Below are 57671 nucleotides of genomic sequence, written 5' to 3' on the forward strand. Positions count from 1 at the left end.
CCGCCGCGAGCTTGCTCAGCTTGCCGAAGCCGCCGCAAATGCTCAGGCGCTCGACCGGCGCGCGCTTCATATGCTTGAGCACCGCGCCGACGAAATCGCCCATTTCGATCAACGCGATGTCGGGCAAGCCGTAATGCGCGCGCATCGCGTCTTCGCTCGCGTTGCCGGTGCAGGCGGCGACATGCGTATAGCCGTTCGCGCGCGCGACGTCGATGCCTTGATGAATCGACGCGATATACGCCGAGCACGAGAACGGGCGCACGATGCCGGTCGTGCCCAGAATCGACAGGCCCCCGAGAATGCCGAGCCGCGGGTTCATCGTCTTGAGCGCGAGCGCTTCGCCGCCCTCGACGCCGATCGTCACTTCGAAGCCGCCGCGATAGCCGTGCTCGGCGGCGAGTTCGGCGAGGTGCGCGGTCATCATCTGACGCGGCACGGGGTTGATCGCGGGCTCGCCGACCGCGAGCGTCAGACCGGCGCGCGTGACGGTGCCCACGCCGGGTCCGGCGCGAAACACCACGCCCGCTTCCGCGACGAGGCGCACGCGCGCGAACACCACGGCGCCGTGCGTGACGTCGGGATCGTCGCCGGCGTCCTTGATCGTGCCGGCCTCGGCGCCGTCGTCGGTCAGGCGGCAGAACACGAGCGGCATCGGCACATGCTGGCCCTTCGGCAACACGATTTCGGCGATGTCGCTGACCACGCCCGCGAGCAGCAGACGCGCCGCCGCCAGCGACGTCGCGGTGGCGCAACTGCCGGTCGTGTAGCCGCTGCGCAGCGGCGCGGGTTGTTCGGGGGTTTCGTCGCGCATCGCGGTCAGGCGGAGCGTTCGGGCTGTGGGCGGCTTGCGGCGCGCTCGGCGCTTGAAGACTTCACCACATCGAGCAAGGTGATCGGCAACGCCTGCCGCCACGTATCGAATCCGCCGAGCGGTTGTGCATCGGCAAGCGCAATGCGCGTCAGCGTGCCGCCATGCTGCTCGCGCCATGCCGCGAGCGCCGCCTCGCCTTGCAAGGTGACAGCGTTGGCGACCAGCCGGCCGCCGTCCCGCAGACTCGCCCAGCACGCGTCGAGTACACCCGGCACCGTCACGCCGCCGCCGATGAACACCGCATCCGGCGTCGGCAGCCCGTTGAGTGCTTCAGGCGCGCGGCCCGCGACGAGTTGCAGCCCCGGCACGCCCAACGCATCGCGATTGTGTTCGATAAAGCGCTGCCGCTCCGCGTGCGCTTCAATGGCAATCGCGCGGCAAGCGGGATGCGCGCGCATCCATTCGATGCCGATCGAGCCGCTGCCCGCGCCCACGTCCCACAGCAATTCGCCGGGCGTCGGCGCGAGGCGCGCGAGCGTGATCGCGCGCACATCGCGTTTGGTCAACTGGCCGTCGTGGCGGAATGCGTCGTCGGGCGAGCCGCAGGTGAGCGGCAGACGCGGCGCGCCATCGGTCGCGCGGCATTCGAGCGCGATCAGGTTCAGCGCGGCAACGTCGCGCGCGGACCACTGATCCGCGCGGCCGTCGATGCGCCGCTCCGCGTCGCCGCCGAGATGTTCGAGCACGGTCATGCGCGTCGCGCCGAAGCCGCGCGCGTTCAGCAGCGCGGCGAGCGCCGCGGGCGTGCCGCCGTCCGCGCTCAACACGAACACGCGCGCGCCGTCACGCAGATGCGCGTTCAGCGTCGGCAGCGGCCGGCCGACCAGCGACACGACGGCCGCATCCTGCAACGGCCAGCCAAGCCGCGCGGCGGCCAGCGACAACGACGAAGGTGCGGGCAGCACGCGCAACTCGTCGGCGGGCAACTGCCGCGCCAGCGTCGCGCCGACGCCGAACAGCATCGGATCGCCGCTCGCCAGCACGCAGACGGAGCGGCCGCGCTCGGCGAGCAACGGCGCGAGATCGAACGGACGCGGCCACGCGGCGCGGCGCGCGGCGAGCCGCGCCGGCAGCATCGACAGATGACGCTCGCCGCCGTAAATCGCCGACGCCTCCAGCAACGCACGCCGCGCGGGCCGTCCCAAACCGGCGAAGCCGTCGTCGCCGATGCCCACTACCGTCAGCCACGCCGGCATGCATCCTTCCTCATGATGTCTCTCAAAACAATGCGCTGCGCCACGCCGGTCAAAGCGTCCAGCCTCGTTGTGCTATCCGAAAAAAGGCATAATACAGCCGCCGGTGCCCTTCGGGGCCTAAGAGGGAACACAGCGGGGAAACCATCGCCGCTGCGGCTGCCCCCGCAACTGTATGCAGCGAGTCCGCCTGCGCTAAGCGCCACTGGTTCGACCGGGAAGGCCGCGACGGACGACGACCTGCGAGCCAGGAGACCTGCCGGCGAGACTGTTCGTGCCAGCCAACATCGGGCGGGGTGTACCGATGCCGCAGCCAAGCCGCTTTATCGCTTGCTCGGGCCGTCGCGCGACGCTAACCGCGGTGTCCGTCTTGAATCGAGCTTCTCCCTCCTCCACTGTGTTGCCTGACGCGGCTTTCGCGCTGCGGCCCTCGGCGTGTCCGGGGCTCCTGCGGATCGTCGCCGCGCGCGACGGCGGCATCTGCCGGATCAAGCTGCCGGGCGGCGAACTGAGCGCGGCTCAGGCCCACGCAATCGCGGATGCGAGCACGCGGCACGCGGCGGGCGTGATTGAGTTGACGAACCGCGCGAATCTGCAACTGCGCGGCGTTCGTGGCGGCGAGGAAGCGGCGTTGATTGCGGCGCTGGTGAATGCGGGGCTTGGGCCTTTGGCGGAGGCTCGTGCTGATGCTCGCGCCGAGGCCGATGCGAACTCTTCCGCCGCCCTCACCGCTTCAGCCGCCGACGACATCCGCAACGTGATGATCAGCCCTGCCGCAGGGCGCGACCCCTCCGCGCTCTTCGACACGAGGCCGCTTTGCGCGACGCTGCTCGCGCTGTTGCAAAGCGACGCGCGTTTCGCGGCGCTGTCGCCGAAATTCGCACTGCTCGTCGACGGCGGCGAGCGTCTTGCGCGGCTCGATCATCCGCATGACGTGTGGCTCGCGGCATCGCAGGATGGTTCCGGCGAGATCCGCTTCGTGTTCGGCCTCGCCGGTTGTCCACCGGTTGCTGCGACGAATTCGGCGACGATTGATGCAGGCGCACTCGCCGCCGTGTTGCCGTCGCAAGTTCCGGCGCTGGTGCGGGCGCTGCTGCATACGTTCCTCGATCTCGCCGCCGACTCCGACACGACCCGCATGCGTCACCTGCTCGCCGCACATTCTGCCGACGCAATCCTGCGACACGCGCAAACCTACGTCGATTTCCCGTTGGCGCGCGACGCAGCGCTCGCCGAGTGGCAACGCAGCACGCCCGCCGATGCCACGCTGCGCGTCGGCGCTCACGCGCAGCGTATCGCGGGAACGTGGCACGTCGGCGGTCAACCGCTGCTCGGCCGCATCGACGCAACCGCGCTGCATGGCCTCGCTTCGCTGGCGCGGCAACACGCGAACGGCGCGCTACGCATCACGCCGTGGCAAAGCGTTCTACTGCCCGACATCGCCACACATGCCGTGCCCGCCGTGCTTGCCGCGCTAAAAACGCTGGGCTTTGCATGCGATCGCAACGACCCCGCTTCACGCCTCATCGCGTGCGCCGGTTCCACCGGCTGTGCAAAAAGTCTCGCGGATACCAAAGCCGACGCGCTCGCGCTCGCGAAGCGCCTGCCCGCCGGCGTCGACGTGCACCTGAGCGGCTGCCCGCGCTCCTGCGCCGCCGCGCATTGCGCGCCGTTCACGCTGCTTGCCGCGGCGCCCGGCCTCTACGATCTTTACCGGCGCGACGCACAGCCGGGTTTCGGCGAATGCGTCGCGCGTCGATTGACAATCGCACAAGCCGCCGACACCCTCGCGCAACTCGCCCAAGCCGAACAGACGCACGCCCAGGACGCACGACCAGAATGCCCGACTCAAATGAGTGATACCGATGCTTGATTACATTCGCGACGGTCAGGAGATCTATCGCCAATCCTTCGCGACGATCCGCGCCGAAGCCGATCTGTCGCGCATCCCCGCCGACCTCGAAAAGCTCGCGGTGCGCGTGATCCACGCGTGCGGGATGGTCGACGTGATCGGCGATCTCGCGTTCTCCCCGAATGCCGGCACGGAGGGGCGCCTCGCGCTCGCGCAGGGCGCGCCGATTCTCTGCGACGCCGGCATGGTCGCGCAAGGCATCACGCGCGCGCGGCTGCCCGCGAACAACGACGTGATCTGCACGCTCACGCACGAAGCGGTGCCGGACCTCGCGCGCGAACTCGGCAACACGCGCTCGGCCGCCGCGCTCGAATTGTGGCGTCCGCGTCTTGCGGGCAGCGTCGTCGTGATCGGCAATGCGCCGACCGCGCTGTTTCATCTGCTCGACATGCTCGATGCCGGCGCGCCGAAACCCGCGCTGATTCTCGGCTTTCCGGTCGGCTTCGTCGGCGCGGCCGAATCAAAAGCCATGCTCGCGGGCGACAGCCGCGGCGTGCCGTATGTCGTCGTGCATGGCCGCCGCGGCGGCAGCGCGATGGCCGCCGCCGCGGTCAACGCGCTGGCGACGGAGGTCGAATGACCGCCGCGCCGCAACGTGCAGGGCGTCTCTTCGGACTCGGCGTGGGTCCGGGCGATCCCGAACTCATCACGCTCAAAGCACTGCGTCTCCTGAAGGCCGCGCCGGTGGTCGCGTACTTCGTCGCGAAGGGCAAGAAGGGCAACGCGTTCAGCATCATCGAGGCGCATTTGCACGACGCGCAGCAGCATCTGCCGCTCGTCTATCCGGTGACAACGGAGGCGCTCGAGCCGCCGCTTTCGTACGAAGCGATCATCGCGGATTTCTACGACACGGCCGCGCAGATCGTCGGCGGACATCTGGACGCGGGGCGCGACGTCGCCGTGATCTGCGAAGGCGATCCGTTTTTCTACGGCTCGTATATGTATCTGCACGACCGGCTCGCCGCGCGCTACGAAAGCGAGGTCGTGCCGGGCGTGTGCTCGATGCTCGGCGGCGCGGCCGTGCTCGGCGCGCCGCTCGTCTATCGGAACCAGAGCCTGTCGGTGCTCTCGGGCGTGCTGCCCGAAGACGAACTGCGCCGCCGTCTCGCCGATGCCGACGCCGCCGTTGTGATGAAACTCGGCCGCAACTTCGACAAGGTGCGGCGCGTGCTCGGCGATCTCGGCCTCGCGCATCGTGCGTTGTACGTCGAGCGCGCGACGATGGGCAATCAGCGCATCGTGCCGCTCGCCGAAGTCGATCCGATGGCGTCGCCGTATTTCTCGCTGCTCGTCGTGCCGGGGGAAAAATGGCAAGGATGATGCCGCCCGCCATCGTGATTCTGGGCGCGGGCGCGTTGGACACGGCGCGGCGCATTCAGGCGCTCACTGCCGGTTCGCAGGTGCATGCGCTGCAAGGACGCGTGCAAGCCGATGTCGCTTTTAGCGAACTCGGCGCGCATCTGCGCGAGCTGTACGCGAGCGGCACGCCGATCATCGCGTTGTGCGCGGCCGGCATCGTGATTCGCTGCGTCGCGCCGCTGTTGTCGAACAAGGGCGCGGAGCCGCCGGTGCTGGCCGTCGCCGAAGACGGCAGCGCGGTCGTGCCGCTGCTCGGCGGCCTTGCCGGCGTCAACGTGATGGCGCGCGACATCGCGGCCGCGCTCGGTGTCTCGCCCGCCATCACGACGAGCGGAGAACTCAGGTTCGGTACGTGCGTGCTGAATCCGCCCGAAGGCTACGCGCTCGCCGATCCAGGCCAAGGCAAGCGCTTCGTGTCGGATCTGCTGGCGGGCGAAAGCACGCGCGTCGAAGGCGACGCGCCGTGGCTCGACGACGCGCAACTGCCGCGTTCCGCATCCGCGCGGCTCGCGATTCGCGTAACACCGCACGCGTGGAATGGGCGCGAGGATGAGCTTGTGATTCATCCACGCAGCGTGGTGGCGGCGGTGGCGTTGGGAGAAGCGTCGGAGATTGTCGCTCGCGTGCGCGCTTCACTTGAGGCGCACGGGCTTGCTCCGCTTTCGCTCGCGGCGCTGGTGGCGTCGTCGGAAGATATGGCGCACGCGGCGTTGGCCGAAGCCGCCGCAAGCCTGAACGTGCCGCTGCGTTTTGTCGAACGTCATTCCGCAGACGCCAATTCACCCGCGAGCCCGCTAGACACGCTCTTAAACGCCGCATTGCGCATCCCTTACGAAACGCTCAACGACGACCACGCCCAAGGCGTCGCACTCGCCCTATCGCCGTTGGCCATCGATCCCCACACGATAGGCCGCGCGCGCGGCCGACTGACGGTGATCGGCCTCGGCCCCGGCAGCGCCGATCTCATGGTGCCCGCCGCCCGGGACGCGCTCGACGAAGCCACCGACATCCTCGGCTACGAGACCTACGTGAAAATGGCCGGCCCGCTGCGCGCCGATCAGCGTGTGCACGCGACCGACAACCGCGAGGAAATGCAGCGCGCGCGCCATGCATTCGAACTCGCGAGCGAGGGACGCTCGGTGGCGATGGTGTCGTCCGGCGACCCCGGCGTGTTCGCGATGGCCGCGGCCGTGCTCGAAGCGCTCGACGCGTCGGACAACAACGCGTGGGCCGCCGTCGAACTCAGCATCGTGCCGGGCGTATCGGCCGCGCTCGCCACCGCCGCGCAAGCGGGTGCGCCGCTCGGCCATGACTTCTGCATGCTGTCGCTGTCGGACAATCTGAAGCCGTGGAGCATCATCGAAAAACGCTTGCGGCATGCAGCGCAAGCGGACCTCGTGATGGCGTTCTACAACCCGATTTCGCGCGCGCGTCCGTGGCAACTCGACAAGGCGCTCGACATCGTGCGTGAATACCGCGCGGCCGATACGCCGGTCGTGCTCGGACGCGACATCGGCAGACCGGGCGGCACGCTGCGCACGGTCACGCTAGCCGAACTGCATTCCGCCGATGTCGACATGCGTACGATGGTGATCGTCGGCTCGTCAACGACGCGCCGCTTTAGCAAAGGCGCGCAATGGGTCTACACGCCGCGCTGGTATCAATGAGCGCGGCCTATAGAGCGTGTAGGAGCAAAAGTCACGCCGCCGCCTTGATATCGTCGATGGCCCGCTGCCTCACGCCCAGGTCGTCCCACAACTCGGGGTGACAGGTGAACACGAGTATCTGATGCCGCGACGCCGCGTCGATCAACGCCCGCTTGATCGCGTCGCGGCGAGCGGCGTCGGTATGCACGGCGGCATCGTCGAGCATGAGCAGCGTCGGCCGGCCCGACGCCTTCAACAGATCGGCGTACGCGAGCCGCGTGAGAATGCCGAGCTGTTCGCGCGTGCCGAAGCTCAACGCGTCGAGCGTATCGGCGCGGCCATAGCGGTCGAGCGTCGCGGGACTCAGATCGTCGCCGAGCGCAATCGTCGATTGCGGGAAAATCCGCTTCAGATAATGGCCGAGGCGCTCGGTCAACGGCGCGCGCAGTTGCGCGACCGCCGCATCGCGTTCGGCGACGAGCACTTCATCGAGCAGACTCAACGCACCGGCGCGCAAGCTCAATTCGTCCTTGCGGCGCGTGGCCTGCTCGATCTTTGCCTCGAGCGCGGCGAGCCGCTCGCCGAGTCCCGATGCACCGACGGTCTCCAACTGGCTGCGCAAATGCGCAATGCGCACCTGCCGCTCATGCTGCTCCTGACGCGCGAGCTGCGCAGACGCGCGATAACGCTGCGCCTCGGCGGCGGGATCGTCCAGACGCGCGGCCTCGAGTTCGCGCTCGCGTCCTTCGCGCTGCTTCGTCAGCGCCTCGACCTGCACGCGCTGTTCGACAATCTTCGCCTGCCATTGCGCGCGGTTGCTGCAAAACGCCGCGTCGCTCAACTGCGCTTCCTTGCGCTGCAACTGAAGCGCGAGCGATTCGGCCGTGGCAATGCCGGTCGAGCGTTTCTCCGCGGCATCGTTCAACAGCTTGCGGGCGCTTTCCAACGCGGCGCGCGCAAGGTCGGCGTTGCGCCGCGCTTCGTCGAGCGGCAACGCCGACGAGACATCGGGCAAGCCCGCGAGCCGTTCGTTCGCGGCCTGCAAGCGCGCACTCGCCGAAGCCGACGCCGCGCGCAACGCGTCGATGCCGTGCGGCGCATGCGCGTCGAGCACCTTCGCGTGACTCGTCTGCTGCGCGACGAGCGCCTTCCACTGCTCATGCCTCTGTTCGGCTTGCGCGAGCGACGCCACGCCGAGCGCCTGCAACGACTGCGCATGCTGCGCTTCGAGCGCCGCGAGTTCGGACAGTCGCGCGGGCAAATCGGAGACGCCGGGAATCACGCGCAGTTCGCCGAGTTCGCCGAGACCAATGCGCTTTTCTTCTTCGAGACGCAGCACGCCCTCGCCGCCGATCCGCGCATCGCCGACCGTAATCGATCCGTTCAACCGGTATTCGATACGCGTCATCGCCGCTTCGGTGCGCGCGCGCAGCACGGTCAACGACGCATCGAGCGAAGCCAGGCGCTTCAGTTTCGTCTCGTCGATTTCGAGCGCGGCCGCGGCGCGTGTCGCTTCGACAAGCGCTTCGTGCGCTTCGCTCGCCGCGCCGATCGCCGCTTCGAGCCGTTCGAGTTCGGCGCGATAAAGACCGATCTGGCTGCGCAAATCCGCGGCGCTCACCGCTGCGTTGGCCAGTTCGAGCGCGCGGTTGGCATCGGCCGAGGCTTGCTCCAGTTGTACGACGCGGCTCGACGCCTGCCCATGTTCGGTCTCGACGGCGGACACATTGGCGCGCGCCGCGTCGAGTTGCTGACGATCGCGCGCGACGGCCGTCTCCAGTTCCACCGCGGCCTGTTCCTGCTGCAGCGACAGCGCGAGTTGCGCCTCGCCGACCTTCAGCGCCTGCACGAGATCCTGCACGCCGCGCTCGAGTTGCACGGCGGCATCGGCGCGCTGTTGCGCGAGCAGCGCCTTCTGCTCGTGAAGCTCCCAGGGCCGCTTGCGTTCCGCGTCGTCGAATGCTTCCTGCTGCGCGGCGAGACGCGCGATGTTTTCGTCGAACTGCTCGCGCTGCCGGACAAGATCGTCGCGTTCGGCGCTCAATGTGCTCAGCGCCGCTTCGGCTTCCGCGAGCGGACCGGTGGACTTCTGCGTGCGCGCGGTCAGCAGTTGCCGAAGCTCGCGCTGCACGACGGCGATCAACGCGTCCTCTCCCGCCGATTCGCGGCTGCCCGACAATTGCGACAACGCATCGCGCAGATACTGCGCCGCGTGTCCCGTCGAATCGCGCATTTCCTGCGTGCCGCCCTGCTGCACCCACAGCAAGCCGGGCACGCCCGCGTTCTCGGCCTTCAGCGGACCGCGCGCGGCGCGCGAAAAGCCGAGCAAGGCCGCGAGCTTGTCTTCCGCTTCGTCCTCGCCGTACACGCTTTGGCCGATCTTCAGTTCGCAGCGCTGACGCGTGACGAACTGCTTCGACAGGCGGCATGCAACGCCGTCCAGATCGAAGCTCACTTCGACGGAAGGCTGCCCGCTCGCCTTGCCCCACGGCAACAGATCCTTCAGGTGCGAAGCCTTATAACGTTCGAGGAACACCGCGCGCACGGCCTCGGCAATCGTGCTCTTACCCGCTTCGTTCGGTCCCACAAAAAGATTGAGTCCGGGCTGAAGGTCGTCGATAAAAAGCCGTCCGGTGAACTGCTTGAATTCCTGTATCGCGATGCTTTGTAGCTTCATGCGGACCTCGCCTCACGCGGCAGTTCACGTTGAAAACGCGCCAGCAGCAACAACGCCTCGGCCGCGCGCCGGACCTGTTGCGGATCGGATTGCGGGTCTTCCTGCAGGCCGCGCAGACGCGCGACCACTTTCGCCAGATAACCACTCTGCGCGCCGAGTTCGGCGAGATCTTCGGTGGTGGGCAGCACTTGCAACGCGCTCATGTCGACGCGCAATGCGCGCACGCGCGCGCGGGTTTCCTCGACGGCGACGTGGAGCGCTTCGGCATCGGCGAGCGCGGCCGTGCCGCTCACCGTGACGCGCAGCACGTCGCTGCCGCTCAGCGTGGCGAGGCGCGCCTTCAATGCGTCGACGTCGGTCGGCACGGAGATCGTTTCATCCCAGCGATGCCACTGATACTGGCCGACCCGCACCGGCTCGACCACGGCTCGCGCGCTTGGCTCGCTCAGGCTCACATCGAGCACGAAGCCCGGATCGTTCGCGCGAAAACGGTCCTGCTCGTGCGTGCCCGCGTACCACGTGCGATCGTCGACGCGAAGGTGGCCATGCCAGTCGCCGAGCGCCAGATAGTCGAGGCGCGCGCTCGCGGCGCGCGTCGGCGAAATGGGATTGGACGAGTCGATGCCTTCCTGCAGGATGCCGCTCACGCTGCCGTGCGCGAGGCCGACGCGGTGATAACCCGGCGGCGTTTCGGCGCTATCGAAGAAGCCAGTGGTGTCGTCGTAAGTGATGCGTTGGGTGAGCGGCGCGCACAGGAGCGCGCAGCGGCAGGCGTCGAGCAACACGACGCCAGGCTCGAGCACGATGCGCACGTTCGGCGGCACGCAGTTCAGGCGCTGCGCGCGCGTCCATACGCTTTCGACGAGCGCCGCGTCGTGATTGCCTGGCAGCATGATCCACGGACCGGCGAACGCCTGCAGCGCGGCGAACAGACGCCGGATCACCGTGTCGGACACGGTTTGCAGATCGAATACGTCGCCGGCCACGAGCACCGCGTCGACCTTGCGCGCGGTCGCTTCGTCCGCGATGCGGCGCACCGTGTCGAAGCGCGCCTGCGCGAGATGCGCGGCCTCGTCCGGCTCGAACTGGCCGAACTGCGTGCCGATCTGCCAGTCCGCGGTGTGCAGAAACCTGATCACTGTGCCTCCATTTGCATTCGATTGCGTTGCCGCATGGCGCGCGCGATTCAACTCGGCGCATCGCCGCGGCGGTTCAACCGTGCATGTTACCGCGCCGACGCGTCGAAAGAGCCGTATGTGCTTCCCATATCGCTCGGGCTTCGTCACCCCACATCGCCTCGCATGGCCCCGCCCCGCCCCTCACGGCGCTAAACTCGCGTTTCCAGACCCGGGCTCTCTCGCCGATGAACAAAGCACTCGAACTGAAGAAAGCCAAACGCACGCCGTTGCTGCTGCTCGCGGCCGCGGCCTGCGTCTTCGTCGCGACCGCGTTGATGCCGCGCGGCTTGTGGATCGACGGTATCAAGGCGGTGGCCGAGGCCGCGATGGTCGGCGCACTCGCGGACTGGTTCGCGGTCGCCGCGCTGTTCCGACGCGTGCCGATTCCGCTGGTGTCGGCGCATACGGCGATCATTCCGCGCAACAAGCACAAGATCGCCGACAACCTCGCCGTCTTCGTGCAGGACAAATTTCTCGACGTGCCGTCGCTGGTCGGTCTGATCAGGAAGCACGACCCGGCGCAGAGCATCGCGCGTTGGCTCGCCGAGCCCGCCAACAGCGCGCGCCTCGGCGATTACGTGGTGAAACTGACGAGCGGCATGCTCGATCTCACCGACGACGTGCGCATTCAGGTCTTCATCAAGGACGCGCTGCGCGACGTGCTTGCGAAGGTCGATCTCTCGCAGTCAATGGGCTCGATTCTCGACACGCTCACGAAGGACGGTCGTCACCAGGAGCTGCTCGACGCCGGCATCGAACAGGTCGTCGCGCTGCTGCGCGAACCGCAGGCGCGCGAGTTTATCGCGGAACGTATCGTCGATTGGGTGAAGAGCGAGTATCCGAAGATGGAGAAGATTCTGCCGTCCGCATGGCTCGGCGAAAAAGGCGCCGAGGCGCTGGCCAACGCGGTGAACCGCATGCTCGAACAGATCAGCGAGAACCCGACGCACGAACTGCGGCAGAAGTTCGACGGCGCCGCGCACAAGCTGATCGTCAAGCTCAAGAGCGACCCCGCGTTCCTGCAAAAAGGCGAGGAACTGAAGCGCTATCTCGTGGAAGGCGAAGCGCTCGCTTCGTATGTGAAGGACATGTGGGGCGAATTGCGCGCGTGGCTCAAGCGCGATCTGCATAGCAGCGACTCGGCGCTGCATGCGCGAGTCGTCGCGTCCGGTCAATGGGTGGGCCGCGAACTCGCGAACGATCCGGCGTTGCGCCAGTCGCTGAACGATCACCTCGAAGAAGCCGCGCGCGCGATGGCGCCCGAGTTCGCGCGATTCCTCACACGGCATATCAGCGATACCGTGAAAAACTGGAACGCGCCGGAGATGTCGCGGCAAATCGAGTTGAACATCGGCCGGGATCTGCAATACATCCGCATCAACGGAACGGTGGTCGGCGGCTTTATCGGTTTGCTGCTTTATGTGAGCACGCAACTGTTCGGCTTGCTGCGCGTGCACATCGGCTGAGCGCGCGATATAGCGTCGCGCGACGCAAAGCGCCTACAATCCGGGCATAAGGTTTGCTCTCCCGCATGGGCCGCACACGGCCTATGCCGCCGCCGCGTCCATCGCGCCGGACCAGAAGCGACCGCGCCACTCAATCGGACAGTGTGCTCATGAAAATATCGTTGCCGCCGCCTGGGCGGCCCAATCGCGTTTATCCGCCTGGCGCGCCAAGCCTGCACGGCCTTGCCTCGGTGATCACGGGCGTCGTGGTGGTATGCGCGCTTTACTTCGGCCGCGCGGTGCTGATCCCGATCACGCTCTCCGTGCTGCTCAGCTTTCTGCTCGCGCCGCTCGTGCAGATGCTGCGGCGTTTGCGCATGGGACAGTTGCCGTCCATCTTCATTGCGGTGCTGTTCGCGCTCGCCGCGCTGCTCGCTATCGGCGCGCTGATCGGCGCGCAGCTCGTGCAATTGGCCGGCGACTTGCCGCAGTATCAGGTGGCGATCGAGCAGAAGATCGAAACGGTTCAGGAGAAAACGATCGGCCGCGCCGATTCGCTGATGAGCCGCGCCGCGGCCACGCTGCAACGCGTCGCGCCCTCGAAGCCGCCGCCGCCGCGTCCCACCGGCCGCGCGGCGCGCAATGCGCCCGCGGTGCCTACGCCGGTCGAAGTGCACGAGCCGTCGCCCACGCCGATGCAGCTCGCGCAGCGCGCGTTGTCGCCGGCCATCGCGCCAATCGAAACGACCTTCATCGTGCTGGTGGTGACGATTTTTATTCTGCTGCAACGCGAGGATTTGCGTGACCGTTTGATCAGTCTGTTCGGCTCGCGCGACCTGCATCGCACGACGACCGCGATCAACGACGCCGCCGTGCGCCTGAGCCGCTACTTCGTCGCGCAACTCGGCGTGAACCTGAGCGCGGGCGGCGTGATTGCAATCGGTCTCGCGATCATCGGCGTGCCGGGCGCGCTGCTGTTCGGCGTGATCGCGGCGCTGCTGCGCTTCGTGCCGTATATCGGCATCTGGATCGCGGCGATTCTCGCGGTGTTTCTGGCCGCCGCGATTCAGCCGCAATGGACGATGGCGGTGTACACGCTGATACTGTTCATCGTCGTGGATGTGGTCGCCGGGCAGATCGCGGAGCCGCTGCTGTATGGGCACCGTTCGGGGCTCTCGCCGCTCGCGGTCGTGGTCGCGGCGATTTTCTGGAGCTGGCTATGGGGGCCGATCGGCCTCGTGCTGTCCACGCCGCTCACGCTCTGCGTGGTCACGCTCGGGCGTTACGCCGACCGTCTGAACTTTCTCACGGTGCTGCTCGGCGATCAGCCGGCGCTCACGCCCGCGCAGAACTTCTATCAGCGGCTGCTCGCCGACGATCCGCACGAGGCGATCGTGCAGGCCGAGCGTCTGTTGCGCGAAATGTCGCTGATCGACTACTACGACAAGGTCGCGCTCGAAGGGCTCAAGCTCGCGCGCAACGACGCGATGCGCGGCGTGTTGATGCCCGACCAGTTGGCGAGCGTCAACGAAGCGCTGGTCGACATCGTGGAAAACCTCGAGATCGCGGACGGTTTGCCCGACCGCCTCGCGCGTCCGGAACCGGGCGACGCGGCCGCGCTGCACGCGGCGTCATCGGCGGATCTGTCGGAGCGGCACGAGCAGACCCGCGAGCACTCGTCCGAACATCACGACGACGAAAAGACCGCCGTGCTATGCGTGCCGGGACGCGGCGCGTTCGACGAGGTCACGACCGCCATCGCCGTGCAACTGCTCGGGCGCGTCGGCTTCGCGCCGATCATGGCGACGCACTCGGGCTATCGCAGCGCGCGCGCCGACGAACCGAGCTATAAAAATGCGCCGATCATCTGCATCGTCACGCTCGACGCACCCGATTCGCCGCCGTATCTGCGCAACATGCTGCGGCGCACGCGCGAATGGCGGCCGCGCGCGACGCTCGTGGTCGGCGTGGGCGGCAGCGCGGAAAACGGGCACGACATCGGCATGGGCTCGACTGCCGCGGCGCACTCGGCGCCCACCTTCCGCGCGATGATCGAAGAATGCCAGGTCGCCGCGTGGGCGTTGCAGGCGGGCCGGCATTCGCATGTCGCCGGTGGGGCGGATTGATCGTGGTCGATCCAACCCCCGCACAAAAGCACCCCGCGCCTGTACCCAAAATGAGGACAGGCGCGCACAAGCTCTCCTCCATACTTCGCTCATCGCTTTTCATTTCGCGCCGCTTCTACTAGAACCGAACACGCCAGCGGCCGCGAATGCAGCGAACATCGAGGAGACCCGCATGAGCCGCAGCTTCAAACCCTATCCATTTTCGCCGCGCCGTTACGAGGGCGCGGTGCCTCCACTCGTCGACGGACGCGATCCCGTGCGACGGTCCGTTGCGATTGTCGGCGGCGGGCCGGTCGGCATGACGCTCGCGCTGGCGCTCGCCCGCCAGGGCGTGCGCTCCGTTCTGATCGAAGCCGACGACAGCGTATGCACGGGCAGCCGCGCCATTTGCATCTCGCGGCGCAGCCTCGAAATACTCAAGCGCCTGGGCGCCGTTGAAGGCTTCTTGCAAAAAGGTCTGCCGTGGACGGGCGGCCGCAGCTTCTATCGCGATACCGAGGTGTTCCGCTTTTCGATGCATCAGGACGACGAGCAATCGCTGCCGCCGATGATCAACATCGCGCAGTATCAGATCGAACAGTTCCTGCTCGACGAACTGGAGCGGCACGCGGACCTGATCGAGATTCGCTGGCAAACGCGTGTGACCGCAATCGGGCAACGCGCTGCGTCGGACGCTTCGCGCGGCGCCACGCTCGATCTGCAGACCGGCGACACCGCGTGGCAAATGGAAGCCGACTGGGTCGTCGCGTGCGATGGCGGACGCAGCACGATACGCGAGGCGCTCGGACTCAAACTGACCGGCACGACGTACGAAGGCCGCTACGTGATCGTCGATATCGAACTGCACAGCGATCGCGCGACCGAGCGGCTCGCCTATTTCGATCCGCCGTCGAATCCCGGCTCGACCGTTCTCGTGCACAAGCAGCCGGACAACGTGTGGCGCATCGACTACCAGCTACGCGACGACGAAGACCCGCAGGCGGCCGTCGAACCCGGCAACGTGATGCCGCGCGTGCAAAGCGTGCTGGACGCGATGGGCGAAACAGGCGAATGGTCGCCGATCTGGATCACCGTCTACAAGGCCAACGCGCTGACGCTCGAACGCTATCGCCACGGCTCGGTGCTGTTCGCGGGCGACGCCGCGCATCTGGTGCCGATCTTCGGCGTGCGCGGCGCGAACTCGGGTATCGACGACGCCGACAATCTCGGCTGGAAACTCGGCTGCGTGGTGAACGGCATCGCGTCGCCCGACCTGCTCGACAGCTATAGCGACGAGCGCGTGTTCGCCGCGCGCGAAAATTTGAGCTACGGCATGAAGAGCACCGAATTCATGGCGCCGCCGACCTTCGCGTTCGAGCTGATGAGAAGCGCCGTGTTGGGCCTCGCCGAACGTCATGCCGCCGTGCGTCCGCTGATCAATCCGCGGCAAACGCATCCGATTGCTTATGGGCAATCGCCGCTCAATCGCGTGGCGGCTGAAGCAACGGAGAACCCGTTCACCAATGGCGCGGCGCCAGGCAGTGTGCTGCCGGAGTGCCGCCTCAAGTCCATTCGCGATGGCAAGCTGCTCGACATGCACCTCACCGATCTGCTTGCGCCCTGCTTCACCGCGCTGCGCTTTTCCGCCGATGCATCGCAAGAGAGCGCGTGGCGGGACATGCAAGAGGACCTGGCGAGCCGCGCGATTCCGTTCAACGTAATCACCGTGGTTCATGCAAGCGACGAGGCCAACGCTAACGGCATAACCGCAATCGATCACACCGGCCGTCTGCATCAAATGCTCGATGCGGCAAAGGGCACCGTCTACCTGATCCGCCCCGACGGCCATGTGCTCGCGCGCTGGCGCGAAGGCAGCGCGGCCACCACGCAGCGCGCGCTGATGGCCGCACTGAACATCGAAAACAAGGAGAGCCAGTCATGACCGATAGCGATCTCGACCGCGTCTATACGGCGCTTTGTCATACGCTCACCGCCGAAGGCGAAGCCGATGCTCCGCTGTATCTCGCTCGCCTTGCGCTGCTGTGCATCACCGGACTCGACGACGCACAACGGGCTGTGTCCTTGATCGAAGCGGCGCGCTTGCCAAGGTCCGAAGCCGTCACGGCGACGGCTGTTTAGTTGGAATAGCCCTATAAAACAGGCATAAAAAAAGCCGCCGCGAGAAAAACACGCGGCGGCTTTCTGCTTTAACGGGGCATTGTGTTCAATATAGACCCAGCGTGCTGGCATGCAAGCGCGCGAGACCGAGCAGCGCATCCGTATAAGGCGTCTTCACGCCGGTCAATTGCCCGAGTTCGCGGACCGCGCTCACGAGTGCATCCAGTTCGACCGCCTTGCGCGCCTGCACGTCTTGCAGCATCGACGTTTTCATCGCGCCGAGTTTCAGCGTGACCGCGTGCCGGTCCTCGGGCGCCTGATCGATCGGGATGCCGAAACGCGCGCCGATTTCCTTCGCCTCGAGCATGATGCTCGTGACGAAGTTGCGCGCCAGTTCATCGCCGAGAATGCGGTCGGTGGTGGCGCCCGTGATCGCGCTGATCGGGTTCATCGTCATGTTGCCCCACAGCTTGTACCAGACGTCGCGCTGAATCTGCTCCGACACCGACGCATTGAAACCCGCCGCGGCCAGCGTCTCGGCGAGTGCCTTCACGCGTTCGCTCGGACGCCCGAGAGCCTCGCCGATAATCAGCCCATTGCCTTGATGATGCCGGATCACGCCCGGCGCCTCGACGAGGCAACTCGCGTGCACCACGCAGCCCACTGTTTGCGCGCTTGGAATCGCGGCGGCGATTGCGCCGTCGGGATCGATTGACTTGAGCCGCTTGCCCACGAAGTCGCCATGCAGACCGTCGCAGAACCACCACGGCACACCGTTCATTGCGGTCAGCACGACGGTTTGCGCGCCGAGCAGCGGCGCGATGTGCGCGGCCACCGAGGCCATTGCCGGCCCTTTGACCGCGACCACGACGAGATCCTGTACGCCGAGCGCGACAGGATCTTCCGCGGCTTGCACGTTGACTGTTTGCGTGCTGCCGCCTTCGATCATCCGCAAGCCCTGCTCGCGCAACGCGGCCCGCGTCGCGCCACGCGCCACCACGCCGACCTCGTGACCCGCCTGCGCGAGCTTCACGCCGATCCATCCGCCGATGGCGCCCGCGCCGTAAATCGCTACTTTCATCGCTTCATTCCTTGTAACTCGCATCGATGCGCTCGACGCGCCGCACGAGCGCATCGAACACGTCCTGTCCCGCGCCGTGACGGGGATCGAATTGCAACGCGTCGCGCGAGCAGCGAATCGCGACGTCTTCGGGAACCGGCCGCGCCTTGCCCATCGAAAACGTCGCCATCTGAATCTCGCAGGCGCGGTTGAGCGTCCATAGAACCGCGAAAGTTTGCGGCAACGTGCGGCCCCATGCAAGCAGCCCGTGATTGCGCAGAATCACCGCCTGCCTGTCGCCGATATGTTCGACGAGCCGCGGCCCCTCTTCCGCATGCACGGTGATGCCCTCGAAGTCGTGATACGCGATGCGGTCGTGCAATTGCGCGGTGTAGAAGTTGGTCTGCTGCAAACCGTCTTCGAGACACGCGACGGCGACGCCCGCCGTGGTATGCGTGTGCATCACGCAATGCGCGCCGGGCACGCCTTCGTGAATCGCCGCATGCACGACGAAACCAGCGGGATTCACCGGATAACGCGAGCCGTCGAGCACGCGCCCTTGCGCGTCGATCTTCACCAGATTGCTCGCCGTGACTTCGCTGTAGTGCAAGCCAAACGGATTGATGAGGAACTGGCGCTCGCCGCCGCTCACGCTCTCCGGCACACGCAACGTGATGTGGTTGTAGATCATCTCGGTCCAGCCGAGCATGTCGAAGATGCGGTAGCACGCGGCCAGTTGAACGCGTGCCTGCCATTCGTCCGCATGCATGCCGGCTTTTTGCGGCGCGCTTGCCGGTGGCATATCAAGTGTCGTCATCGACGTCTCCAGGGTTATCTGTTGGCTGTGCGCGTTGCGTGCTCGTTCGCGTTGGCTGCGCTGCCTGTCGCTATGCGCCCGCGACCACCGCGGCAATCGACGACGCCACGTACTCCGCGTTGCGCGCATTCAGGCCAGCGACGCACATGCGGCCCGAGCGCAGCACATACACCGCGTGTTCGCTGCGCAAGCGCTCGACCTGGCTCTCGCTCAGGCCCGTATAGGTAAACATGCCGCGCTGCGCGACGTAACGCGCGCGCATCACTTCATCGACACGGCCTGCGAGTCCCGCGTGAATCGTGCCGCGCATCGCGAGAATGCGCTCGCGCATGGTGGCGAGTTCCGCTTCCCACGAAGCGCGCAACGACGCATCGGACAGCACGTTCGCGACGAGACGCGCGCCATGCGTCGGCGGATTGCTGTAGTTCGCGCGCACCGTGGACATCAACTGGCCGAGCACGCGGCCCGCTTCGTCGGCGCTCTTGCAGACGACGCTCAATGCGCCGCAACGCTCGCCGTATAGCGAGAAATTCTTCGAAAACGAATTGGCTGCGATCAACGGTATGTCGGCTTCCGCGAGCATGCGCACGCAAGCGGCGTCTTCTTCGAGGCCCGCGCCGAAGCCCTGATAAGCCATATCGACGAACGCAATCAGCTTGCGACGCTGCAATACCGGCACGAGTTCAGCCCATTGCTCGTTGCTCAGATCGACGCCCGTCGGATTGTGGCAGCACGCATGCAGCAGCACGATACTGCGCTCGGGGAGCCGGCCGATCGTCTCGATCATATCGGCGAAACGCAGGCCGCCTGTCGCTTCGTCGTAATACGGATAGGTGTTGACGGTTAGGCCCGCGCCCTCGAACACGACGCGATGATTCTCCCAACTCGGGTCGCTGATCCAGATTTGCGAAGCCGGGAAATAGCGCCGCAGGAAATCGGCGCCGACCTTCAGCGCGCCGGAGCCGCCAATGGTTTGCAGTGTCGCGATGCGGCCCGCCGCGCGCGCTTCGCTGCTCGCGCCGAAAACCAGCGTCTGCGCGGCTTCGCGGTAGAGCGGCAAGCCTGCCATCGGCAGGTACGAACGCGGGCCGATTGCGTCGAGCAACGCGGTTTCGGCGCGGCGCACGGCGTCCATGACGGGCAGTTTGCCGGCGTCGTCGAAATAAATGCCGATGCTCAGATTGACCTTGTTCGGGCGCGGATCGAGCTGGAAGTCTTCGTTCAGGCTGAGAATCGGGTCGCCGGGATAGGCGGGAATATGGTCGAACATGGCATTTCCTTGAAGGGAGCCTGGCGTGGCGCACGCATACGTCCACAGAGGCGAGGCGGAAAGTCTAAGCGCCTTTGTGTGCTTCCGTCGATTGGGACAAGTGTCGATGAACGCGCGGCAATCTACAATCAACCGATTTTGCACGATTCGTAAGTTTTTCTTTAGAATCGCGTCATGGCACTTACTCGCGTCACCATCCGTCAATACGAGGCGTTTCTCGCCATTGTCGATCTTCACAGCATCGGCGCGGCGGCCGAACGGCTGGGACTGACTTCGTCCGCGGTGAGCCAATTGCTCGCGGAACTCGAAGCGGAACTCGGCTTTCGTCTTTTCGACAGGACCACGCGGCGCGTGAATCTCTCGAGCGCGGGTCAGGATTTCCTCGCATCGGCGGAATCGGTGCTGCGCCACGTGCGCGCCGCCGCGCAATCTGCCGACGATATTCGCAACCGCGCGGCCGGCATCGTGCGGATCGGCGCGCCGCTGGTGCTGGCGTCCACCGCGTTACCCGCGGCGATTGCCGACTACGCGCGCGACAAGCCCAAGGTCGTCGTGCGCATTTGCGATACCGTGGTGGAGCAACTGGTCGAGCGCGTGGAAAGCGCGGACGTCGATCTGGCAATCGGGCCGGACAGGCCAAGCGGTGCGCGTGTGCGCCGGGACGCGGCGTTCGCAAGTCCGTGGGTGATGTGGTGCGCGCCGTCGCATCCGCTCTCCGCGCGCAGACGTGTTCAATGGCAGCAGTTGCGCGACGTCCCTATCGTCGCGACCGGCCGCGATCACGAACGCGCGGTCGACCAGATGCTTGCCGATCTCCCCGTCGAGGCGCGCATCGTTCCCGCGGACGTGGTGGACAACGTGACCACCGCTATCGGTATTGCATCGCGCGGCCTCGCCGTGACGCTCGCGCCGGCTTACGTGGCGCCGCTCGCACGCACCTTCGGTCTGGTGATGAAGCGGATTGTCGAACCGGAGACGATCCGCGAGGTCTGTTTGTACCGCTCGACCGAACGCGCGTTGTCGCCGCCCGCAGCGGGCTTCGCGGATTTTTTGCTGCCGTGGCTCAAGCGCTGGGATCGTGAGACGCAGGCGGATACGCGGGTGAAGCGCGGGTGAAACGCGGTTGGGGCGTGGTTGAAGCGTGGTTTAAGCGGGAAATCAGCCGCGCTGCGGCGTCACGCATAGCGCAAACAGTTGCCGCTGCCCCGAAATACCGAGCCGCGCGTAAGCGCGCTTCTGATAAGTGACGACGCTCGCGGGCTTCACGCCCATTCGTTCCGCGATCTCAACGGCGCTCGCGCCTTCGAGCGTGCCGCGCAGCACGTCGAGTTCGCGCGGGGTGAGCGCCGGGCAGATTCGTCTGACGCGTGCGAGCATGGTTGCCGCCGGACTCTCTTCATGCTGCGTATGCAGCGCGTAATGCGTTTTTGCCGCCTGCGCGAAGAGTTGCGCGAGGCTTTCGACTCGCTGCAACTCGCTCGTCTCGAAGACGCCGTAAGCGCGATCGCGATACAGGTTGATCGACAGCCACACGCTTTCCATCGGTTGCACGAGCAACGATAGGCGATCCGACACATTGGGCTGCGCGTAACATGCCGCGCGATACGCTTCGTTCTCGATCTCGTCGCTTTGCTGCTGATGCAAGACGAGCGCGTCGCGCGAGTGCGGGTTATCGACAATCGCGCGGTTGCCGTCGAGTGCATAAAAATGCGCGGCATAGCGATTCGCGACGTCGCGGAGAAAGCGCCCGCCGCGGTGGTCGGCGGCGGAAATGGTGCGCGGCCGTGCGTCGAATTCATACGCAAATACGGTGCACTGCGAAACCGGCATGACGTCGCCGACCGTTCTCAGCATGCTGGCGGCGAGCGCGTCGGCGTCGCCGTGCGAAATCGACATGACCAGATCGGCCGCGCGCGCGGTGCTGATCTGTTCGTTTCGGTGAGGCGGGGAAATGCGCCAGGAACGCATGATGGCTTCGGGCTCGCGCGGCATGGATGGGGTGCGTCAAGCGTAGCACAGCGCGTCGCGGCGTGCGTCGGCAGCGGTGTTCATAGCGCATGCCGTCGCGGCAAAAGCACTGCGCGGTTCGTCGCGCGCAGTTCGTCGCGCGCAGTTCGTCCCGATCACCTCCCCGAAAACGACCCGCGTTGCAGCGTGACCATTCGCGGCAACTCGATCGTGAACACCGTGCCGCCGGTTTCATCCGATTTCACGTCGACCGTGCCGCCGTGCATCCGCGCGATTTCATGGACGATATGCAAGCCGAGACCCAGTCCCTCGCGCGAACGCGAGCCGTTGTTGTTCGGCCCGAACGCCTTGAAGAGATGCGGAAAAACCTCCGGTGGAATCACGCCGCGATTGGCCACTTTCAGACGCACGAAATCCGCCGCTTCGCCGTCCACCTCGACGCTCACGTCGCCTGCCGCGCCGTGGTGCAGCGCATTGCTGACGAGATTGGACACCGCCTGCCACACGAGATCCGTATCCCACGCGCCCGCCGTATTGCCGCGGCTCGTGAACAGGATGCGCTTGCCGTTCTCGCGCGAAGCGAATTCGTCGATCACCGACCGGCATAGCGTTGCCAGTTCGATCGAACGAGGCTGCAACGGCAGACGTCCGCCTTGCAGACGCGCGAGGTTAAGCAACTGATCGACCATCCGCGCCATGCGCAGCGAACTGTTTTTGACGCGCGCCGCGACCGTTGCCGATTGCTGGTCGGCTGCGGTTCGCATCAGATATTCCGCCGACGCAAGCACCGCGCCAAGCGGCGTGCGCAGATCGTGACTCAGCACGGCCATTAGCATCTCGTTGGCTTCCAGCATCTGACGCGTGGTGACGAGCTGCGCGGCAAGCTGGCGCTTTTGCTGTTCGAGCTGGACGAATACATCCACCTTCGATTGCAGAATGCGCGGATCGAACGGCTTGTAGAGAAAGTCCACAGCGCCCGCTTCGTAGCCGCGAAACGTGCGCGACGCATCCTGCGCGGTGGCGGTCAGGAAGATGATCGGCACATGCGACGTTCGAGGACTGCCGCGCATCAGCGCCGCCAGTTCGAAGCCGTTCATGCCGGGCATGTTGACGTCGAGAATCGCGAGCGCCACCTCGTGCTTGAGCAGCAGATCGAGCGCGGCCGTGCCCGAGTCGGCCACCAGCACGGCCACATCGGGACGCGTCAGCAACGCCTTGAGCGCGGTGATGTTGTGGGCGATGTCGTCGACGATAAGAATATTGACGGGTGAGTTCGACATGGCATCGGGTCAAAGAGAGGCCGGCCATGCTGCGAGCCGCCGGGCCATGGTTTCGGGAGAATAGATGTAGTCGGCCGCGCCGCGTTCAATCGCGGTGCGCGGCATCTCGGACGACATCGCGGTGGCCGGGTCCTGCACCCACGCGACGCCGCCCAACGCACGCACGCGCTGCAAGCCATTCACGCCGTCGTCGTTCGCACCGGAGAGCAGCAGCGCCAGCAAATGCTCGCGATACACGTCGGCCGCGGACTCGAACAGCACGTCGATGGAAGGCCGCGAGAAACGCACGGCCGCATCGGTTGAAAGCGCAACGGTCCGGTCCACTTCGACCAGCATGTGATAGCCGGGCGGCGCGACATGCACGCGGCCCGGCATGATCTGCTCGCCCGCGTCCGGTTCGATCACGGGCAACCCGCAACGGTGCGCCAACGCATGCACGAGATAGCTCGGCGGGTCGGGCGGCAGATGCATGACGATCATCACAGCGGGTGCAAAGCTCGCCGGCAGCGCGGCGAGCAGCAGGTTGATGACCTCCATGCCGCCTGCCGAACCGCCGATCACGACGAGTTCGCACGCGCGCGCATCTCGTGCGTCACGCACTGCGTCGACGTCAGGTTGAGTGATTGAGCGCGGCATCACGTTGGTCTCAGCGCTTCTGGTAAATACGCTCGCCTGGACGGAATTCGTCGAAGGCTTCGTAATGACGGGAAAACCGCAAGGTCTCCTTGCTGCCGAGGCCGAGAAAACCGCGCCGTACCAGCGCGTTTTCGAATAGCCCCAACGCGCGGTCCTGCAAGCCGCGATCGAAATAGATCAGCACGTTGCGGCATGAGACGAGGTGCGCTTCGAGAAAGACTTCGTCGGTGGACAGACTGTGGTCGGCGAACACCACGCGGCCTTTGAGCGAGCCGGCAAAACGCGCGCCGCTATACGCCGCGTGGTAGTAGTCCGACAGCGAGCGCGTGCCGCCCGCCGCGAGATAGTTCTGCGTGAAGCCCTGAATGCGGTCCAGCGCGTAAATGCCGGCTTCGGCGCGCGCGAGCGCGTCGGGGTTGATGTCGGTCGCATAGAACAGCGTGCGTTCGGTCAAGCCCTCTTCGTCGAAGAGAATCTTCAGCGACCATAACTCTTCTCCCGTGCTGCAGCCGGCTACCCACACCTTGATCGACGGATACGTGCGAAGACGCGGCAACACATGTTCACGCAGCGCGAGAAAATAGGCAGGATCGCGAAACATATCGCTGACCTGCACGGTGAGATACTGGAACAGCCGCGAAAACTGCTCGCCGTCGCGCATGATGCGGTCCTGCAATTGCGACAGCGTGCCGAGCCCGAACTCATCGAGTGCCTGCGACAGGCGGCGGCGCAGCGACGACATCGCGTAGTGGCGAAAATCGTGCTGGTACTTCAGGTAAATAGCCTCCAGCAGCAATTTCAGCTCGATGTCGAAATCGCTCATGCGTTGCCGTGCGTCGAATTCTGGGTGGCTCATTCGTTCTTTCCGTGTCGCTATGCTGATCCGTTTGCGGCTAGCGCTGGCGCAGCCATACGCGGCACAGCGCAACGAGCTTGTCCACGTCGATCGGCTTGGACACGTAGTCGTCCGCGCCGGCTTCGAGGCAACGCAGACGATCGTTCGCCATGGCCTTCGCCGTCAGCGCAATGATCGGCAGATGCGCGAAACGCGGATTGCGCCGTATCTCGCCCATCGCGGTCAAGCCGTCCATCTCGGGCATCATGATGTCCATCAGGATCAGGTCTGCTTCAGGGCCGTTTTCCAACGCTTCGAGTGCTTCGCGGCCATTGCGCGCGATTTGCAGCTTCGCGCCGAGCGGCTCGATCACATGCGAAAGCGCAAAGATATTCCGCACGTCGTCTTCGGCAAGCAGGATCGTGCGCCCTTCGAATGCATTGTCGCGCTGCCGCACCGTGCGCAGCATGCGCTGCTGCTCGGGCGCAAGCGACGACTCCACGCTGTGCAGGAACAGCGTGACTTCGTCGAGCAGGCGCTCGGGCGACTTCGCACCCTTGATGATGATGGATTTCGAGTAGCGGCGCAGACGGTGCTCTTCTTCGTCCGACAGCATGCGCCCCGTGTAGACGATCACCGGCAGCGCGGCATGCTCGGCGTTTGCCGCGAGGCGCTCCAGCAAATCGTAGCCGGTGCCGTCCGGCAGCGCGAGGTCGGTCACCACGCAGTCGAACGACGACTTCTCGAGACACTGCAGCGCCTCCGACAACGTTGCAACGGCAACGATCTCGGTGTTTTCGCTTTGCAGCAGCGCGCGGATGCTTTCTCGCATCGGCGCATCGTCTTCGATCACCAGTACGCGTTTCAGTTGCTGCTGCAAGCGCGCTTCGAGGCGGCGGATCGCGGCTTCCATCGTCGAGCGCGCGGTCGGCTTGAGCGTGTAGCCGATTGCGCCGAGATGCAGCGCCTTATCCGCGTGATCGGTCGCCGACACGATATGAATCGGAATATGACGCGTCAGCGGATCGTTCTTCAGCCATTCGAGCACGGTCAGTCCTGAACGGTCCGGCAAGCCCACGTCGAGCAGCACCGCGGCGGGGCGCATGTCGCGCACGAGCGCGAGGCCGCTTGCCGCGTTGCTCGCATGCACGAAGTCGAAGTCGAGTTCGTGCACGAGATCGCGCAGGATTTCAGCAAACGCGAGATCGTCTTCGATCGCGACGATCAGACGGCCCGTGCGCGTGCGGTTGTCGCGGTCGTCGGCGATGGAAGCGATGGACGCGATGGACGTAGAGCCGCCCTCCGGTGCGCTGCCCTGCGCGGCGCTGGCGCCTGCACCATTCGCCCCGTTCGCCGACATTGCCGGCATCAATCCGTTGGCGGGCGAGATCACCGCGGGCGCTGCGTCGCTCCATGCTGCACGCGCGAGCAGCGCGTCTTGCGTGTTGCCGTTCGACGCGGTCGCACTCGCGAGCGTTTGCACAGCCGAGCCCGCAAGCGCGCTTTCGTTGCCCGCAGCGAGCGCCGCGCGGCCATCGAGCGGCAGCCACAACGTGAACACGCTGCCCTTGCCCACTTCGCTTGCAACGGTGATGCGGCCGCCCAGCAAGCGCGCGAATTCACGCGAAATAGACAGACCGAGGCCGCTGCCGCCGTACTGCCGACTCGTCGATCCATCGGCCTGCTGGAACGCTTCGAAAATCATCTCGAGTTTGTCGGCGGGAATGCCGATGCCGGAATCGCGCACGTCGATACGCAGCATGTCGTCGTCCGCCGGCGCGACCGACAGCGCGACCTCGCCATGCGCCGTGAACTTGACCGCATTCGACAGCAGATTGCGCAGGATCTGCGTGACACGCTGGCCGTCGCTGACCATCGTATCCGGCACGCCCGGCAAGCGGTCGAATACGAGACTCAGGTGCTTCGCGCCCGCCAATGGCTTGAAGAGTTCTTCGAGCGATTGCAGCGTTGCGTCGATGGAAACTGTCTCCAGTTCGACGTTCACTTGCCCCGCCTCCACCTTCGAAAGATCGAGGATGTCGTTGATCAACACCAGCAAGTCGCTATTCGATGCGTGGATCGTTTCCGCGTAACGCACCTGCTCTTCGGTCAGATTACCGGTGCGGTTCTGTTGCAGCAGCTTGGCAAGAATCAGCGAACTGTTTAGCGGCGTGCGCAACTCATGCGACATGTTCGCGAGGAACTCGGACTTGTAGCGGCTCGACTGTTCGAGACGCTCCGCGTTTGCCGCAAGATCGTCCTGCGCGCGCAACAGGTCCGCTTTCTGCCGCTCGAGCCGGTTCGCGTATTCCTCGAGTTGCACGTTGGTCTGTTCGAGTTCCGCTTGTTGCGCTTCGAGACGCGTTTGCGATTCGAGCAGCGCGCGGCCGCGCTCTTCGAGGCCTTCATTCGACACGCGCAGTTCTTCCTGCTGAACCTGCAACTCTTCGTTCAACTGTTGCGTTTCGATTAGCGCATCCTGCAAGCGCTCCCGATAAAGCGCGGCCTCGATAAAGTCGCCCATGCTGTTGCTGACGACTTCGATAAACTCCTGGTCGCGCGGCGCGAGTGGCCGAATAAAGCCCAATTCGACCACGCCGTTGACCTCGCCCTCGCTCGCGACCGGCGCGATGATGAGATTCTTCGGCGTGCTTTTTCCCGTTGCCGAGACGACCTGTATGTAGTTCTCGGGCACCTCATGCAACACGACAATGCGACGCGAGAGCGCTGCCTCGCCGATCAGCGTGTCGGCTTCGCCCAGGTCGCGCGCGCTCGCCTGCTCGCTTTCGCGGCTAAAGCCGTAAGTTGCGATGCGGCGCAGCGTGCCTTGCCGCTTGTCGCGCACATAGAGCGCGCCGACCGCCGCATCCAGGTATTGCGCGAGGCAATCGAGCATCGCGCGGCCGACGAGTTGCGGCGTGGCCTGGCCCACTACTCGCTCGGCAAGCAGGCGCTGCCCCGAGCGCAACCACACCTGTTTTTCCAGTACTTCCGTCTGCTCCTCCTGCTGGCGCAAAGCCTTGTCGTAGATGCCGGCGAGGTTCAGCAGTTCACGGCGGCCCAGCCACGCAAGCAGACCGTTCACGCCAATGCTAAAGAGCAGGAAGACGCTCACCAGTATTCCAGTGACGCGCCGCGACGCTTCGCTGCGCTCCTGGCGCAGGCGCAATTCGACGGCGAGAAAGTCGTCGAACTCTTTACGTATCTCGTCGAATTCCATCTTGCCGCGACCGCTCGCCACAATACTCGCGACGTCGCGCATTCTGCGCCGTGCATCGATCATGTCTTCGGCGACGCGGTTCCAGCGTTCCTGAATCGCGGCGACCTGTTTGAGCTTTTCGACTTGCGGCGGGTTGTCGGCGACGAGTGCCTGCAATTCGTCCATTTGCGCCTTGAACTGCGGTCCGCCGTTTTCGTATTGCGCGAGAAAATGCTCGTCGCCGGTGATGAGAAAACCGCGCATCGACGATTCGCGGTCTACTGCGAGACGCAGCATCTGGTTCGCCTTGCCAATCACGCGCTCCGAATGCTCGGCCAGACTCGTGGTGGAAACAAGGTAAGCAATGAGCCCGACGAACACGGCTATCGTGATCAGTCCGACTAGCAAGGGCAACGCGATGTTGCGGCGAATGATGCCGCGAAAGTAGTGTTCGTCGACAGCCTGGGATGCGGTCATTTTTTCTATATTCAACAAGGCGGATCATTGCGATCCGGAATATTTTTCAGGGCTCCGGCGAGATTCATGCGTGGCTATGCAAACGCTTAATCATACAGGACGGGTCTCGTTTTTTGCGTGCGTGAGCGCGCTCTGACTTACTTCATGAAGAGCGCAAGAAGCACGCAACTTTGCTGGACCGGCCGCGGTCAATGATGCGAACAATGCCCGCTTATTCATTCATGCGTTCCTTCTCCTGGCTCAGCCGATGACCGATAAAGCCTTCGCTTCCAACCGCTTCCGTTTGCGCAGCGCGCTCGTTGCGGCGTTCGTGCTGCATGCGTCTTTCGCTACTGCTGCGCTTGCTGCTTCTACTGCCGACGTTGCCCACACGGTGAACGGCATCACGCGCGTCGCGCTGCACGTCGAGCCGCCGTCGCAGGCATCGCCGGTTGTGCCCGTGCCGCCTTCCGAGCAATATCCCGAGCTTTATCGCGACGTCCAGCTCGCTCACCTTTTTCCGGACAGCAAGACGTTCGCCGACATGGTGCCGCTCGCGCCCCCGGAGCAGATCGCCGCCGACTACGCGAGCACGCGGCAACAGCCCGGCTTCAATCTCGGCGACTTCGTGAAGCGCAATTTCACGCTGCCTGCAAGAGCGTCGAAAAGCTATGTGTCCAATCCGAACGAGGACGTGGTGAGCCACATCGATACGCTGTGGCCGGTATTGCGCCGCGAGCCGGACTCGACTGCAAGCCGCTGGTCGTCGCTGCTGCCGCTGCCCGATGCGTACATCGTGCCGGGCGACCGCTTCGACGAAATCTATTACTGGGACTCGTACTTCATCATGCTCGGTCTGGAGGCCAGCGGCCGGCATGCGTGGGTCGTCGACGAACTGAAAAATTTCGCAACCCTGATCAATCGCTACGGCCATATTCCAAACGGCAACCGCACTTACTATCTGAGCCGCTCGCAACCGCCTTTCTTCGCGCAGATGGTGCGGCTCGTGGCCGACAAGGACGGCGACGCTGTCTACGCCCAATACCTGCCCGATCTGCAACGTGAATACGCGTACTGGATGAACGGCAGCGAAGGCCTCGCCGCCGGCCATGCGAACCGCCATGTCGTGCGCCTCGCGGACGGCACGCTGCTCAACCGTTACTGGGACGAGCGCGCGGCGCCACGCGACGAGTCCTATCGCGAAGACGTCGCCACGTCGCAGCAAACGCCGCAACGCAACGCGGAGGACCTGTGGCGCAATCTGCGCGCGGGCGGCGAAACGGGCTGGGACTTCAGCTCGCGCTGGTTCGCCGACGGCAAGACGCTCGCTACCGTCGATGTCACGTCGCTCGTGCCCGTCGATCTCAATTGCCTGCTGGTCGATCTCGAACGCGCGCTTGCGAAGGCGTACCGCATGCGTGGCGACGTCACGCATGCCGAGAACATGGCACAGCGCGCGGCGAGCCGCGCCGACACCATTCGACGCGTGCTGTGGGACCCGCAATTGCAGGCGTTCGGCGACTACGACTTCGTGCATCGCACGCTCACGCACAGGCTGACCGCGGCCACGGTGTATCCGCTTTATGCGGGCGTCGCGAGCCGGCAGCAGGCGAAGGCCGTCGCAGCGACCGTGCAGCGCACGTTGCTGCGCCCCGGCGGCCTCTCTACTACACTGGTCGCGAGCGGCCAGCAATGGGATGCGCCAAACGGCTGGGCGCCGCTGCAATATCTCGCGGTGATCGGCCTGCGCCGTTACAGCGAACCCGCGCTCGCGCAAACCATCGCGACGCGCTGGATCAAGACCAACGTCTCTTACTTTCAGCACACTGGAAAACTCGTCGAAAAATACGATGTCGAAGCGGCCTCGCCCGGCGTGTCCGCGGGCGGCGGCGAATATCCGTTGCAGGATGGATTCGGCTGGACCAACGGCGTATTGCGCGCGTTGCTCGCGCTCTATCCGCAGGCGGTCGGCAGTTCGCGTCCGAGCGATATTGCAGCCGGTCCCGCAGGCGTATCGGAAGCGGCGGCGTCCGCCGCTGCAGCGTCGAAAAACACGCATCGGCTGCAAGCGGCGCCGCACGTGAATCCGTAACCGCGCTGGTTGCGTAACCAGTGCGGTTACGCTTCCTGTCGCTTGCACGTTTGTGCGTCACTCAGAACCGGTAGTTGATCGATATGTCCGCAACGCCATTGCCCTTGCGATGCGTGACCGGACTATTCCCCGCACTGCCGACGAGTTGCTGGAATGCGCCGTCGGCGGTAGCGAACCAGTGCTTGTCGAACAGCCACACAGCGCTGATACCGAAGCCCACCGACTTGAAGCCCGCGCTCGCGTGGTACTGCCGAAACTGCGAATGCGCCGCCTGTTGCTGATTCACGCCGAACCAGCTATTCATATAGGTCGAGTCCGCGAGCGTGACGTTCGGGCCGGCGAACCAGAAGAATTTCTTCGTGCTGCCGGGCATCGGCATATATGCGCCGAGATCGCCGATCCACCCATTCGATCCGCCGAAATAGCGGCGCACGTCCGCGCGCAAGACCAGCGGAAAGTCCTTGGATATGACGTATTCGCCGGACAGCTTGAGCCCCGGCGCGGCATTGATATTGCCCAGACCGTTCAGTTCCTGCGGATCGTCGTGTGCGCGGCGGCCCAGGTCGTAGACCGCTGCGAGGCTCGCGCGCCAGTTCGGGCCTTGCGCGAAGTTGACCCCGAAACCTTCGCCGCTCGATAAGAAGAACAGGTCTTTATAGCGCACGTCGATGCTCGGGCCGGCCATCAGGTGATAGCGGTCCGAGCCTTCGTAGCGCGGCTGAAACGACGCTGCAGCGCCAACGCGCAATTGCCAGTCGGGGATCGTCGGCTGCCACATCTTTTGCAGCGGAATGCCCACCGAGTACTGCCATTCGCCCAATGGCGAAGGCGTTTGCGCGAACGCCGTCCCCGGAAGAGCAGCAACGCCGCCGATGGCGACGGCTACCCCGCAAATTGCCGCGATGCCTGTTTGTTTATTGCGGACCTCGTTGATCCGCTTTCTACGGCTGTTCAACACCAATGCCTCCAATCTCGCGTATCGCGAAGAGGGTTACGTTTGCTCGCTCCAAGCCCAGCGCGTCGGGCGATGAACTCGGGCGACCGCCGCGTTGCTACTCGCGACATGTAAGTTTTTCAGCAACAGGATGCGTTGCACGGCAAAACCGGTTACTGCGCCAGGTCCCTCTACCGCAATGCACAAGGCTTACTGCTACGGTATTCGTCGGAACAGACAGAGCGAAAGTTTTGCCGACGGACCTGCTAGTGCAAGATGCGGGCCTACGACGTGGAGGCGCGCCTCCAGCCGCCTCTCTTCACCGCGAGAGAAGCCAATAAAAAAGCGCTGCACGGGGCAGCGCTTTTTTCTAAAGCCGATTCAAGGCTCATTAGGCCCATGACCGGACGACGCCGCGCGCCTCATTGCGCGGCCTGAACAAGCACGGGTTTGTCACTGTACAGATTGGGGAACAGGCGCTTCAAACTGGCCACTTTCGGCAAATCGTAAAGCGCAATGTACCCCGAGTTCGGATGTTGCGTCAGGTAGTTCTGGTGATAGAACTCGGCTGGATAAAAGCCCTTGAACGGTTCCACCTTTGTCACGATGGGTGCCGTGAATGTGTGCGCTTTCTCGAGTTGCGCGATATAGCTCTGCGCGACTCGCCGCTGCGTATCGTTCAATGGGAACACCGCCGACCGGTATTGCGTGCCGCTGTCCGGGCCCTGGCGATTCAATTGCGTCGGGTCGTGAATCACCGAGAAGTACACCTGCAATAACTGGCCGTAGGTGACTTGCGCGGGATCGAACGCGACTTGCACCGATTCAGCGTGGCCGGTCGCGCCGCCGCTCACCGTTTCGTAATGCGCCGTGTCGCGCTGGCCGCCCGAATAGCCGGACACCGCCTGCTTCACGCCGCGCACGTGCTGAAATACGCCCTGCACGCCCCAGAAGCAGCCGCCCGCGAAGACCGCGGTTTCTTCATGCGCCGACGCGGCGGAGACGGGCTCGTCAAGCGCAGGCGGCGCGATCGGCACCGCGTTTTCCGATGAAAACGCCATGCGTTGCGCGAGCAGCAGTGCGAGCGCGCCGAAGCCGATGCCAACGGAAATTCTTGCCACGCGCGAGCGGGAGCGCTTGGTGTCGATACGTTTGTCGATGTTCATGATGTCTGTCCTGTCTGTCCTCATTGCACCTGCATAACGGCGATACCTTTCGGTTCACGCGCGGTTCACGCGGCCCGGCGCGTTTCGCGTGGCTCGAATGGCCCCGAGTATTAGTCGCGCGAGCGCCGCATTAATGACAACCTCCAATAGCATGCGCGTGTTTTTCGCTTCACGCCGGCGAACGCGAACCGTTACAGAAGACGTCAAAGCGGAAAACGGGTGGTCGACAGAATCTCCTTGAGCACCATGAACGAGCGGATCTGCCGCACGCCGGGCAAATAGAGCAACTGCTCGGCATGCAGGCGATTGAAGCTGTCGCTGTCGCGCGTGCGGATGGTCATGAAGTAATCGAATTCGCCGGTCACGACATGGCACTCCATGCAGCCCGGCACTTTCTGCGCGGCCTTTTCGAAGTTCGCAAACGATTCGGGCGTGGAGCGATCGAGCACCACGCCGATGATCACGAGCATGCCCGCGCCCGCGGACTTCGGGTCGATCAACGCAACCACGCCGCGAATCAGGCCAGATTCCTTTAGACGTTCGACGCGCCGCAAGCAGGCCGGCGCGCTCAGCTTTACTTTTGCCGCCAGCGCGACGTTCGAGATGGACGCATCCGTTTGCAACTGGCGCAGGATTGCCCGGTCGATGCGGTCAAGCGATTGCAGAGAGTCGCTGGGGGCATTGCCGGCGGCGGGCGCCGCTGAAGCAGCGCGAACTTTCGTTTTGTTCATTGGCTCCACGGCGAAATAAAATTAAACGCAAACAGCGTTGTCGATCTCGAAGTTACGCCCGAAGCATTTTCTTCGCAAGCTCATTTCCCGGCATTTTTCCTACCATGTGCTGAACGCGGCAACCGCTTGCCCGCGCCCGACCCATCGATCACGGAGATGCCATGAACCTGCAACGCTTCCCCCGCTACCCGCTCACTTTCGGGCCGACGCCCATCCAGCCGCTCAAGCGCCTGAGCGATCATCTGGGCGGCAAAGTGCATCTCTATGCGAAGCGCGAGGATTGCAACAGCGGCTTTGCGTTTGGCGGCAACAAGACGCGCAAGCTCGAATACCTGATTCCCGAGGCGCTCGCGCAGGGCTGCGACACGCTCGTGTCAATTGGCGGCATTCAGTCGAATCAGACACGCCAGGTCGCCGCCGTTGCCGCGCATCTCGGCATGAAGTGCGTGCTGGTGCAAGAGAACTGGGTCAACTATTCGGATGCGGTGTACGACCGTGTCGGCAATATCCAGATGTCGCGCATACTCGGCGCCGACGTGCGTCTCGTGCCGGACGGCTTCGACATAGGCTTTCGCAAAAGCTGGGAAGATGCGCTGGAAAGCGTGCGCGCCGCCGGTGGCAAGCCGTATGCGATTCCGGCCGGCTGCTCGGACCATCCGCTCGGTGGCCTCGGCTTTGTCGGCTTCGCGGAAGAAGTCCGTCAGCAGGAAGTGGAACTAGGTTTTCGGTTCGACTATATCGTGGTGTGCTCGGTGACGGGCAGCACGCAGGCCGGCATGGTGGTGGGCTTCGCCGCCGACGGCCGCGCCGAGCGCGTCATCGGTATCGACGCATCGGCCAAGCCCGCGCAGACGCGCGAGCAGATCACGAGAATCGCTCGTCAAACAGCGGAGAAAGTGGGCCTCGCGCGTGACATCACCGCTCAGGACGTGGTGCTCGACGAGCGCTTCGGCGGCCCGGAATATGGCTTGCCGAACGCCGGCACGCTGGAGGCAATCCGTTTGTGCGCGCGCCTTGAAGGTGTGCTGACCGATCCTGTGTATGAGGGCAAGTCGATGCACGGCATGATCGACATGGTGCGCAACGGCGAGTTTCCGGAAGGCTCGCGCGTGCTGTATGCGCACCTTGGCGGCGTGCCCGCATTGAACGGCTACAGCTTTATTTTCCGCGACGGCTGAATGACGCCTGAGTGTCGATTGAATGTTGAGTAATGCGGCGCCTGGCGTTCACGCCGTCAGGCGCTTCTTCAAATGCTTGCGCAGAAAGTCGACGAAAGCACGAATCGTCAACGAACTCTGCCGATGTTGCGGATAGACCGCATACACGCCCGTCGGGCTCGGCAGAAATTCGTCGAGCACGGTGACGAGCTCGCCGCTTCGCAATGCGTCGGCGACAATGAAATCAGGAAGCCGAACTATTCCGAGGCCGGCCACGGCCGCATCGCGAATCAGATCGCCGTTGTTCGCGCGCAGCGGCCCCTGCACTTCGAAGCTTTTCAACGCGCCATGCACGGCGAACTCCCACGCCACGACACCGCCGTGCCCGTAAAGCAGGCATGAATGGCGCGCGAGGTCGGCGGGCGCGGCCGGTGTCCCGCGACGGCGCAGATAGCGCGGACTGCAACACGCGACGAGATTCACGTCGAATAATTTCTGCGCAATCAGCGTCGAGTCCGGCAACACGCCGATCCGCACCGCCATGTCGAAGCCCTCGCCGACCACATCGACGGTACGGTCGCTCAACTCCATATCGAAACGCACGTCGCGATGCTCGCGCAGAAAGTCGGCGACGAGCGGCGACAAATGCATCATGCCGAACGACATCGGCGCACTCACCCGCAGCAGACCACGCGGCCCCGCGCGCCGCAGCGACATGGCCTGCTCCGCGTCCTCGACCTCGCCGAGAATGCGTTTGGCCCGCCCATAAAATTCCTGGCCCAACTCGGTGACGGCCAGTTTGCGCGTGTTGCGCACGAGCAGCGGCACGCCGAGCGCTTCTTCGAGCGCCATTACGCGGCGGCTGACAAACTGCTTCGACAGGGACAGGCGTTTCGCAGCGGCGGTGAAGTTATGCGCGTCGACAGTCGCGACGAAAATCCGCATGTCATCCAGTTGCATGGCTATTGTCCACTAGAACGAGACGGTGTTTCCGATCAACGGCCGATTATAGCCTCAAGAGTTGACCTACACTCCTGTTCATGGATCGCGGACAACACATCAGTCCCGATCGCCCGCAACGAAAGTTGCATGGACGACGATCACGACGCCAAAGCGTCGGCTCACAGGAGAAAGAGATGCTTGAAATCAGACACGCCAATCAACGCGGCCGCGCGGAGCACGGCTGGCTCAGTTCGCGTCACACCTTTTCGTTCGCGCACTATCACGATCCGAAGCAAAACGGCTTCTCCGACCTGCTCGTGATCAACGACGACCGCGTCGCGCCGGCCCAGGGTTTCGGCAAGCACCCGCATCGCGATATGGAGATTTTCTCGTACGTGCTCGAAGGCGCGCTCGAACATAAGGACACGATGGGCACCGGTTCGGTGATCGTGCCCGGCGACATCCAGTTGATGAGCGCGGGAACCGGCGTGGCGCACAGCGAATACAACCATTCGAAGACGGACCCGGTCCACTTTCTGCAAATCTGGATCGCACCGGCGCAAAAGGGCACCGCGCCGCGCTATCAGCAACAGCATTTCAGCGAGGACGACAAGCGCGGCGTGCTGCGCCTCGTTATGTCACCGGACGGTGCGGACGGTTCGCTGGTGTTGCAACAGGACGCTCGCGTGTATGCCGGCCTGTTCAACGGCGACGAAACGGCGCGGCTCGAACTCGCGAGCAACCGCTACGCCTATGTGCACGTCGCGCGCGGCAGCGTGACGGTGAACGGCGTGGAACTCGGCGAAGGCGACGGCGTGCGCGTGCGCGGCGAGGAAGCGTTGAGCTTCACGCAAGGCCGCGACGCCGAAGTGCTGGTATTCGATCTGCGCGACATCGAGACGTCGGCGTTGTGGGCATAAGCGGTCTGACGCGCGATACTCGCTTGCGTCGCTGAGAGCCGCCCGGTTTGCGCCGGGCGGCTTTTTTGCGCCTGTTTTTCCGCGTGTTTTTACATGTTCAGCGCAGATGCAATAAAAACGGCGGCCCGCGGGCCGCCGTCATTCGCTACTTACTTGCCAGGCGCGATTATCAAACCGTCGCTTCGGCTTCTACCTCGCTAACCGCTTCCGTTTCCTCGCTGTTGCGGATCAGATGATCGAACGCGCTGAGCGATGCCTTCGCGCCCTCACCGACCGCAATCACGATCTGTTTGAACGGCACCGTGGTCACGTCGCCGGCTGCGAACACGCCCGGCACCGACGTCGCGCCGCGTGCATCGACGACGATCTCGCCGTGCTTCGACAACTCGACCGTGCCCTTCAGCCATTCGGTGTTCGGCACGAGACCGATCTGCACGAACACGCCTTCCAGCTCAACCTTCTTCACTTCGCCCGAACGCAGATCCTTGTAGACGAGACCGTTGACCTTCTTGCCGTCGCCGGTGATTTCGGTAGTCTGCGCCTGCGTGACGATCGTCACGTTGGCGAGGCTGCGCAGCTTGCGTTGCAGCACTTCGTCGGCACGCAACGTAGCGCCGAATTCGAACAGCGTCACTTCGCGCACGATGCCCGCGAGGTCGATGGCCGCTTCCACGCCCGAGTTGCCGCCGCCGATCACTGCGACACGCTTGCCCTTGAAGAGCGGGCCATCGCAGTGCGGGCAGTACGCGACGCCGTGATTGCGGTACTCGCGCTCGCCCGGCACGTTGATTTCGCGCCAGCGCGCGCCCGTCGCGAGAATGATCGTTCTGGCCTTCAGCACCGCGCCATTCGCGAGACGCACTTCGTTGATGCGGCCGGGAATCAGCGCCTCGGCGCGCTGCACGTCCATGATGTCGACTTCATACGTCTTGACGTGCTGCTCGAGCGCGGTGGCGAACTTCGGTCCTTCGGTCTCGGTGACGGACACGAAGTTTTCAATCGCGAGCGTATCGAGCACCTGGCCGCCGAAGCGTTCCGCGACGACGCCCGTCGCGATGCCCTTACGCGCCGAATAGATCGCCGCGGCCGCGCCAGCCGGCCCGCCGCCGACGATCAGCGTGTCGAACACCGGCTTGTTTTCCAGTTCCTTCGCTGCACGCGCGCCGGCATTCGTGTCGAGCTTCGCGAGGATTTCCTTCACGCCGCTGCGGCCCTGGCCGAACACTTCGCCGTTCAGGAACATGGTCGGCACAGCCATGATCTGGCGTGCTTCGACTTCGTTCTGGAACAGCGCGCCGTCGATCGCGACGTGGCGAATGCGCGGGTTGATCAACGCCATCACGTTCAGCGCCTGCACGACTTCCGGGCAGTTCTGGCATGACAGCGAGAAATACGTTTCGAATTGATAGTCGCCGTCGAGACTGCGGATCTGTTCGATCACCGCGTCGTCGAGTTTGACCGGATGGCCGCCGACCTGCAGCAACGCAAGCACGAGCGACGTGAATTCATGCCCCATCGGAATGCCCGCGAAACGGATGCCGATGTCCTTGCCCGGCTCGCCGATCGAGAACGACGGCTTGCGTTCGCTGTCGCCGCGGCGTTCGATGACGGTAACGCGTTCCGACAACGTCGCGATATCGTTCAGCAATGCCAGCAGCTCTTGCGATTTCGCGCTGTCGTCGAGCGACGCGACGATCTCGATAGGGTTACTAACCTTTTCGAGGTACGTTTTCAACTGAGTCTTGAGATTGGCATCAAGCATGGCTATTCGATTCCGTGACGATGGGTGTTGGATTCCCGGCGCCGCACGCATTCGTGTAAAACGCGTGCGGCCCGGGGACGCGCGAACTGCTGCATGAAGCGGTTCGCACGGTGATGCGCCGCGTGGGCGCGACTGCCTGAAGCTTTGAGGCTATGCGCAGCTTTGGAAGCTGCGAGACCTTAGATCTTGCCGATCAGGTCGAGCGACGGCGTGAGCGTTTCTGCGCCCGGCGTCCACTTGGCGGGGCAGACTTCACCCGGATGCGCCGCGATGTATTGCGCAGCCTGCACCTTGCGCAGCAGTTCGCCTGCGTCACGGCCGATGCCGTTGTCGTGCACTTCGCACAGCTTGATCTCGCCTTCCGGGTTGATCACGAACGTGCCGCGCAGAGCCAGACCCTCTTCTTCGATCAGCACGTCGAAGTTGCGCGAGATTGCCAGCGTCGGGTCGGCGATCATCGGGTACTTGATCTTCTGGATCGTGTCCGACGTGTCGTGCCAGGCCTTGTGCGTGAAGTGCGTATCGGTCGACACGCTGTAGATTTCAACGCCGAGCTTCTGGAAATCGGCGTAGCGATCGGCCAGGTCACCCAGTTCGGTCGGGCAAACAAACGTGAAGTCGGCCGGATAGAAAACGAAAACCGACCACTTGCCCTTCAGGCTTTCTTCAGTGACGGTCACGAATTCGCCGTTGTGATAAGCCTGTGCCTTGAACGGTTTGACTTGACTATTGATGATCGGCATTTGCTGAGTCCTCTTTCTGAGTGGTTGGAAAGTGGAGTCAGTATGTCAGACCACGCCTAATAGGTAAAGTGGATTGTTTTAATTCTTCCGATAGATTGATTCTATCCACTCCGGGGCTTCGGGCTATCATGCGTCGTCGGCTTTGAGCAGCCGCCACAGTGTGGTTCGGCCTATGCCCAAGGCCCGGCTTGCCGCCGCGCGATTGCCGCCGCACTGCTCGAGCGCCTTCGCGACGTCGTCGCGGGTCGGGGTGATCCGGGGCGCCGCTGGAGCGCTGGCGGCGTCGGCGGCGTGCGCGTTGGGAGCAATACGAAGCGTATCTTTGCCGCTTTCGCGCTGCATCCGGTCGAATTCCGGGAAAAGCGCCAGCAGATCGGGCCCGATGTCACGGTCGAGATCGCCGGCCGCGTCGCCGAGATAAATGGCCGCGCGCGTCAACAGATTTTCCAGTTCGCGCACATTGCCCGGCCACGCGTAGCGCTCGAACAGCGGCGCCAGAAACTGCAGCACCCGCCCGATCGACGCCTCCGACAACCCATATTGGCGCGCCCCGCGGCTTAACAAGTGCCGGGCGAGCGGAACGACATCGGCGCGCCGCTCGCGCAGCGGCGGCAATTCTATCTGAAGCAGATTCAGACGAAAATACAGGTCCGCGCGAAACGCGCCCTGCTCGACGAGCGCATGCAGATCGCGATGCGTGGCGGCGATCACCCGCACGTCGATGGGCGTCGCGCGGCCCGAGCCGAGCTTCATCACCTCGCGTTCCTGCAGCACGCGCAGCAGCCGGCTTTGCAGCGCGGCGGGCATCTCGCCGATTTCGTCGAGGAAAATGGTCCCCGTGTGGGCGATCTCGAACAGGCCCGGCTTGCCGCCGCGCCGCGCGCCGGTGAACGCGCCCTCCTCGTGGCCGAACAGCTCGCTTTCGATCAAGCCTTCCGGCAGCGCCGCGCAATTGAACGCGACGAACGGATTGCCGCGCCGCCGGCTCGCGTTGTGGATGCCCTGCGCGACCAGCTCCTTGCCGGTGCCGCTTTCGCCGGTCAGCAGGACGGTCGCGTCGTGCGCCGCGCCTGCGCGCGCGAGCCGCCGCACGCGTTCGAGCGCCGCGGATTCGCCGACCAGATCGTCCAGCCGATGCCGCGCGACCAGATGCTTCGGCCGCTGGCTCGTGCGCAGCGACCGGTCGATCCGCTGCGCGACAAGCGCGTCCTGCACCGTGACCACGGAACCGGAACGCGCGCCCTGCTCGAGGATCGGGACGCAGTTGACGATCAGCGAACGTTCGCCGATCTGTTCGATGCGTTCCTCCGCAGCGCCGCCGCGTTCCGCTGCTTCGCGCAGCCAGGGGCGGAGCGTGCGGGCGAGTTCGGCGGGCACGTCGCGGCCGTGGTTGTTATCGCGGTGGCGGTCGCCGTGGCGGTCGCCGGTCAGGCCGAGTAGATCGAGCATCGCGGGATTGACGGCTTCGAGCTGGCCGGCGTCGTCGAAAGCGGCCACGCCGTCGCGCAGATGCGCGACGATCGTGTTCAGGCGCACGCGTTTCGATTCCTTCTGCCGGCTCACGCGCGCGAGTTCGACCGAACGCTCGAAGGCTTCCTCGACCGCGCCGAGCGAGTACAGAAACACGCTGTCCAGACCCGCCTGCTGCGCCAGATCGCAAGCCATGCCGGGACCGATGATGACGCGGCAGCCCTCGGCGGCCAGATCGTTGACGGCGGTCCGCACCTCATCGACCGAACGGTAGGCGCGCTGCGTCAGACGAACGTTCAGCCAGCCGCCGAGATCGGCGAGTTCGTGCGAGATGGTTTCGTGCAGCACAAGGCCGATCGGCGCGCCCGGCCGCGCGGCGGTGGCGCGGGTGATCGCGCTCAGCACGTCGAAGCCGTTGACCTTGACCATGACCACCGGCACGCTGAGGTGCTCGCGCAGATACGCGCCGTTCGAGCCGGCGGCGAGCACGACATCGACGGAACCGGCATCGACGTGCGCCTGGAGCGCTGTGACCGCGGCGCCATAGCCTTCGCGGATCGAGAAAAATCGGGCGCGGCCGGCGTAGCGCGGCGCGATAGTCTCGCAAAGCGACTGCAGGCGGCTAATACTGACGAGGGCGATGCCGGGCCGGCCCGGGTCGGCGTTGACGAAAGCAGGCGTGAACGTTGACAACGGGATGCTCCGATTGCTGCGGCCGAAAGGCGGGATTATGAGCGTTCCGCGAAACGTTTCATGAAACGCCCAGCCATTTTGCCATGAAACGCTGCGCGGCCCAGAGTCGCGTGCAAACGTTTGATTCTGCATGGAAAACCTGTGGCCCGCCGTCAATGGCATGCATCCTGCACTTCCCGAATCACCTCAACACATCAAACCTTTCCGGAGACACCTCTCATGACCACTTCCGCCACACGCCGCGCCGCCTTCCGCGCCAAGGTCAACCAACGCCAGGGCCTGCTCGTGCCCGGCGCCTTCAATGCGATGAGCGCCCGCGTGATCGAGGACGCCGGCTTCGAGGCCATCTACATCACGGGCGCGGGCGTCACCAACATGTCGCTCGGCCTCCCCGATCTCGGCTTTATCGGACTCGCGGAAGTCGCCGAGCACACGGCGCGGATCCGCGACGCGGTCGCGCTGCCGCTGATCGTCGACGCGGACACCGGCTTCGGCAACGCGCTGAACGTGCGCCAGACGGTGCGCGTCCTCGAGCGCAGCGGCGCCGACGTGATCCAGTTCGAAGACCAGATCATGCCGAAGAAATGCGGGCACTTTTCCGGCAAGGAAGTGATCAGCGCGAGCGAAATGGCGGGCAAGATCCGCGCGGCCGTCGATGCCCGCGAGGACGGCAATCTGCAGATCATGGCGCGCACCGACGCGGCGGCCGTCCACGGTATCGAGGATGCGATCGAGCGCGGTCATCGCTTCATCGAGGCGGGCGCGGACATTCTCTTCATCGAGGCGACCGAATCGCTCGCGGACATCGAGCGGCTGCCGTCGCTGTTCGACGCGCCGCAGTTGATCAACATCGTGATCGGCGGCAAGACGCCGGTGCAGTCGCGCGAGGCGCTCGGCAAGCTCGGCTACGGGATCGTGCTCTACGCGAACGCGGCGCTGCAAGGCGCGGTGCTCGGCATGCAGCGCGCGCTCGGCAGCCTGCAAACGAATGGCCGCCTCGACGAGGACGCGACGTTGGTCGCGCCGTTCAGCGAGCGCCAGCGTCTTGTGAACAAGCCGTTGTATGACCGGCTGGATCGGGAGTATGCCGCGAAGGATTGAGCGGAGCGCGTCGAAACGTGTTCACGTAGCGTGGAGGGCGGCACGCGGGGTGCTGGGTGCTCGCATGCTCGGCGTTCGGCGCTCCCCTCGCGCGCCATCGCCGCAAGCATGCGCATCGTGCTGATGCGCCAGGCTCGATTGCGCTACGATTCAGGGCCGGCGTGCAAAGCCGCGCGAAGCGACGTCAGCGGGGCCGGCGAAATCGCGCCCGCCCTGCTGCACAACCGCCAGCCGAGCAACCCGAGGCGGCCGCCGCGAGTCCGCCTCGCACCGGACGGAGCAAACGCGCGCAAACGCCCGCAAAACACGTATTCGCCAGCGAAAGGTAGTCAGAAAAATGAAGCCCATCACATCGCGCATAGCGTGCATAACGCGCATAGCGTCCCCGGCGCCCCGCATTCGCCCGCGCATTCGCCGCACGCCTGACGAAGCATCCATGCCCACGCTGCCCGGAGCCTTCCAATGAGCGCAGCGAGCGCGCCGCACAAGCACGTCGGCTGGCTGCCGTATATCGTCGCCGCCACGTTTTTCATGGAGTATCTCGACACCACGGTCATCGCGACCGCGTTGCCGCAGATGGCGCACTCGTTCGGCGTCGGCCCTAACAGCGTCAGCCTCGGCATGACGGCCTACATGCTGGCGCTCGCCATCTTCATTCCGGCGAGCGGCTGGATTGCCGACCGCTGCGGCTCGCGCACCGTGTTCTTCAGCGCGATCGGCGTGTTCACCGTGGCCTCGGTGCTGTGCGGACTGTCGCAGAACGTCGCCGAATTCACCGCCGCGCGTCTGCTGCAAGGCATCGGCGGCGCGATGATGGTGCCGGTCGGCCGGCTGATCGTGGTTCGCAGCACCGAAAAAAGCCGCATGATGCAGGCCATTTCGACGATCACCTGGCCCGCTATCGCCGCGCCGGTGGTCGGCCCGCCGATAGGCGGTTTCATCACGACCTACGCGTCGTGGCGCTGGATTTTCCTGCTCAACGTACCGTTCGGCCTCGCGGTGATGGCCGTCGCGCTCGCGATGGTGCCGAACCTGCGCGGCAGCGAACGCAAACCACTCGACCTGGTCGGCCTGCTGCTGAGCGGCACCGCGCTCACGGCAATCCTGTACGGCGCGGAACTGGCGAGCCAGCCGGCCGAGAACCCGTGGATTGCCGGGGCGATCATCGTCGCCGGTTTGCTGGTCGGTGTCGTCGCGTTCCAGCATGCGAAGCGACATCCGCATCCGCTGATCGACGTGTCCACGCTGAAGATCCCGACCTTTTCCGTGACCGTCGTGACGGGCTCCTTCACGCGCATCGGCATTGGCGCCGTGCCTTATCTGATGCCGCTGCTGTTCCAGGTCGGCTTCGGCTTGTCCGCTTTCAAGTCGGGTCTGCTGCTGCTCGCGAGCGCGCTCGGCAATCTCGGCATGAAGGCGTTGACCACGCGCATCCTGCAGCGCTTCGGCTTTCGCATGGTGTCGATCGTCGACGTAACGGTGGCCGGCATCTTCATCATCGCGTGCGGATTGCTGACGCCCGAGGTGCCGCTCGCGCTCGTGCTGATCGTGGTGTTTGTGTATGGCGTCGCGCGCTCGATGCAGTTTTCGACGCTCGCAACGCTCGCCTACGCCGACGTCGCGCAGCCGCAAATGAGCGGGGCCAGCACGCTGTGGAGCGCGGCGGCGCAAATGACGATCGGGCTCGGCATCGCATTCGGCGCAGTGTCGCTGCGCGCAGCCGCGTTTTTCAATGGCGAGACCACAGGCCACGAGACCGCAGGCCTCGTCTTCACGCTCGACGATTTCCGCCTCGCGTTTCTGCTCGCGGGCGTGTTGACGCTGCTGTCGGTGATCGGCTACATGGGTCTTGCGCGCGATGCCGGCCAGAGCATCGGCGGCGGTTCGCGTGGAACGGAAGATCCCGCGAAGGGCTGATAAATTTCTGGAGCGTTCAGGAGACTACATGAGCACCGTCACCGATCTGCGAATTTCAAGCGACAAGAACGAACTCGACGTCGAGATGATCTACGCGTTCCTGTCGCAGGAAACGCCGTGGGCGAAGGGCATGCCGCGCGAAACGCTCGAACGCGCGATTGCAGGGTCGCTATGTTTCGGCGGCTATCTCGACGACGATTCTGGCGACTCTCCGAGCAGTAAACAGGTGGCGTTCGCGCGCGTCGTCACGGATCACGCGACTTTTGCGTACCTGTGCGACGTTTTCGTGCTGCCGCAGTATCGCGGCAAAGGTTATGCGCACGCGCTGCTCACGCAACTATTCGCGAGCGAGTCGTTGCAGGGCCTGCGAAGAATCATGCTCGCGACGACGGACGCGCATCATGTGTATCGGCCGCATGGCTTCAGCGCTTTGTCGAACCCCGAGCTTTTCATGGAAGTGCATAACGCGGACGTTTACCGCAGCGCCTGATCAAGCGAAGGCAACGTGCCTCGGTAACTCCCGAATCAATCACACATACGCCCGTTCGCGCATCCACTTCGTCATGATCCACTTGTCGCCGGCACGCACCGGCGCGCCGCCGTGCAAGGTCAGCGGATCGAGTTGACGTTGGCCGTTCATATAACGGAAATACACTGCACCGCCCTGCTTCGCGGCCACCGACAAACCCGCTTCCGGAAAGATCGTTTCGCCGCCGTCCGGCACATCGTTCAGATAGATGACGAGCGTGGCCACGCGTTGTCCGCCGCGTGCCGTATGCACGGTGCTGCCAGGCTGGTCGGGCGGGAAATAGTCGAAATGCGGCCGGTATTCGCCGGTTGGGCCGTAGTGAAGAATCTGCAAGCCCTCGCCGTTTTCAACCGGCCAGTTCATCAGGCTCGCGATGCGCTGATCGAGCCGCTCGATGAACGCGTCTTCCCCGCGCTGATACCAGATGCCCTCGCTGGTGCGGTTGCGAATCACGTCTTCCTGGCCGGTCGCCGGATCGACGATGGTCGAGCGTTTCAGCCGATGCCGCGAACGCTCGATCACTTCATTGCATTCTTCCGGCGACAGCACGTTCGCGAACACGATCACCTGCGGACGCTCGCAGCGCATCAACACCTGGACATCGCGGTCGAACGCGCGGATTGTGTTGCCGCGCGCGACAGGCCCGTCGTCGTACGCATAGGGCATACGCTGCACACCAGGCGCACTCGGCGCCGTTTGCGGCAGCGCGGCTTCAATCCCGCCCGCCGCTACCGGCGAAGCCGCTGCACCCGACGCGACCACGCCGAACGCGCCACGCACGGCTTGTGCGGCTGCGTCGGCGGCAAAACCCGCCTGGACCATCGCCTCGATCATCGAATCGATCGTGCAGCCGCGCGCTGCATTCGTGCGCAGCCATTCCTGCCACGCGGCATCCACTACCGGCATACGCGCCTCCGCTGTCGGATAGAACAAGAATAATGCATCGGCGGAAGCCCGCGCTCAGGCGCCATGATCCTGGCGCCGGTAAATCGCGAGCCCTTTTCTCGCTCGCGCGCGGATCGAGCGATGCACGAGCGGCGACCATCCGAGCAGCGCGCCGCGCGCGCCCAACGCCTGGCGCATCCACGCCCACAAGTCGAAACTGTCGCGATGCTCGACGATGAGTCCATCGCGAAACGCAAAGCGCGCTTCGACGTGATTCACCACCGGACGCCCCGTCTGACTGAATACATAGCCCGCGGTCCAATGCGCGCGGCCGCTATGTTCATCGGCTTCGATGCTATCGAACGTCAGCGAAAAATCCTGCGCGCGCGTGACCAGCATGCGCCACATGTCGCGCACTTCGTCGCCGCGCAATTCGCCGAACGCCGGGTCGCTGAACACGACGTCATCGGCATAGCAGGCAATCATGGTGGCGGCGTCGCGCCGCTGGAACGCCGTGTAGAAGCGCTCGATCAGTTCGGTGTTGGGATGGCTCATTTGTTGTGTACTTGAGTTGCCGGATTAAAAGCCCGCATTGCAGCCGATATGGAAGCCGGTTTGATTGTGCGCGATGCAACCGGCAATCGAACCGCACGCGCCGCCCACGATCAGCCGAGTTTCGCGGGATTGTATCGAATGATCGCGCCCGCGCTCGCATCCGCGATGCGCTAGCCTTCGTGCGCGTGAGCGCGAGCCCGGATTTCCGACAACGATACATCGACGAGCAGCTTGCCCGAATCGAACACCGTTTCCATCGCATCGTCCCAATCGGAGCCATCGGCGCGCGCGTCCCGATCCGGCGCGAGCGGCAGCGTCGCCGTGCGGTACTCGCCCGTTTGACGATTGATGAGCAGCGTGAGCCGTCCTTTCATCGAGCGTTTGGTGCTGTCCGTCACGGGGTCTTTCGATACGTCATGCCATGTATCGCCGAGGCGGATCGCCGAGCATTTCATCGCGAAGCGCTGCGTGTCGCGGTTGATCTGCTGCAACAACGCGCCGCCCATGCCGAACACGATGTTGTCGGCCGCGAAACCCGCGCGGTCCATCGCCGCGAGTATGGCCTCGAGCGAGTCGGGATTCACGCCGTCGCCCTGAATCACGCGCACGTTGTTGAGCACGCGCCGGCCTTTGCTGTTCAGCACCGATCCAAACGACGCCTCGAGCGCGCGCAGCGTTTGCAACACGATGCTGCGCGGATCGCCGGAATCGGGGCGGATCACAAGCGTCGCGCCGGAGTCGAGCACCGCCTGCTTCAGCTCCGTGCCCCACACCTTCAACGCAGCGAACAGATCGTAAGAGTCGGACACCACGGAAACGATTGCGCCCGGCCTCGCGAACTTCGCGATCATGTTGCGATACGCGTCGGTCTCGCGCTCGCGGCCCCACGCCGTGATCGTGCTGTGCTCGGCGGCCGGCACCGAAAACGCGGCCATGCTCTCGTTGTAGTAATGATTCGCGGCCACCACGCCGAGCACGGTATCCGAACCCATGAAGCTCACCAGATGCGCCGCGCCGCCAATCGCCGCCGATTCCGCGCTCGACACGCCGCGCGCGCCGAAGTCATGCAGCTTGAACGGCAGTTGCGTGACATCGTCGCTGGTCTTCAGCAGATACTCGCGAATCGTCTTGCGCAGATGCCAGCTTTGCGTCGCGACCGTGACCGGATACCACACGCGCAACAACATGGTTTCTATATACGACGCGAGCCAGAACACCTCGGGGTCGTCGCATTCGACGGTGACGAGCACGTTATGCGTGGGCACCACCGACCCTTCGGGCACCGCGCGAATGCGCACCGGCAGATAACCGCGATGACGTTCGACGATATGACGCCAGCCCGCTTCGTTGAACGGCTCGCCGTGCGCGCTGAAAAACGCCTTGGCCTCGTCGATCATGGGTGCGGTAATGGGACTGCACAGATACTGCTTGATGAGCATCTGCAAGCCAAAGAAGAGCGTGCGGTCGTAGCGCCCGCCGCGCGATTCGATGTATGAAAACATCGCCGACGCTTCCGGCGGGTACTGGAGATAGTGCGACGCCTTGTATGAATCCGTGTTGAGGATCGGATTCGAGAAGATCGCGGAAGCGCCGCTAGGACCGCTGAATTCGTTCATCGTGGATGACGCCGCATTCGGCTCGCTGACGGTAGCTGGCTTTACATGATGCCACGGGCACGATGCGGGCGCGGGCTTCGGCTTCAGCTTCCGCGCTCATGCACCTTGCCCGTGCCGCCCGCTGTTGCGCAACGGTGTTCAGTCCAGATCGTCGTATTCCCGTCGGCGGATGTCCGCATCGCGGTCTGCGTTGCGCTCCTGCGAAACGGGCAATTCATAGGCATCGCGCAGTGCGGGGCGTTGAATCTCGGCCTGCTCGCGGCGCTTGATTGCGTCAGCGATCACGAGCGTCAGCAGATCGACCGGCGGCGCGGCAAACAACGCGCGCTGCATGCCGGCGCATGCCCGGTAACGAAGACGGACAACGCTGCCCGCAAATTGAGCAACTGATGGAGTAACAGAGCAAGTACCCGGCGTGGCCGGCTGATCGTGGCGCGGCGCGCGGGCCGGCCCGGAAACAGGTGCTTTCATGACATCCCCCGTGAGAATGACACACTGAAATGCGCTGACGGCTGCGTTGCAGCCTTCCAGGTCCGCCGTGCCCACGCGAAAGCGCGAACACGGCGCCCGGTCCACCTCGCTATGTGCCTCTCTTGTGGAGGCTGTGGCCTTCTCCCCGTTTCGTCGCGCCGGTTGGTCCAGACCGTACGCTGCCCCTTCCCTGTTATGCACGTCGGTCGCGCAAACGTTGCCGCGCGACGACCTGTCGTTATAGGCCCAACACTTGCACCTTCACAGACGAAAAAAACCGGCGAGGTCAGAGCGTTGCGTCGTCGGGTGACGAACGACCGCTTCGCATCGGTCGTTCGCCCCGTGTTGTTTGACGTCCGTCTGTCAGTGGCCCCGCCGCAGCCTCGTAGACGCAATGGCATTCCCCGGCCACGTCCACGAAGTCGTTTATTGCGCCGGTCGTTACCTCTACTGACCGGCACAACAGATTCGCTGCGACTCCCTTAATGCAATGGCTATGCCATGTGCGCCCAGGTGCCGTCGCGCGGAGCGTCGCCGACGATGCAACGCTACCGTCCGCCCGATCGCCCAACTGAAAAACCGCCGGTGATTCGTATTCGAGACGCGTCTGGGCGCTCACGCGGTCTGCAAAATGCGCATCTAACGCATCGAATACACGCTTCCGATAAGCGCCATTCGCTGCCACGCCCGCGCGGCTTCGCGGTTTGTGTGCGAGCCCGGTCATTAATGCCGACGCCGAAACACATAAAAGCGACACGAAAATGGCCGAAAAGGCTTATGCGATTTTTGTTGCATGCATGAAACATCGCCAATGGATGTATGCCGACGCGTAAAGCGCATTCGTTCACGCGCTGTGTACTCCAGCGCGCATAACACGGCTTGACGTATCGCCGTCCGAACAGTATCGGATTAGCCGCGCGGCGCCTTGCAAAATCAGGCGACTGCCGAATAAGCGCACGTCAAATCGGGAAACTTTCTCGATACTGATTTGTTTGTATAGCATTCCAAAGCGCTTTCGCTTATGTTTGAGTCATGCGCCAGTCAGAGCGCCATAAAAAAAACGAACGAGTTAAGAAACGGTATAAGTGATTCGGGGATGAACTACTCCGGCGGTTGCCACGAGGCACCTTCCGTCGCCTGCCGCGATAATGCGGTGCCTCGCGGCTTGCGCCGCGCCCTGCTCGCTCCGCCGCAAACGTCGACTGTAGGCCGGCCACTACCGGTCTTCAATATCTCGCACAGCAGTCTTTCGAGCAGTAGGAATCGGGGGTAATGGAAATGACTTTCGCATCTGCGGACACCGGACGCACCGTTCTTTATGTGTCGAGCTCGCCCGATCAGAAACTCGCCGACTTCCTCGCCGCATCGGGCTGGCATGCCGTGCACGCGAAAAACGCGGCGGGCGCGGAACGCATGATCGAGCGCGACAACGTCAAGGTCGGTCTGGTCGAACTGCCGGAAGACTGCACGACGCAGCAGTTGTCCGCGCTCGCTGCGTGCATGCGCCGCCCGGAAACCAACTGGGTCGCGCAGATCGCGCCGGGCCAGGCGGATAACGAACTGGTCAGCCGCTTTATCCTCGATTACTGCTTCGACTTCGTTACGCGGCCGTGGCTCAACGAGCGTCTCGTGTTCGCGCTCGGCCACGCGCATGGGCTGTCGTCGCTGAGGCATGGACATGTAGCGCCGGAACCGTCGCTCGGGCGGCATGGCATGGTCGGTCAATGCGAGGCGATGCAGCAGTTGTACCGGCGCATCGACAAATGCGGCGCGACCGAGGCGCCGGTGTTCATCGCCGGCGAATCGGGCACGGGCAAGGAGCTGACCGCGCTCGCGATTCACGAGCGCTCCCCGCGCACCGGCCGGCAGTTCGTCGCGATCAATTGCGCGGCGATTCCGCCGAGCCTGTTGCAAGCGGAACTGTTCGGTCACGAACGCGGCGCGTTCACCGGCGCGCTTCAGCGCAAGATCGGGCGGATCGAGAGCGCGCATGAAGGCACGCTCTTTCTGGATGAAATCGGCGACATGCCGCACGAATGCCAGGCGGTGCTGCTGCGCTTTCTGCAAGAAGGCACGATCGAGCGGCTCGGCGGCAACGGCCCGATTCACGTCGACGTCCGCGTTATTTCGGCGACGCACGTCGATCTCGACAAGGCAGTCGAGGACGGCCGCTTCCGCGCCGACCTGTATCACCGGCTATGCGTGCTGCGCCTCGTCGAGCCGCCGTTGCGCGAACGCGGCGGCGACATCAAGCTGCTCGCGAACTATGCGCTCAGCATGTACAAGCAGGACGGCGCGCGCAAATTGCGCGGGCTGTCGAGCGACGCGATCGTCGCGATGTCGAACTATGCGTGGCCGGGCAACGTGCGCGAGCTGATCAACTGCGTGCGGCGCGCCGTCGTGATGAGCGAGGGCCGTTTCATCACCGCGAACGACCTCGGCTTGCCGGCCACGGACAACGGGCCCGCTGTCACGCTCGCGGAAATTCGCAGCAAGGCCGAGAAAGACGCGATCGAACATGCGTTGCAGCGGCATGGCTATAAGTTGTCGGAGGCGGCGGTCGAACTGGGCATCTCGCGCGCCACGCTGTACCGGCTGATGCACGCCGACCGGCTGCATCCGGAGCCTTCGGGCGGCAACGGGTCGAACGGCGGCGCGGATGCGGACGGGGACAGCCAGGCTGAGCGGCGCGGGCATGGATTGGTGTCGACGGCTTCGGTTTAGGTTTAGGTGGTTGTCGGTGTAGACGGCGGGCGGGCAGTTTAGGGTTGGTGGTCCGCCCTTGGCGCGGGTTGTTTTGCGGTTGCGGCGCTGGGTGTGAGGCTTCGGGTGTCGAGCCTGGTTGTGCCTAGCGTTGTTCTTGGCGTTGTTCCTGGCGTTGTGCCTGCCGTTGTTGCGTGCCGTTGTGCCAGCCGTTGTTGCCTCGGCGTTGCTGCCTCGGCGTTGTTCTTGGCGTTGCTGCCTCGCGTTGCTGTCTTAGCGTTGTCCTTGGCGTTATATCGCCTACTATCCGTTCACGGCATCTCGCCCCGTTGGCCGCTGAGCCACGCGCAACGGAGTCCTTCCCTCTCCTTGCGCGGTCCCTCCAAAACCCACGGGCAAGCAACTTGCTACCGCATGTTGCCGACGCGTCGCCGACGCGCGCGTCTTCGCGAGCCCGGACGCCGCGTCGCGTCCCATAACGACGCAGCGGCCGCCGCCTCAGGAACTTGCGCGGCGAAACTCGTGTCGGTCAAGACCGGGGCCCAGGCCCAAAACAGCCAGACCGGCCGATGCGTCCTGCCGCCGTCCGCATTCCGCAGCCCGTCCCATACCTTATGCGCAAATTTCTACACGCCTGCTTCGTCGTTCTGCTCATTCTCGGCGCCCCGCCCGCTTTCGCCGCGGTGACGCCGGCCACTCCCGCCGCGGAGGCTTCCGGCACCGCCGTCACGCTGACGCCCGACCAGGCGCGCCAGGCGCTCTCGGTTCTCAACGACCCCAGGCGCCGCGCGCAGGTCGCCGATACCTTGCAGGCCATCGCCGCGGCCGGCGCGCTGAGTGCGCCGGCCTCCGCGCCGACGGCCGCCTCCGCGCCCGCTGCCGCGAGCGGCGCAGCGTCGCTCGTGCCCGCCGCGTTCAAATCGAACGGACTGGCCTCGCAGCTCGCCCGTCAGGGCGCGCATTGGGCGGTCCATCTCGGCGGATCGCTGCGCAACTCGGTGACGGCGCTGCTCGACGTCGCCTCGGTGCGCGCGTGGTGGAACTGGCAATCGACCAGTCCGCAAGCGCGCTCGATCCTCGCGCACGTCGCCTGGTCGCTGCTGGCCGCGTTGTTGCCGGCGCTGGTGCTCGAATGGCTCGCGCGGCGTGTGCTGCGCCGCGCGTATCGCACGCTGGCCGCGCGCCGCGAGCATGGCGATCCCGCCGACGCGCCGCGCACCGACTTGCCCGTCGACGTCGAACCGCAGCCTGCCGACGCCGCGCATGCCGCGCCGCCGTTGCCCGCACCGCCGGTCGCCGAGGCGCAGGCCGAAGCACGGGCCCAAGCGGAATCGAAAGCCGAATCCACAACAACAGCCCGCGCACAAGCCGCCGCAGCGGCCAGTGCCGCAACGACGCCCGCAACGGGCCAACCTTCCGCGACGCCAACATCCACACCAAGCCCCACGCCGTCCGCCACCAGCGGCAAAGCGGCCGAAGCCAAAGGCAAGCAAAACGCCACGCATCACTGGACGCTCCTGCAACGCCTGCCCCGCGCGCTGCTAATCACCGTGCTGCGCCTGCTGCCGCTGGCGGTGTTCGTGGGCGCGGCGAGCGCCCTCATGTCGATCTTCACCGACGACGGCACGCCGCCAGACCGCGCGCTCGATTCGCTCGTCGACATTTATGTGCTGTGCCGCCTGATCGTGATCGTGAGCGGCTTCTTCCTGCAGCCGGCCGCGCCGCGTCTGCGCCTGTTGCGCATGAGCGATGCGTGGGCCGTGTTCGTGCATCGCTGGGTGATCCGCATTGTCAGCGTGGTCGGCGTCGGCTCGGCGATTGCGGAAATCGGGCAATCGCTCGGCCTGAACGAAGCCGCGCATCTCGCGTTGATGAAGGTCGTCGCGCTCGCCGGCCACGTGATGCTCTCGATCCTGATCCTGCAATGCGCGAAGCCGGTCGGCGAACTGATCCGGCAGCGCGCCGCTTCGCGGCCATCGCTCGAAATGTTCGGCAATGCGCTCGCCGATGCATGGGCATGGCTCTCGGTGTTCGTCGTGATGGCGCTGTGGTTCGTCTGGGCGCTCGACGTGCGCAACGGCTATCACGCGCTGCTGCATCTGGGCGGCGCGTCGCTCGCGGTGCTGGTGGGCGCGCGCGTGCTCGCCATCGTGATCTTCGGCGGACTGGCGCGGCTCTTCAACGGACGCGAAGACGCGGACCGCTCGCTCGTGAACCGGCATGCGTACCGCTACTATCCGCTCGCGCGACGCGTGGTGGCGTGGATCATCGGCATCGTGACCGCGCTTGCGTTGCTCGCGGTATGGGGCGTCGATGTCGGCGAACTGTTCCGCGACGGCAGCGTCGGCCACCGGCTCGCGTCGGCCATCGTCACGATCGGCGTGGCGGCCGTGATCGCGCTGCTCGTGTGGGAAAGCGTGAACGTATCGGTCGAACGGCGGCTCGATCGCTGGACCACGACCGGCGACCTCGTGCGCGCCGCGCGCCTGCGCACGCTGCTGCCGATGCTGCGCACCGGCCTCTTCTGCGTGATCGCTCTCGTCGTCGTGCTGACCGGGCTGAGCCAGCTCGGCGTGAACATCGGGCCGCTTCTTGCGGGCGCGAGCATCTTCGGCGTGGCGCTCGGCTTCGGCTCGCAAAAACTCGTGCAGGACTTCATCACAGGCATTTTTCTGTTGATGGAAAACGCGATGCAGGTCGGCGACTGGGTCACGCTCGCGGGCGTGTCCGGCACCGTCGAATATCTGTCGATCCGCACGGTGCGCCTGCGCGGCAGCGACGGCTCGCTCTATACCGTGCCGTTCAGTTCGGTATCGACGGTCAACAACACCAATCGCGGCATCGGCAATGCGGCGGTCCGCGTCAACATCGTATTCGGCCAGGACGTGGATCTCGCGATCGACACGCTCAAGGAAATCGGCGCCGGCCTGCGCGAGGAGGAGAAGTTCAAGGACGGCATTCTGTCCGACTTCAGCTTCTGGGGCGTCGACGCGGTGGACGGCTCGGCCGTCACACTGGCCGGCCAGATGCAATGCCGCGACTCGGCTCGCTGGGGCGTGCAGCGCGAATTCAACCGGCGCATTCTCGACCGCTTCCGCGAACGCGGCATCGAGATCGCAAACCCGCAGCGCAACCTGCTGACGTGGGACCCGGAGAGCGTCGCGCCGCGCGTCGAAGCGGGCGAGCCGCCTAAACAGGAACCGCAGCAGGAACCTTCGACGCATGCTTTCGGCGATGGTGCTTCGTCCGATGGCGCATCAAAGGGCGACGCGCCGGTGGAAGACCAGATACCCGTCGACTCGAAGCCCGCGGGCGGGCCAGGCACGCCCGCGAATCCGGGACCGACCTCGCCGCACGAGTGACGTACTGACTGACCGGGCGCCGGGCGCGCGCTATCTATTGAACCTGCCACCAGCGAGGCAACAGGCGGCGCACTTCGGGCCGCCTGTACCGGTCGTCGATCAGATGCACGACGCCCTCGTCGTGCTCCGTGCGAATTACGCGCCCCGCCGCCTGCACCACCTTCTGCAAACCGGGGTACAGGTACATGTATTCGTAGCCGCTGCCGAAGCGCGCCTCCATCGTGCGGCGCATCTGTTCGTTCACTTCGTTCATTTGCGGCAAGCCGAGCGTCGCGATGAATGCGCCGATCAACTGCTGTCCGACCAGATCAACGCCCTCGGAAAACGCACCGCCCAGCACCGCGAAGCCGACGCCCTGATTGGCGCCGCGAAAGCGCGCGAGAAATGCGTCGCGGGCGGCTTCGTCCATGCCCGGCTCCTGCGCCCAGACAGGCACGTCAGGATTGCGTTCGCGCATCAGCGCGACGACGCGTTGCAAATACTCGAAACTACTCAGGAACCCCAGGTAATTGCCGGGCTGCGCCGTGTACTGCCTCGCAATCAACTCGACGATAGGTTCCAGCGAACGGTCGCGATCGCGCCAACGCGTCGACACGTTGCCCGCAACCCGCACTTGCAACTGTTCCGCGCGAAACGGCCCTTCGACGTCGAGCCATGACGTGTCCTCGGCAAGCCCCAACGTATCGCGGTAAAAATGATGCGGGCTCAGCGTGCCGGAGAACATGACCGTGGTGCGCGCGGCGGCGTAGCGCGGCGCAAGAAACGGCGCGGGAATCACATTGCGCACGCACAGCACGCAACTGGTTTTATCGCGCGGTGCGTGGCGGTCTGTCGTCAGCGTGATGTCGAAAATCGAATGCTCGCCGAACTGTTCGGCGAGCGCGACGAAATGCATCGCGTCGAAGAAGAAACGCAGCGACGTTTGATCGATGGAAAGCGGCGCTTCGGCAAGCTGATCCGTCACCGCGCCGATCAGATTCTGCGCGGCTGATAACAGCTTGCCCGGCACGTCGGCGTAGACCTCGTACGAAGCGGTTTGCGCGCGCTTGAGCGCATTCCATTCGCGTTGCAAGCGTTCGAGCGGCTTGCGCAACGTGGGCGGCGCCGTGTTGCGCGCAAGCCGCAACGCCGCCTGATCCAGCGACGCCGTGTACATGCGGCGCGCGCGATCGAGCAGATTGTGCGCCTCGTCGACGAGCACGCCGACGCGCCACTGGTTGATCTGCGTGAGCGCGTAAAGCATCGCGCTGCTGTCGTAGTAATAGTTGTAGTCGCCGACTACGACGTCGGCCCAGCGCGCGAGTTCCTGCGCGAGGTAGTACGGACAGACGTCATGTGCGAGCGCCGCTTCGCGCACCGTGGCGCGATCGAGACGCGGCCCGGCAAGCGCCGCGCTGCGCGCCGCGTCGAGCCGGTCGTAAAAGCCGCGCGCGAGCGGACACGACTCGCCGTTGCACGCCTTGTCCGGATGCTCGCAGGCCTTGTCGCGCGCGACGAGTTCAAGCGTTCGCAGCGGCAACGGCGCAGCGCTCTGGCGCAGCGTTTCGATTGCATCGAGTGCGAGCGCGCGGCCCGGCGTCTTCGCGGTCAGAAAGAACACGCGATCGATCTGCTCCGCCGCGCAGGCCTTCAGCAACGGAAAGATCGTAGCGAGCGTCTTGCCGATGCCCGTCGGCGCCTGCGCCATCAGCGGCTTGCCGTCGCGCGCCGCGCGATAGACGGACACCGCCAGTTCGCGCTGGCCGCTGCGAAACTGCGCGTGCGGAAACTGCAATGCGCCGAGCGCGGCATTGCGTGCCGCACGATGCGCTTCCTCCTGCACGGCCCAGTCGAGAAAGCGCTCGCATTGTTCGACGAAAAAAACCTCGAGCTCGCGCGCCGTATGCGTTTGCGTCAGCAACGTTTCCTTCTGACTGCCGACGTCGAAATAAACCAGCGCGACGGTCAATTGGCCAAGTCCGCGCGCGCGGCACAGCATATGTCCGTACACCAGCGCCTGCGCCCAATGCAGCGTGCGGTGATTCGCGGGCATGCGTTCGAGATCGCCGCGATGCGTCTTGATCTCTTCGAGACGATTGGCTGCCGGATCGTAGCCGTCGGCGCGGCCTCGCACGGTCAGATTGCGATGCGTGGCGGTCAGCGTGACTTCGCTTTCGTAGCCGCTCGCGCGACGCCCCGCGACGGTCACGTGCCCCGCCATGCCTTCGAGCGAAGTCGGCGCGGGCGTGAACCGCAGATCGAGGTCGCCGCGCCTTGCGGTGAACTCGCACATCGCTCGCACGGCGACGATGTAGCTCATGCCGTGCGCTCCGCTGTGAATGTGGCGGGCGTGGCATTGCACTCGGCTTCGTCGGCCCAACGCACGTCGACCACGCGCACCGGCATGCCATGCTGCACACAGTATGCGAGCCAGCGGATCTGGTTGTCCTGCAAGCGGTCGCCGGGTCCCTTCACTTCGATCAACTCGTAACGGCGCTCGGCGGGCCAGAAGCGGATCAGGTCGGGCAACCCCGAGCGATTGCCGCGCACGTCGCGCAGCAGACGTTCGAACCACAACTTCAGATGCGCGGCGGGCAGACAGTCGAGCGCAGTCGTCACGAGTTCGGGCGTGAGCAATCCCCAGAACACGAACGGCGACTGCACGCCGTCCTTCTCATGCAGATGCCGCAAAATCGTCTCGCGATACGCGCCGTTATCGAATTGAGCCAGGCACGCGGCGAACTGCACGGCACGGCGCGCATGAAAATCCGGCGCGTGAAGATCGGCGGGACCGCGTTGAAACGGATGGAAAAACGCACCGGGCAACGCGGCGAATACTGGCTCCCAGCAGAGCAGGCCGAACAGCGAATTGATCAGCGCATTCTCGACGTAATGCACCGGTGCGGCGTCGCAAGCCAGATGATCGCGCACGACGAATTCGACGGCCTGCGGCGCTTGCGGCCTCGGCAACGTCAACGTGCTGCGCTCGGCCGCGCGCGCCGCCTGCACGCGAACCGCCGGCTCGCCGAGCTTGCGCTGCAAACGCGGCAACATGCGTGCGATACGTTGCGCCTCTTCCTCGCTTTCCGGCGATGCCGCGGCCTGCGACGCGAGCGCGACCGCCGCATCGAAACGTTCGCCGCGCTCGAGCACACGCATGCGCCGATGACGCGCGCCAGGCCACGCGCAACTCTCGTACACGGCGAGCGCCGATGGCCACATCTGCCGCCGTTCGCAATACTGGCCGATGCGAAACAGCAGCTTCGCGCGGCGCGTTTCGAGCCACGAGTTAGACGTTTCGACTGCACGAACGCGCGCGACAAGGGCGTCGATCGCGTCACTTGTCGCTTCCAAATTAATCAGCGATGCGAACGATTCTATCGATTCAAGCTGATCGCGACATGCCTGCAACGCGAGATACACGTCGACGTCCGCGCGCTGCTGAAATGCACGCGACGCCGGCCCGAACGCGACTTTCTCATACTGGAACACGCCAAGATCGGCGAGCACGAACTCGGACCAGTCCTGCTGCAGATTGCCGAAGAACATCAGCCGAAAGCGCTCGCAAAGCGGCGCAATGTCGACACGAAACACGCAATCGCTCGACTGGGCATGCCACGCGGACAACGGACGCGCGGCGCCGCTGCCGTTCTCGCCCTCGTCTCCTTCCGCATAAAACGGACGCAATGCATCCAGCAACTCGGGCTTGCGCAGGCTGCGCGCGCCGGGAATCATGGCAAGCGCGTCCGCGAAAATATTCAGCAATTCGGCGCGCGTGGTGAGTGCAAAGAGATCGTCGAGCGTTAGATGCGGCGCCGCGTCCAGCCAGCCGAGCGCAGTAACAGGCGCGGCGGCGCGTAACGGGCAGCCGATTTCGTCGTAAGCCAGGCGGCTCGCGCGAAACAGCGTTCCCTTGCG

General features: G+C 64.7%; 42 protein-coding genes and 1 riboswitch (2 of these 43 running past the window's edge). Of the genes, 17 read left to right on the forward strand and 25 right to left on the reverse strand.

The genetic code is table 11. The features are described from left to right. Both AB6809_RS21870 and cbiE read right to left on the reverse strand, forming a co-directional pair. Window positions 1-811, reverse strand: partial view of a cobalt-precorrin-5B (C(1))-methyltransferase gene (locus AB6809_RS21870; protein ID WP_029970560.1) — the 5' portion only. 278 nt of this gene lie to the left of the window's left edge; only the first 811 of its 1089 coding nucleotides appear in the window; the start codon lies at window positions 809-811; its stop codon lies off the left edge, out of view. A gap of 5 nt (window positions 812-816) precedes the next feature. Continuing rightward, the gene (gene cbiE / locus AB6809_RS21875) at window positions 817-2067 is read right to left on the reverse strand and encodes a precorrin-6y C5,15-methyltransferase (decarboxylating) subunit CbiE (RefSeq protein ID WP_371027145.1); all 1251 of its coding nucleotides are present in this window, start codon (window positions 2065-2067) and stop codon (window positions 817-819) included. A gap of 84 nt (window positions 2068-2151) precedes the next feature. Continuing rightward, a riboswitch (cobalamin riboswitch) is annotated at window positions 2152-2343 on the forward strand. Window positions 2344-2425: 82 nt separating this feature from the next. Between cbiE and cobG the strand changes: the two genes are divergently transcribed. The 4 genes from cobG to cobJ are packed head-to-tail and all read left to right on the forward strand — an operon-like array spanning window position 2426 to window position 7002. Further along, window positions 2426-3937, forward strand: a complete 1512-nt coding sequence (cobG, locus tag AB6809_RS21880) for a precorrin-3B synthase (RefSeq protein ID WP_307259029.1) — start codon at window positions 2426-2428, stop codon at window positions 3935-3937. Then, a complete protein-coding gene (locus AB6809_RS21885; protein WP_006047013.1) occupies window positions 3930-4556 on the forward strand; it encodes a precorrin-8X methylmutase in 627 nt (208 codons plus the stop codon). Before cobG ends, AB6809_RS21885 begins: the two co-directional genes overlap by 8 nt. Next, window positions 4553-5296, forward strand: a complete 744-nt coding sequence (locus AB6809_RS21890) for a precorrin-2 C(20)-methyltransferase (RefSeq protein WP_029970557.1) — start codon at window positions 4553-4555, stop codon at window positions 5294-5296. Before AB6809_RS21885 ends, AB6809_RS21890 begins: the two co-directional genes overlap by 4 nt. After that, on the forward strand, window positions 5293-7002 hold the full coding sequence (cobJ, locus tag AB6809_RS21895; protein ID WP_371027173.1) for a precorrin-3B C(17)-methyltransferase: 1710 nt from the start codon (window positions 5293-5295) through the stop codon (window positions 7000-7002). Before AB6809_RS21890 ends, cobJ begins: the two co-directional genes overlap by 4 nt. A gap of 31 nt (window positions 7003-7033) precedes the next feature. Here cobJ and AB6809_RS21900 read toward each other — a convergent pair whose 3' ends face one another. Both AB6809_RS21900 and AB6809_RS21905 read right to left on the reverse strand, forming a co-directional pair. Then, window positions 7034-9658, reverse strand: a complete 2625-nt coding sequence (locus AB6809_RS21900) for an AAA family ATPase (protein ID WP_107709850.1) — start codon at window positions 9656-9658, stop codon at window positions 7034-7036. Beyond that, on the reverse strand, window positions 9655-10797 hold the full coding sequence (locus tag AB6809_RS21905; RefSeq protein ID WP_371027146.1) for an exonuclease SbcCD subunit D: 1143 nt from the start codon (window positions 10795-10797) through the stop codon (window positions 9655-9657). The genes AB6809_RS21900 and AB6809_RS21905 overlap by 4 nt, the downstream gene beginning before the upstream one ends. A 224-nt stretch (window positions 10798-11021) precedes the next feature. Between AB6809_RS21905 and AB6809_RS21910 the strand changes: the two genes are divergently transcribed. The 4 genes from AB6809_RS21910 (at window position 11022) to AB6809_RS21925 (ending at window position 16525) form a co-directional block, all read left to right on the forward strand. Beyond that, window positions 11022-12302: a DUF445 domain-containing protein gene (locus tag AB6809_RS21910; RefSeq protein WP_029970553.1), complete on the forward strand. Its 1281-nt coding sequence runs from the start codon at window positions 11022-11024 to the stop codon at window positions 12300-12302. Window positions 12303-12451: 149 nt separating this feature from the next. Further along, window positions 12452-14407 carry an AI-2E family transporter gene (locus AB6809_RS21915; protein ID WP_029970552.1) on the forward strand — a complete coding sequence of 652 codons (1956 nt, stop codon included), beginning with the start codon at window positions 12452-12454 and terminating at the stop codon, window positions 14405-14407. A 172-nt stretch (window positions 14408-14579) separates the two neighbouring features. Beyond that, window positions 14580-16328, forward strand: coding sequence for an FAD-dependent oxidoreductase (locus AB6809_RS21920; RefSeq protein WP_371027148.1), 1749 nt, complete (start codon window positions 14580-14582; stop codon window positions 16326-16328). Next, window positions 16325-16525 (forward strand): hypothetical protein, encoded by a 201-nt coding sequence (locus AB6809_RS21925; RefSeq protein ID WP_029970550.1) that lies wholly within the window; start codon window positions 16325-16327, stop codon window positions 16523-16525. The genes AB6809_RS21920 and AB6809_RS21925 overlap by 4 nt, the downstream gene beginning before the upstream one ends. An 85-nt stretch (window positions 16526-16610) precedes the next feature. Here AB6809_RS21925 and AB6809_RS21930 read toward each other — a convergent pair whose 3' ends face one another. From AB6809_RS21930 to AB6809_RS21940, 3 genes are all read right to left on the reverse strand, one after another. Next, window positions 16611-17585 carry a 2-dehydropantoate 2-reductase gene (locus AB6809_RS21930; RefSeq protein ID WP_107709856.1) on the reverse strand — a complete coding sequence of 325 codons (975 nt, stop codon included), beginning with the start codon at window positions 17583-17585 and terminating at the stop codon, window positions 16611-16613. Between the two features lie 4 nt (window positions 17586-17589). Further along, on the reverse strand, window positions 17590-18381 hold the full coding sequence (locus tag AB6809_RS21935) for a class II aldolase/adducin family protein (RefSeq protein WP_053859161.1): 792 nt from the start codon (window positions 18379-18381) through the stop codon (window positions 17590-17592). 70 nt (window positions 18382-18451) lie between these two features. After that, window positions 18452-19651, reverse strand: a complete 1200-nt coding sequence (locus tag AB6809_RS21940) for an aromatic amino acid transaminase (protein WP_371027149.1) — start codon at window positions 19649-19651, stop codon at window positions 18452-18454. A gap of 174 nt (window positions 19652-19825) precedes the next feature. Here AB6809_RS21940 and AB6809_RS21945 point away from each other — a divergent pair, with 174 nt between their 5' ends. After that, the gene (locus AB6809_RS21945; protein ID WP_371027150.1) at window positions 19826-20767 is read left to right on the forward strand and encodes a LysR family transcriptional regulator; all 942 of its coding nucleotides are present in this window, start codon (window positions 19826-19828) and stop codon (window positions 20765-20767) included. Window positions 20768-20809: 42 nt separating this feature from the next. Here AB6809_RS21945 and AB6809_RS21950 read toward each other — a convergent pair whose 3' ends face one another. The 5 genes from AB6809_RS21950 to AB6809_RS21970 form a co-directional block, all read right to left on the reverse strand. Beyond that, window positions 20810-21619, reverse strand: a complete 810-nt coding sequence (locus AB6809_RS21950; protein WP_371027151.1) for a helix-turn-helix transcriptional regulator — start codon at window positions 21617-21619, stop codon at window positions 20810-20812. Window positions 21620-21774: 155 nt separating this feature from the next. Further along, window positions 21775-22899 (reverse strand): response regulator, encoded by a 1125-nt coding sequence (locus AB6809_RS21955; protein WP_371027152.1) that lies wholly within the window; start codon window positions 22897-22899, stop codon window positions 21775-21777. 9 nt (window positions 22900-22908) lie between these two features. Beyond that, window positions 22909-23535, reverse strand: coding sequence for a chemotaxis protein CheB (locus tag AB6809_RS21960; RefSeq protein ID WP_029970542.1), 627 nt, complete (start codon window positions 23533-23535; stop codon window positions 22909-22911). A 10-nt stretch (window positions 23536-23545) separates the two neighbouring features. Further along, window positions 23546-24391 carry a CheR family methyltransferase gene (locus AB6809_RS21965; protein ID WP_029970541.1) on the reverse strand — a complete coding sequence of 282 codons (846 nt, stop codon included), beginning with the start codon at window positions 24389-24391 and terminating at the stop codon, window positions 23546-23548. Window positions 24392-24428: 37 nt separating this feature from the next. Continuing rightward, window positions 24429-28046, reverse strand: a complete 3618-nt coding sequence (locus AB6809_RS21970) for a response regulator (RefSeq protein ID WP_371027153.1) — start codon at window positions 28044-28046, stop codon at window positions 24429-24431. Between the two features lie 247 nt (window positions 28047-28293). On the opposite strand from AB6809_RS21970, the gene treF reads away from it, so the two are divergent. After that, window positions 28294-30117, forward strand: a complete 1824-nt coding sequence (treF, locus tag AB6809_RS21975) for an alpha,alpha-trehalase TreF (RefSeq protein WP_371027154.1) — start codon at window positions 28294-28296, stop codon at window positions 30115-30117. Window positions 30118-30178: 61 nt separating this feature from the next. Here treF and AB6809_RS21980 read toward each other — a convergent pair whose 3' ends face one another. The 3 genes from AB6809_RS21980 to AB6809_RS21990 form a co-directional block, all read right to left on the reverse strand. Beyond that, window positions 30179-31075, reverse strand: a complete 897-nt coding sequence (locus tag AB6809_RS21980) for a MipA/OmpV family protein (RefSeq protein ID WP_029970538.1) — start codon at window positions 31073-31075, stop codon at window positions 30179-30181. Between the two features lie 398 nt (window positions 31076-31473). Further along, a complete protein-coding gene (msrA, locus tag AB6809_RS21985) occupies window positions 31474-32217 on the reverse strand; it encodes a peptide-methionine (S)-S-oxide reductase MsrA (RefSeq protein ID WP_371027156.1) in 744 nt (247 codons plus the stop codon). Between the two features lie 203 nt (window positions 32218-32420). Beyond that, entirely contained in the window at window positions 32421-32948 is a 528-nt protein-coding gene (locus AB6809_RS21990) for an Lrp/AsnC family transcriptional regulator (RefSeq protein ID WP_006046989.1), read from the reverse strand. 161 nt (window positions 32949-33109) lie between these two features. Here AB6809_RS21990 and AB6809_RS21995 point away from each other — a divergent pair, with 161 nt between their 5' ends. Then, window positions 33110-34126 (forward strand): 1-aminocyclopropane-1-carboxylate deaminase, encoded by a 1017-nt coding sequence (locus AB6809_RS21995; RefSeq protein WP_371027157.1) that lies wholly within the window; start codon window positions 33110-33112, stop codon window positions 34124-34126. Between the two features lie 48 nt (window positions 34127-34174). Here AB6809_RS21995 and AB6809_RS22000 read toward each other — a convergent pair whose 3' ends face one another. Next, window positions 34175-35065, reverse strand: coding sequence for a LysR family transcriptional regulator (locus tag AB6809_RS22000; RefSeq protein ID WP_371027158.1), 891 nt, complete (start codon window positions 35063-35065; stop codon window positions 34175-34177). Between the two features lie 176 nt (window positions 35066-35241). On the opposite strand from AB6809_RS22000, the gene AB6809_RS22005 reads away from it, so the two are divergent. Continuing rightward, on the forward strand, window positions 35242-35967 hold the full coding sequence (locus AB6809_RS22005) for a pirin family protein (RefSeq protein ID WP_029970532.1): 726 nt from the start codon (window positions 35242-35244) through the stop codon (window positions 35965-35967). Between the two features lie 169 nt (window positions 35968-36136). On the opposite strand, the gene ahpF is transcribed toward AB6809_RS22005, so the two are convergent. The 3 genes from ahpF to prpR all read right to left on the reverse strand — a co-directional run bounded on the left by ahpF (window position 36137) and on the right by prpR (window position 40635). Beyond that, complete coding sequence (gene ahpF, locus AB6809_RS22010; RefSeq protein WP_053859170.1) at window positions 36137-37729, reverse strand: alkyl hydroperoxide reductase subunit F; 1593 nt, start codon at window positions 37727-37729, stop codon at window positions 36137-36139. Between the two features lie 179 nt (window positions 37730-37908). After that, entirely contained in the window at window positions 37909-38472 is a 564-nt protein-coding gene (gene ahpC, locus AB6809_RS22015) for an alkyl hydroperoxide reductase subunit C (RefSeq protein WP_006046984.1), read from the reverse strand. Between the two features lie 126 nt (window positions 38473-38598). Continuing rightward, window positions 38599-40635 (reverse strand): propionate catabolism operon regulatory protein PrpR, encoded by a 2037-nt coding sequence (gene prpR, locus AB6809_RS22020; RefSeq protein ID WP_371027159.1) that lies wholly within the window; start codon window positions 40633-40635, stop codon window positions 38599-38601. Window positions 40636-40854: 219 nt separating this feature from the next. Here prpR and AB6809_RS22025 point away from each other — a divergent pair, with 219 nt between their 5' ends. The 3 genes from AB6809_RS22025 to AB6809_RS22035 all read left to right on the forward strand — a co-directional run bounded on the left by AB6809_RS22025 (window position 40855) and on the right by AB6809_RS22035 (window position 44143). After that, window positions 40855-41736: an oxaloacetate decarboxylase gene (locus AB6809_RS22025; protein WP_371027160.1), complete on the forward strand. Its 882-nt coding sequence runs from the start codon at window positions 40855-40857 to the stop codon at window positions 41734-41736. A gap of 462 nt (window positions 41737-42198) precedes the next feature. Continuing rightward, window positions 42199-43653, forward strand: coding sequence for an MFS transporter (locus AB6809_RS22030; RefSeq protein ID WP_371027161.1), 1455 nt, complete (start codon window positions 42199-42201; stop codon window positions 43651-43653). A gap of 28 nt (window positions 43654-43681) precedes the next feature. After that, window positions 43682-44143, forward strand: a complete 462-nt coding sequence (locus AB6809_RS22035; protein WP_371027162.1) for a GNAT family N-acetyltransferase — start codon at window positions 43682-43684, stop codon at window positions 44141-44143. 39 nt (window positions 44144-44182) lie between these two features. Here the strand turns inward: AB6809_RS22035 and AB6809_RS22040 are convergent, their stop codons facing one another. The 4 genes from AB6809_RS22040 to AB6809_RS22055 all read right to left on the reverse strand — a co-directional run bounded on the left by AB6809_RS22040 (window position 44183) and on the right by AB6809_RS22055 (window position 47784). Next, the gene (locus AB6809_RS22040; protein ID WP_029970522.1) at window positions 44183-45088 is read right to left on the reverse strand and encodes a 2OG-Fe(II) oxygenase; all 906 of its coding nucleotides are present in this window, start codon (window positions 45086-45088) and stop codon (window positions 44183-44185) included. Between the two features lie 54 nt (window positions 45089-45142). Further along, complete coding sequence (locus AB6809_RS22045; protein ID WP_006046978.1) at window positions 45143-45622, reverse strand: nuclear transport factor 2 family protein; 480 nt, start codon at window positions 45620-45622, stop codon at window positions 45143-45145. Window positions 45623-45792: 170 nt separating this feature from the next. Further along, complete coding sequence (locus tag AB6809_RS22050; RefSeq protein ID WP_371027163.1) at window positions 45793-47238, reverse strand: nicotinate phosphoribosyltransferase; 1446 nt, start codon at window positions 47236-47238, stop codon at window positions 45793-45795. A 138-nt stretch (window positions 47239-47376) separates the two neighbouring features. Then, window positions 47377-47784 carry a hypothetical protein gene (locus tag AB6809_RS22055; RefSeq protein ID WP_310033772.1) on the reverse strand — a complete coding sequence of 136 codons (408 nt, stop codon included), beginning with the start codon at window positions 47782-47784 and terminating at the stop codon, window positions 47377-47379. 1197 nt (window positions 47785-48981) lie between these two features. On the opposite strand from AB6809_RS22055, the gene AB6809_RS22060 reads away from it, so the two are divergent. Both AB6809_RS22060 and AB6809_RS22065 read left to right on the forward strand, forming a co-directional pair. After that, a complete protein-coding gene (locus AB6809_RS22060) occupies window positions 48982-50433 on the forward strand; it encodes a sigma-54 dependent transcriptional regulator (protein ID WP_029970519.1) in 1452 nt (483 codons plus the stop codon). Window positions 50434-51026: 593 nt separating this feature from the next. Further along, window positions 51027-53774: a mechanosensitive ion channel family protein gene (locus AB6809_RS22065; protein ID WP_371027164.1), complete on the forward strand. Its 2748-nt coding sequence runs from the start codon at window positions 51027-51029 to the stop codon at window positions 53772-53774. A 34-nt stretch (window positions 53775-53808) separates the two neighbouring features. Here AB6809_RS22065 and AB6809_RS22070 read toward each other — a convergent pair whose 3' ends face one another. Together AB6809_RS22070 and AB6809_RS22075 are read right to left on the reverse strand one after the other, a co-directional pair. Continuing rightward, window positions 53809-56073: an ATP-dependent DNA helicase gene (locus AB6809_RS22070; protein ID WP_371027165.1), complete on the reverse strand. Its 2265-nt coding sequence runs from the start codon at window positions 56071-56073 to the stop codon at window positions 53809-53811. Continuing rightward, window positions 56070-57671, reverse strand: partial view of a VRR-NUC domain-containing protein gene (locus tag AB6809_RS22075; RefSeq protein ID WP_371027166.1) — the 3' portion only. The gene runs 186 nt beyond the window's last position; the window shows 1602 of its 1788 coding nt (coding positions 187-1788); its start codon lies beyond the right edge, outside the window; its stop codon occupies window positions 56070-56072. The genes AB6809_RS22070 and AB6809_RS22075 overlap by 4 nt, the downstream gene beginning before the upstream one ends.

This window comes from Paraburkholderia sp. RCC_158 (assembly GCF_041355255.1).
Taxonomy (GTDB): domain Bacteria; phylum Pseudomonadota; class Gammaproteobacteria; order Burkholderiales; family Burkholderiaceae; genus Paraburkholderia; species Paraburkholderia graminis.

Coding starts and splice junctions, on each gene's coding strand:
- AB6809_RS22070 (WP_371027165.1), bottom strand. CDS start 56,073: ATGAGCTACATCGTCGCCGTGCGAGCGATGTGCGAGTTCACCGCAAGG.
- AB6809_RS21885 (WP_006047013.1), top strand. CDS start 3,930: ATGCTTGATTACATTCGCGACGGTCAGGAGATCTATCGCCAATCCTTC.
- cobJ (WP_371027173.1), top strand. CDS start 5,293: ATGATGCCGCCCGCCATCGTGATTCTGGGCGCGGGCGCGTTGGACACG.
- AB6809_RS21900 (WP_107709850.1), bottom strand. CDS start 9,658: ATGAAGCTACAAAGCATCGCGATACAGGAATTCAAGCAGTTCACCGGA.
- AB6809_RS21945 (WP_371027150.1), top strand. CDS start 19,826: ATGGCACTTACTCGCGTCACCATCCGTCAATACGAGGCGTTTCTCGCC.
- AB6809_RS21960 (WP_029970542.1), bottom strand. CDS start 23,535: ATGCCGCGCTCAATCACTCAACCTGACGTCGACGCAGTGCGTGACGCA.
- AB6809_RS21910 (WP_029970553.1), top strand. CDS start 11,022: ATGAACAAAGCACTCGAACTGAAGAAAGCCAAACGCACGCCGTTGCTG.
- treF (WP_371027154.1), top strand. CDS start 28,294: ATGACCGATAAAGCCTTCGCTTCCAACCGCTTCCGTTTGCGCAGCGCG.
- AB6809_RS22050 (WP_371027163.1), bottom strand. CDS start 47,238: ATGAACGAATTCAGCGGTCCTAGCGGCGCTTCCGCGATCTTCTCGAAT.
- AB6809_RS22000 (WP_371027158.1), bottom strand. CDS start 35,065: ATGCAACTGGATGACATGCGGATTTTCGTCGCGACTGTCGACGCGCAT.
- AB6809_RS21970 (WP_371027153.1), bottom strand. CDS start 28,046: ATGACCGCATCCCAGGCTGTCGACGAACACTACTTTCGCGGCATCATT.
- AB6809_RS21940 (WP_371027149.1), bottom strand. CDS start 19,651: ATGTTCGACCATATTCCCGCCTATCCCGGCGACCCGATTCTCAGCCTG.
- AB6809_RS22025 (WP_371027160.1), top strand. CDS start 40,855: ATGACCACTTCCGCCACACGCCGCGCCGCCTTCCGCGCCAAGGTCAAC.
- AB6809_RS21935 (WP_053859161.1), bottom strand. CDS start 18,381: ATGACGACACTTGATATGCCACCGGCAAGCGCGCCGCAAAAAGCCGGC.
- msrA (WP_371027156.1), bottom strand. CDS start 32,217: ATGAACATCGACAAACGTATCGACACCAAGCGCTCCCGCTCGCGCGTG.
- AB6809_RS22005 (WP_029970532.1), top strand. CDS start 35,242: ATGCTTGAAATCAGACACGCCAATCAACGCGGCCGCGCGGAGCACGGC.
- AB6809_RS21965 (WP_029970541.1), bottom strand. CDS start 24,391: ATGAGCCACCCAGAATTCGACGCACGGCAACGCATGAGCGATTTCGAC.
- ahpC (WP_006046984.1), bottom strand. CDS start 38,472: ATGCCGATCATCAATAGTCAAGTCAAACCGTTCAAGGCACAGGCTTAT.
- ahpF (WP_053859170.1), bottom strand. CDS start 37,729: ATGCTTGATGCCAATCTCAAGACTCAGTTGAAAACGTACCTCGAAAAG.
- AB6809_RS22060 (WP_029970519.1), top strand. CDS start 48,982: ATGGAAATGACTTTCGCATCTGCGGACACCGGACGCACCGTTCTTTAT.
- AB6809_RS22035 (WP_371027162.1), top strand. CDS start 43,682: ATGAGCACCGTCACCGATCTGCGAATTTCAAGCGACAAGAACGAACTC.
- AB6809_RS22045 (WP_006046978.1), bottom strand. CDS start 45,622: ATGAGCCATCCCAACACCGAACTGATCGAGCGCTTCTACACGGCGTTC.
- cbiE (WP_371027145.1), bottom strand. CDS start 2,067: ATGCCGGCGTGGCTGACGGTAGTGGGCATCGGCGACGACGGCTTCGCC.
- AB6809_RS21930 (WP_107709856.1), bottom strand. CDS start 17,585: ATGAAAGTAGCGATTTACGGCGCGGGCGCCATCGGCGGATGGATCGGC.
- AB6809_RS21950 (WP_371027151.1), bottom strand. CDS start 21,619: ATGCGTTCCTGGCGCATTTCCCCGCCTCACCGAAACGAACAGATCAGC.
- AB6809_RS21915 (WP_029970552.1), top strand. CDS start 12,452: ATGAAAATATCGTTGCCGCCGCCTGGGCGGCCCAATCGCGTTTATCCG.
- AB6809_RS21995 (WP_371027157.1), top strand. CDS start 33,110: ATGAACCTGCAACGCTTCCCCCGCTACCCGCTCACTTTCGGGCCGACG.
- AB6809_RS22040 (WP_029970522.1), bottom strand. CDS start 45,088: ATGCCGGTAGTGGATGCCGCGTGGCAGGAATGGCTGCGCACGAATGCA.
- AB6809_RS21990 (WP_006046989.1), bottom strand. CDS start 32,948: ATGAACAAAACGAAAGTTCGCGCTGCTTCAGCGGCGCCCGCCGCCGGC.
- AB6809_RS21955 (WP_371027152.1), bottom strand. CDS start 22,899: ATGTCGAACTCACCCGTCAATATTCTTATCGTCGACGACATCGCCCAC.
- AB6809_RS21890 (WP_029970557.1), top strand. CDS start 4,553: ATGACCGCCGCGCCGCAACGTGCAGGGCGTCTCTTCGGACTCGGCGTG.
- AB6809_RS21920 (WP_371027148.1), top strand. CDS start 14,580: ATGAGCCGCAGCTTCAAACCCTATCCATTTTCGCCGCGCCGTTACGAG.
- AB6809_RS22030 (WP_371027161.1), top strand. CDS start 42,199: ATGAGCGCAGCGAGCGCGCCGCACAAGCACGTCGGCTGGCTGCCGTAT.
- AB6809_RS22065 (WP_371027164.1), top strand. CDS start 51,027: ATGCGCAAATTTCTACACGCCTGCTTCGTCGTTCTGCTCATTCTCGGC.
- AB6809_RS21925 (WP_029970550.1), top strand. CDS start 16,325: ATGACCGATAGCGATCTCGACCGCGTCTATACGGCGCTTTGTCATACG.